56 protein-coding genes and 1 pseudogene are annotated in these 57,671 nt (G+C 51.6%); 13 read left to right on the top strand and 44 right to left on the bottom strand.

Annotated elements, in window-relative coordinates:
• Positions 1-291: 291 nt before the first annotated feature.
• Positions 292-708 carry a nuclear transport factor 2 family protein gene (locus BCV73_RS11410; protein WP_089550204.1) on the bottom strand — a complete coding sequence of 139 codons (417 nt, stop codon included), beginning with the start codon at positions 706-708 and terminating at the stop codon, positions 292-294.
• 265 nt (positions 709-973) lie between these two features.
• Here BCV73_RS11410 and BCV73_RS11405 point away from each other — a divergent pair, with 265 nt between their 5' ends.
• The gene (locus BCV73_RS11405; protein ID WP_179231962.1) at positions 974-1,840 is read left to right on the top strand and encodes an SPL family radical SAM protein; all 867 of its coding nucleotides are present in this window, start codon (positions 974-976) and stop codon (positions 1,838-1,840) included.
• A gap of 113 nt (positions 1,841-1,953) precedes the next feature.
• Here the strand turns inward: BCV73_RS11405 and BCV73_RS11400 are convergent, their stop codons facing one another.
• The 5 genes from BCV73_RS11400 to BCV73_RS11380 all read right to left on the bottom strand — a co-directional run bounded on the left by BCV73_RS11400 (position 1,954) and on the right by BCV73_RS11380 (position 7,545).
• Complete coding sequence (locus BCV73_RS11400; protein WP_089547172.1) at positions 1,954-2,817, bottom strand: SDR family oxidoreductase; 864 nt, start codon at positions 2,815-2,817, stop codon at positions 1,954-1,956.
• Between the two features lie 243 nt (positions 2,818-3,060).
• Complete coding sequence (locus tag BCV73_RS11395) at positions 3,061-4,542, bottom strand: S-layer homology domain-containing protein (RefSeq protein WP_089547171.1); 1,482 nt, start codon at positions 4,540-4,542, stop codon at positions 3,061-3,063.
• Between the two features lie 132 nt (positions 4,543-4,674).
• Complete coding sequence (locus tag BCV73_RS11390) at positions 4,675-5,370, bottom strand: response regulator transcription factor (RefSeq protein ID WP_076165977.1); 696 nt, start codon at positions 5,368-5,370, stop codon at positions 4,675-4,677.
• A complete protein-coding gene (locus tag BCV73_RS11385; RefSeq protein ID WP_089547170.1) occupies positions 5,345-6,847 on the bottom strand; it encodes a sensor histidine kinase in 1,503 nt (500 codons plus the stop codon). Before BCV73_RS11385 ends, BCV73_RS11390 begins: the two co-directional genes overlap by 26 nt.
• A 107-nt stretch (positions 6,848-6,954) precedes the next feature.
• A complete protein-coding gene (locus BCV73_RS11380; RefSeq protein ID WP_089550202.1) occupies positions 6,955-7,545 on the bottom strand; it encodes an ankyrin repeat domain-containing protein in 591 nt (196 codons plus the stop codon).
• A 329-nt stretch (positions 7,546-7,874) separates the two neighbouring features.
• Between BCV73_RS11380 and BCV73_RS34775 the strand changes: the two genes are divergently transcribed.
• Positions 7,875-8,069 carry a hypothetical protein gene (locus BCV73_RS34775; protein WP_105443075.1) on the top strand — a complete coding sequence of 65 codons (195 nt, stop codon included), beginning with the start codon at positions 7,875-7,877 and terminating at the stop codon, positions 8,067-8,069.
• 80 nt (positions 8,070-8,149) lie between these two features.
• Here BCV73_RS34775 and BCV73_RS11370 read toward each other — a convergent pair whose 3' ends face one another.
• Positions 8,150-9,013, bottom strand: a complete 864-nt coding sequence (locus BCV73_RS11370) for a LysR family transcriptional regulator (RefSeq protein WP_089547168.1) — start codon at positions 9,011-9,013, stop codon at positions 8,150-8,152.
• Positions 9,014-9,156: 143 nt separating this feature from the next.
• Here BCV73_RS11370 and BCV73_RS11365 point away from each other — a divergent pair, with 143 nt between their 5' ends.
• On the top strand, positions 9,157-10,371 hold the full coding sequence (locus BCV73_RS11365; protein WP_089547167.1) for an MFS transporter: 1,215 nt from the start codon (positions 9,157-9,159) through the stop codon (positions 10,369-10,371).
• Positions 10,372-10,384: 13 nt separating this feature from the next.
• On the opposite strand, the gene BCV73_RS11360 is transcribed toward BCV73_RS11365, so the two are convergent.
• From BCV73_RS11360 to uxaC, 13 genes are all read right to left on the bottom strand, one after another.
• Positions 10,385-10,768, bottom strand: coding sequence for a YciI family protein (locus BCV73_RS11360; RefSeq protein ID WP_089547166.1), 384 nt, complete (start codon positions 10,766-10,768; stop codon positions 10,385-10,387).
• 108 nt (positions 10,769-10,876) lie between these two features.
• The gene (locus BCV73_RS11355; protein ID WP_089547165.1) at positions 10,877-11,965 is read right to left on the bottom strand and encodes a GerAB/ArcD/ProY family transporter; all 1,089 of its coding nucleotides are present in this window, start codon (positions 11,963-11,965) and stop codon (positions 10,877-10,879) included.
• Positions 11,966-11,980: 15 nt separating this feature from the next.
• Entirely contained in the window at positions 11,981-12,214 is a 234-nt protein-coding gene (locus BCV73_RS11350) for a hypothetical protein (RefSeq protein ID WP_089547164.1), read from the bottom strand.
• Between the two features lie 10 nt (positions 12,215-12,224).
• A complete protein-coding gene (locus tag BCV73_RS11345) occupies positions 12,225-13,397 on the bottom strand; it encodes a Ger(x)C family spore germination protein (protein ID WP_089547163.1) in 1,173 nt (390 codons plus the stop codon).
• The gene (locus BCV73_RS11340) at positions 13,394-14,896 is read right to left on the bottom strand and encodes a spore germination protein (RefSeq protein ID WP_089547162.1); all 1,503 of its coding nucleotides are present in this window, start codon (positions 14,894-14,896) and stop codon (positions 13,394-13,396) included. The genes BCV73_RS11345 and BCV73_RS11340 overlap by 4 nt, the downstream gene beginning before the upstream one ends.
• 584 nt (positions 14,897-15,480) lie before the next feature.
• Positions 15,481-16,860 carry an amidase gene (locus BCV73_RS11335; protein ID WP_076166015.1) on the bottom strand — a complete coding sequence of 460 codons (1,380 nt, stop codon included), beginning with the start codon at positions 16,858-16,860 and terminating at the stop codon, positions 15,481-15,483.
• Between the two features lie 136 nt (positions 16,861-16,996).
• Positions 16,997-17,482 (bottom strand): nickel pincer cofactor biosynthesis protein LarC2, encoded by a 486-nt coding sequence (gene larC2 / locus BCV73_RS11330; protein ID WP_089547161.1) that lies wholly within the window; start codon positions 17,480-17,482, stop codon positions 16,997-16,999.
• A 28-nt stretch (positions 17,483-17,510) separates the two neighbouring features.
• Positions 17,511-18,536 (bottom strand): nickel pincer cofactor biosynthesis protein LarC, encoded by a 1,026-nt coding sequence (larC, locus tag BCV73_RS11325; protein WP_089547160.1) that lies wholly within the window; start codon positions 18,534-18,536, stop codon positions 17,511-17,513.
• Positions 18,533-19,300, bottom strand: a complete 768-nt coding sequence (gene larB / locus BCV73_RS11320; RefSeq protein ID WP_373309552.1) for a nickel pincer cofactor biosynthesis protein LarB — start codon at positions 19,298-19,300, stop codon at positions 18,533-18,535. The genes larC and larB overlap by 4 nt, the downstream gene beginning before the upstream one ends.
• Before the next feature lie 18 nt (positions 19,301-19,318).
• Entirely contained in the window at positions 19,319-20,119 is an 801-nt protein-coding gene (gene larE, locus BCV73_RS11315) for an ATP-dependent sacrificial sulfur transferase LarE (protein ID WP_089547158.1), read from the bottom strand.
• A 26-nt stretch (positions 20,120-20,145) separates the two neighbouring features.
• Entirely contained in the window at positions 20,146-20,919 is a 774-nt protein-coding gene (locus tag BCV73_RS11310) for an SDR family oxidoreductase (RefSeq protein ID WP_089547157.1), read from the bottom strand.
• Positions 20,920-22,206, bottom strand: coding sequence for a nickel pincer cofactor-dependent isomerase, group 22 (locus BCV73_RS11305; RefSeq protein WP_089547156.1), 1,287 nt, complete (start codon positions 22,204-22,206; stop codon positions 20,920-20,922). It lies immediately after the preceding gene.
• 18 nt (positions 22,207-22,224) lie between these two features.
• Positions 22,225-23,628 carry a glucuronate isomerase gene (uxaC, locus tag BCV73_RS11300; RefSeq protein ID WP_089547155.1) on the bottom strand — a complete coding sequence of 468 codons (1,404 nt, stop codon included), beginning with the start codon at positions 23,626-23,628 and terminating at the stop codon, positions 22,225-22,227.
• 204 nt (positions 23,629-23,832) lie between these two features.
• Here uxaC and BCV73_RS11295 point away from each other — a divergent pair, with 204 nt between their 5' ends.
• Positions 23,833-25,008: an ROK family protein gene (locus tag BCV73_RS11295; RefSeq protein ID WP_089547154.1), complete on the top strand. Its 1,176-nt coding sequence runs from the start codon at positions 23,833-23,835 to the stop codon at positions 25,006-25,008.
• A 152-nt stretch (positions 25,009-25,160) separates the two neighbouring features.
• On the opposite strand, the pseudogene BCV73_RS11290 reads toward BCV73_RS11295, so the two are convergent.
• Positions 25,161-25,720 (bottom strand): annotated as a pseudogene (locus tag BCV73_RS11290) (pyridoxamine 5'-phosphate oxidase family protein).
• 155 nt (positions 25,721-25,875) lie between these two features.
• On the bottom strand, positions 25,876-26,208 hold the full coding sequence (locus BCV73_RS11285) for an antibiotic biosynthesis monooxygenase family protein (RefSeq protein WP_089547153.1): 333 nt from the start codon (positions 26,206-26,208) through the stop codon (positions 25,876-25,878).
• A 116-nt stretch (positions 26,209-26,324) separates the two neighbouring features.
• Here BCV73_RS11285 and BCV73_RS11280 point away from each other — a divergent pair, with 116 nt between their 5' ends.
• Together BCV73_RS11280 and BCV73_RS11275 are read left to right on the top strand one after the other, a co-directional pair.
• Positions 26,325-27,209, top strand: coding sequence for a LysR family transcriptional regulator (locus BCV73_RS11280; RefSeq protein WP_089547152.1), 885 nt, complete (start codon positions 26,325-26,327; stop codon positions 27,207-27,209).
• Positions 27,210-27,391: 182 nt separating this feature from the next.
• Complete coding sequence (locus BCV73_RS11275; protein ID WP_143811849.1) at positions 27,392-27,817, top strand: hypothetical protein; 426 nt, start codon at positions 27,392-27,394, stop codon at positions 27,815-27,817.
• 73 nt (positions 27,818-27,890) lie between these two features.
• On the opposite strand, the gene gndA is transcribed toward BCV73_RS11275, so the two are convergent.
• From gndA to zwf, 3 genes are all read right to left on the bottom strand, one after another.
• Positions 27,891-29,309 carry an NADP-dependent phosphogluconate dehydrogenase gene (gndA, locus tag BCV73_RS11270; protein WP_089547150.1) on the bottom strand — a complete coding sequence of 473 codons (1,419 nt, stop codon included), beginning with the start codon at positions 29,307-29,309 and terminating at the stop codon, positions 27,891-27,893.
• 30 nt (positions 29,310-29,339) lie between these two features.
• The gene (fsa, locus tag BCV73_RS11265; protein ID WP_076166067.1) at positions 29,340-30,005 is read right to left on the bottom strand and encodes a fructose-6-phosphate aldolase; all 666 of its coding nucleotides are present in this window, start codon (positions 30,003-30,005) and stop codon (positions 29,340-29,342) included.
• A gap of 64 nt (positions 30,006-30,069) precedes the next feature.
• Positions 30,070-31,593, bottom strand: a complete 1,524-nt coding sequence (gene zwf / locus BCV73_RS11260; RefSeq protein WP_076166070.1) for a glucose-6-phosphate dehydrogenase — start codon at positions 31,591-31,593, stop codon at positions 30,070-30,072.
• A 148-nt stretch (positions 31,594-31,741) separates the two neighbouring features.
• On the opposite strand from zwf, the gene BCV73_RS11255 reads away from it, so the two are divergent.
• A complete protein-coding gene (locus BCV73_RS11255) occupies positions 31,742-32,620 on the top strand; it encodes a LysR family transcriptional regulator (protein ID WP_089547149.1) in 879 nt (292 codons plus the stop codon).
• Between the two features lie 83 nt (positions 32,621-32,703).
• Here the strand turns inward: BCV73_RS11255 and BCV73_RS11250 are convergent, their stop codons facing one another.
• Positions 32,704-33,579 (bottom strand): AraC family transcriptional regulator, encoded by an 876-nt coding sequence (locus tag BCV73_RS11250; protein ID WP_089547148.1) that lies wholly within the window; start codon positions 33,577-33,579, stop codon positions 32,704-32,706.
• A 117-nt stretch (positions 33,580-33,696) separates the two neighbouring features.
• Here BCV73_RS11250 and BCV73_RS11245 point away from each other — a divergent pair, with 117 nt between their 5' ends.
• On the top strand, positions 33,697-35,232 hold the full coding sequence (locus BCV73_RS11245) for a sulfatase family protein (protein ID WP_089547147.1): 1,536 nt from the start codon (positions 33,697-33,699) through the stop codon (positions 35,230-35,232).
• Between the two features lie 146 nt (positions 35,233-35,378).
• On the opposite strand, the gene BCV73_RS11240 is transcribed toward BCV73_RS11245, so the two are convergent.
• The 3 genes from BCV73_RS11240 to BCV73_RS11230 form a co-directional block, all read right to left on the bottom strand.
• Entirely contained in the window at positions 35,379-37,937 is a 2,559-nt protein-coding gene (locus BCV73_RS11240; RefSeq protein WP_089547146.1) for a glycosyl hydrolase family 95 catalytic domain-containing protein, read from the bottom strand.
• A gap of 227 nt (positions 37,938-38,164) precedes the next feature.
• Positions 38,165-38,962 (bottom strand): polysaccharide deacetylase family protein, encoded by a 798-nt coding sequence (locus BCV73_RS11235; protein ID WP_089547145.1) that lies wholly within the window; start codon positions 38,960-38,962, stop codon positions 38,165-38,167.
• 243 nt (positions 38,963-39,205) lie between these two features.
• Entirely contained in the window at positions 39,206-40,117 is a 912-nt protein-coding gene (locus BCV73_RS11230) for a LysR family transcriptional regulator (RefSeq protein ID WP_076166088.1), read from the bottom strand.
• A 214-nt stretch (positions 40,118-40,331) separates the two neighbouring features.
• Between BCV73_RS11230 and BCV73_RS11225 the strand changes: the two genes are divergently transcribed.
• The gene (locus BCV73_RS11225; RefSeq protein WP_076166093.1) at positions 40,332-40,799 is read left to right on the top strand and encodes a DinB family protein; all 468 of its coding nucleotides are present in this window, start codon (positions 40,332-40,334) and stop codon (positions 40,797-40,799) included.
• A gap of 149 nt (positions 40,800-40,948) precedes the next feature.
• Here the strand turns inward: BCV73_RS11225 and BCV73_RS11220 are convergent, their stop codons facing one another.
• Complete coding sequence (locus tag BCV73_RS11220; protein ID WP_089547144.1) at positions 40,949-41,485, bottom strand: NAD(P)H-dependent oxidoreductase; 537 nt, start codon at positions 41,483-41,485, stop codon at positions 40,949-40,951.
• A 21-nt stretch (positions 41,486-41,506) separates the two neighbouring features.
• Positions 41,507-42,439 carry an AraC family transcriptional regulator gene (locus BCV73_RS11215; RefSeq protein WP_089547143.1) on the bottom strand — a complete coding sequence of 311 codons (933 nt, stop codon included), beginning with the start codon at positions 42,437-42,439 and terminating at the stop codon, positions 41,507-41,509.
• A 217-nt stretch (positions 42,440-42,656) separates the two neighbouring features.
• Here BCV73_RS11215 and BCV73_RS11210 point away from each other — a divergent pair, with 217 nt between their 5' ends.
• Together BCV73_RS11210 and BCV73_RS11205 are read left to right on the top strand one after the other, a co-directional pair.
• Entirely contained in the window at positions 42,657-42,911 is a 255-nt protein-coding gene (locus BCV73_RS11210; RefSeq protein WP_076166104.1) for an Atu4866 domain-containing protein, read from the top strand.
• Between the two features lie 79 nt (positions 42,912-42,990).
• Positions 42,991-43,728 (top strand): SDR family oxidoreductase, encoded by a 738-nt coding sequence (locus BCV73_RS11205; RefSeq protein WP_089547142.1) that lies wholly within the window; start codon positions 42,991-42,993, stop codon positions 43,726-43,728.
• Positions 43,729-43,816: 88 nt separating this feature from the next.
• On the opposite strand, the gene BCV73_RS11200 is transcribed toward BCV73_RS11205, so the two are convergent.
• Positions 43,817-44,728, bottom strand: coding sequence for a GNAT family N-acetyltransferase (locus BCV73_RS11200; protein WP_089547141.1), 912 nt, complete (start codon positions 44,726-44,728; stop codon positions 43,817-43,819).
• Between the two features lie 127 nt (positions 44,729-44,855).
• Positions 44,856-45,413 (bottom strand): GNAT family N-acetyltransferase, encoded by a 558-nt coding sequence (locus BCV73_RS11195; protein WP_089547140.1) that lies wholly within the window; start codon positions 45,411-45,413, stop codon positions 44,856-44,858.
• A 335-nt stretch (positions 45,414-45,748) separates the two neighbouring features.
• Here BCV73_RS11195 and BCV73_RS11190 point away from each other — a divergent pair, with 335 nt between their 5' ends.
• Together BCV73_RS11190 and trxA are read left to right on the top strand one after the other, a co-directional pair.
• Complete coding sequence (locus BCV73_RS11190) at positions 45,749-46,639, top strand: class I SAM-dependent methyltransferase (RefSeq protein ID WP_089547139.1); 891 nt, start codon at positions 45,749-45,751, stop codon at positions 46,637-46,639.
• A 33-nt stretch (positions 46,640-46,672) separates the two neighbouring features.
• Entirely contained in the window at positions 46,673-46,981 is a 309-nt protein-coding gene (gene trxA, locus BCV73_RS11185) for a thioredoxin (RefSeq protein ID WP_089547138.1), read from the top strand.
• A gap of 72 nt (positions 46,982-47,053) precedes the next feature.
• On the opposite strand, the gene BCV73_RS11180 is transcribed toward trxA, so the two are convergent.
• The 11 genes from BCV73_RS11180 to BCV73_RS11130 all read right to left on the bottom strand — a co-directional run.
• A complete protein-coding gene (locus BCV73_RS11180) occupies positions 47,054-47,989 on the bottom strand; it encodes a phosphotransferase enzyme family protein (RefSeq protein WP_218828126.1) in 936 nt (311 codons plus the stop codon).
• Between the two features lie 111 nt (positions 47,990-48,100).
• On the bottom strand, positions 48,101-48,703 hold the full coding sequence (locus tag BCV73_RS11175) for a class I SAM-dependent methyltransferase (RefSeq protein WP_089547136.1): 603 nt from the start codon (positions 48,701-48,703) through the stop codon (positions 48,101-48,103).
• A 179-nt stretch (positions 48,704-48,882) separates the two neighbouring features.
• Entirely contained in the window at positions 48,883-49,440 is a 558-nt protein-coding gene (locus tag BCV73_RS11170; protein ID WP_089547135.1) for a hypothetical protein, read from the bottom strand.
• 5 nt (positions 49,441-49,445) lie between these two features.
• On the bottom strand, positions 49,446-50,597 hold the full coding sequence (gene wecB, locus BCV73_RS11165) for a non-hydrolyzing UDP-N-acetylglucosamine 2-epimerase (protein WP_089547134.1): 1,152 nt from the start codon (positions 50,595-50,597) through the stop codon (positions 49,446-49,448).
• Positions 50,598-50,777: 180 nt separating this feature from the next.
• Positions 50,778-51,404, bottom strand: coding sequence for a hypothetical protein (locus tag BCV73_RS11160; protein ID WP_143811848.1), 627 nt, complete (start codon positions 51,402-51,404; stop codon positions 50,778-50,780).
• A gap of 99 nt (positions 51,405-51,503) precedes the next feature.
• The gene (locus tag BCV73_RS11155; protein ID WP_089547132.1) at positions 51,504-52,562 is read right to left on the bottom strand and encodes an ATP synthase beta subunit C-terminal domain-containing protein; all 1,059 of its coding nucleotides are present in this window, start codon (positions 52,560-52,562) and stop codon (positions 51,504-51,506) included.
• 236 nt (positions 52,563-52,798) lie between these two features.
• Positions 52,799-53,149: a 4Fe-4S binding protein gene (locus BCV73_RS11150; protein WP_089547131.1), complete on the bottom strand. Its 351-nt coding sequence runs from the start codon at positions 53,147-53,149 to the stop codon at positions 52,799-52,801.
• Entirely contained in the window at positions 53,146-54,756 is a 1,611-nt protein-coding gene (locus BCV73_RS11145) for an FAD-dependent oxidoreductase (RefSeq protein WP_089547130.1), read from the bottom strand. The genes BCV73_RS11150 and BCV73_RS11145 overlap by 4 nt, the downstream gene beginning before the upstream one ends.
• 33 nt (positions 54,757-54,789) lie before the next feature.
• A complete protein-coding gene (locus BCV73_RS11140; RefSeq protein ID WP_089547129.1) occupies positions 54,790-55,812 on the bottom strand; it encodes an ABC transporter substrate-binding protein in 1,023 nt (340 codons plus the stop codon).
• A 27-nt stretch (positions 55,813-55,839) separates the two neighbouring features.
• On the bottom strand, positions 55,840-56,172 hold the full coding sequence (locus BCV73_RS11135) for a 4Fe-4S dicluster domain-containing protein (RefSeq protein ID WP_076166160.1): 333 nt from the start codon (positions 56,170-56,172) through the stop codon (positions 55,840-55,842).
• Positions 56,169-57,671: FAD-dependent oxidoreductase (locus tag BCV73_RS11130; protein WP_256992820.1), on the bottom strand; the 1,503-nt coding region annotated here is incomplete at its 5' end. The genes BCV73_RS11130 and BCV73_RS11135, both read right to left, overlap by 4 nt.

The raw sequence follows: 57,671 nt of genomic DNA, 5'->3' as shown, positions 1-57,671 counted from the left end.
TGGATACGTCGTACGATTTCATCGGCCACCCCCGAATATCCTGCTTATTCAACATGATTGCTGCAACCAATACCTGTAATAAATGCAAAAAAGCCCGGCGCATGCCGGACTTTTCAAAACATATAAAAGCTTATTCGTTACACGCCTTCAGACGCTATCCGGATCGCCCGGTTCATCAAGACCGGCATGGCCGATCTGTGATTCTCATCAGGGAATTCCTCGTAACGGGTCTTGAGGCCCTGCGAGGCTTACTGCGACAAACGCCGGCCATTCCGATCAGGGATTCAGCTCTCAGTAGTTTTTCAGCGGCATCCCGACAAATTCATGGAAGGACCTGATCCGTTCGTCTTCAAATTCAAACACGACGGTAAGTACGTTGTGATAAGGTTGGTTACTGAGCATGCCTTCTGCTCGAAAAACGACCACTCCGTACTGAGAATCAAAGAGCTGAAACTGCGGGGTTAACGATACTTGCAGCACTTCCCTTTCAAATTGGACCAACTCAATGAACCGCTGCCTTCCGAACTGCGGCTCTTTCCAATCCTCATACGGCAAGGGTACGGAAAAACGGAAATCGTCAGTCACAAGCGCGAGAAAATCCGCCGTTTCACCGTATTCAAATGCGGTACGAAACGCTTCAAATGCCCTTCCGCAGGTCGTGTTGGCATCCCAAGCAGCTGTAAGGGGCTTCCCGAAATCAATATCCATTCTCATCATTATTTCTCCTTATTGGCAGTATTATCGTCTCGTCGAATCAAATGAGAAGACACGCTCAGGATACGAAATAAACAAGACAGATGATGGCTTATTTACCCAAAAAAAATGGAGCAGCTGTAAAACATTTTGCAACTGCAGCTCTGTCAATTTTACATGAACATGCGGAGGTTACGTAATAATTATTATGTTAACCAAGGTGAGTTCTCTCCCTAAATCTCCACCACATCGGTTACAATAGGGGAAAGGAGCTGTGGATATGAACATCGAAACGAAGGAAATCACGGCCAAAACCATCCTCACCGAAGTAAAAGGATACTTGGATGTGGGGTTCACCCACTCGTTAAATTCATACAGCGGCTGTGCCTTTGCCTGCAAATACTGTTATGTAAGGGAAATGCCCATCCAGAAATTTAAAGACATGCCCTGGGGAACCTGGCTGGAGGTCAAAACGAACGCGGCGGAAAATTACCGAAAGGAGATATTAAAGCTGCGGAAGAAAAACAAACCCGTTCATATCTTTATGTCATCCGCCACCGATCCTTATCAGCCTATTGAACGCAAAGCGGGCATAACCCGGGGAATTCTCGAGGAAATGATCAGCTATCCACCGGATTCGCTGCAAATTCAAACGCGCGGACCGCTCATCACACGGGACATTGACTTGTTGACTCAGCTTAAGGACAAATGTGAACTGCTGGTATCCATGACCGTGGAGACCGACCGGGAGGATATGAAGCGGATTTTTGCCCCGCTGGCACCTGGTATTCGCCTCCGTCTTAGTGCTTTGCAGGAAATTCGTGAAGCAGGAATCCGAACGCAGGCCTCCATCTCGCCGGTACTGCCGTTCACACCTGATTTCCCCAAGACTTTAAGCGGAATTGCAGATTACGTATGGATCGATACATTACTGATAGGTGACGGTATGCTTGGTAAGCGTTCAGCCAGACTCGGTATGCCAGCTCTTTTCGAGGAGCACGGAATAATGCCTTGGTACGACAAAGATATCCATTATCGGGTATTGAAATACTTCAAAAAACACTTTCCGCCGGACCAGATTCGCGTTTCCAAAGAAGAAGCTTTCCCGATGAAACAGACGGAAACTAAGAGAGATAAACACGAGTGAGACCACTAGATTTCACACCAGTCAAAAAGCTGCAGACCGGGTCATAAAAGACCTGTTGGTTCTGCAGCTTTCTTCATGCCATATCAAGATCTAGGCCAACGATCAAAGCTCACTTAGTTAAGCCCGCTTACAATCTGATCCAGTGCTTTTGCTATAGGCGTTAAAGGACGTCCAAGCAGCTTCTCAAAATCCTGGCTTTCGATCTCAAGCTGCCCCTCACGAATCCCCTGCTGAATGCCTACAACGATCGGGAGGGCAAACTCCGGAACCCCTGCTTGTTTCATGATGTCAGCATATTGTTCGTCGTCGACCTGCTGGAGCGGTACCTCTTTACCCAGCACATCACCCAGCGCATTCACCAGTTCCGCTTGTGTCAGCAGTTTGCCTGACAGCTCGTACACGGTGTTCTCATGACCTTCCCCCGCTAAAACAGCTGCAGCTGCTTCGGCATACTCCTGCTGCAGCGCCCAGCCAACCTTGCCGGATTCTGCGGACGTCACCCATGGTGCTCCAGCTAGAACCCCCTGAATGCTCGGAATCTCATTCTCCATGTACCAGTTGTTCCGCAGGAACGAATACGGAATGCCCGTCTTCAAAATCGCTTGCTCTGCTGCTTGATGAGGTGGCGCAAGAAACAGCTTGCTCTCAGCTGCATTTCCCAAGCTCGTGTAGGCGATGAAACCAACTTTGGCTCGTGCGGCAGCTTCCACCGCATTCGTGTGCTGCCGAATCCGGGTTTCGTTGTCTCCATCCGCGGAAATGATCAGCAGCCGGTCAATCCCGGCAAAGGCCTTATCCAATGTTTCCGGCACGTCAAAATCACCATGGCGGACGTCAATACCCCGGGCCCGAAGATCTTCAGCCTTGTCCGGGTTGCGCACGCTGACCGCCAATTGACTGGCAGGGACAGTCTGCAAAAGGGTCTCCACTACTTTTCTGCCCAGCTTCCCTGTGGCACCGGTAACTAATAATTTCATCCTGATTCCTCCATTGTAACGTTATGATCTTATTGTCCCATTATGATCTTAATTGTAACCATATTAGTAACAAATCAGTTATGTAACTATTATAGTTACAGGATTGTCATGTGTCAACTGACTAACCCTTTGCTCGTTATCTGTGTTCATAACTAGCAGTGATCCTATTAAACTTAAGCGTTAAAGAAAAGTAAAAAGCTGCCGGACATCCGGCAGCCGAAACGAGCAAAAGGCGTATAAGATTTAATTCGCTGTCAATGGAGTCTGGGAAGAACCGGCCCATTCACCCACCGGCGTGACGGTGTAGGTCGTGCCTTTCACAAGTTTGCTGTCTGGTGCAAGATCGAAGATACCCACGGCCCCTTTGCGGCTGGAGTATTTATAGGCGGCGGTCAGCTTATGCCCTTCCGCATCCGTCAGCTCGACACTGCGGCCCGAGAACAGCTCGTCTCCCGGGTCTTCCGACAGCGTAACCGTAATGGAAGTCTCGCTCACGGCTTCGGCACCGACGATGTCAAGCGGTGCGATGCTCTTCGCCACGAAAGACGGGTGTTCTATTTGCGCCCAATCCGAAGTCACGGTATAGGTGACGCCCGGAGTCAGGGTTTTGCCCTCAGGCAGGCGGAATTTCGGTTCCTGTCTGCCATCGGTCGACTGCGTGAATGGTACATATTTAGCGACCATCGGTTGTCCGCCCTCCGGCGTGATCGTTACCTCCCTGGCTTGTCCGGAGGAAATGATCTGATAGGTTTTGCCATTGGCGCGGTTGTTTTCGTCGAGGACGAAGGCAGCCGCTCCCCGGCCGGTGCTGTACGCGGAAATGACATATCCGTAGTCTACCACACCGTTCGCCTGCAGGGATTCCAGCTCAAACGTATCATTGGTTACCTGTCTGGCCTCGGTCATGTTCAGCTTGTCTGCATTCCCGGTAAAAGTCCCCGCGTGTGTTCCTCTGTAGGTCAGGGAGTATTGGACACCCTGCTGCTGAACGGAGGTTGGTACAATATAAGTAGCGATGGAACCCGTTTTCAGCCGCGGAAGATTGGTTAACGTAAGACCGCCGGTGAAGGCAAAGTCTTCTTTCGCTTTCGTAAATGCCTCGTTGTCCGCCGTTAATGGCGCATCGAACGTCACGATCAGCGTAATCGCATTTAAGGAACGGATGCTGGTGATTTTAGCTTTGTCCGACGGGATCGCCCGCTGCGCCATATTCAGTAAATACGCAGTTTCTCCGCGAGTGACCGGACCGCTGCCTGGATCAAGGCTTTCAGCCCAGTATTCCACGGATTTCGCATCCCGCTTCAGTGCTTTAGTTACAATCTGTACAAGTTCCGTTTTCGTTACGGTTCCCCGGGGCTCGAAACGGCCATCATTTGCTGGCATGATCCCTTGTGCTACCGCTTCAGCGGCATATTTCGAATACCATGCCTGCGGATTGACATCTGTGAATCCCTGCTGTGCCTGATCTGCACCTTGCAGACTAAACGTCAGGGTAAGCAATTTGGCCAGCTCCGCACGTGTGACTGGCTGTTCTAAGGCGAGTGAACCGTCCTCGTACCCCTGCATAATATGAAGCTGCGATAACTGACGGACTGCTTGGCTGATATCTCCTTCTCCGAGCGCCCTTGAATCGTCTGCGGCATGCACGGCACCGATAGGCAAGGCGGCTGTTCCCAAAGCTGCGGCCAGCATCAAGCCGGCCAGTTTGTTAGCATGTTTATTCATCGATGGTTCCTCCTTCAATCCCATAAATGGATTGGTGTTTGTCATGTCCCTATCGTAAACGAAACGGATAAACGGCCAAGAAACCCGGCATAAACAAAATCGAAACTTTATATTAACAATTTATTAAATCGGTTAGACGGTGAACCGGTATCCCGCTCCCCATACCGTTTCGATATACTGCGGGTTGGACGGATCGACCTCCATCTTCTCCCGCAGTCTCCGTACGTGTACGGTGACGGTCGCGATATCCCCGTTCGAGTCCATGCCCCAAATCCGTTCAAACAGCTCGCTTTTGCTGAATACCCGGTTCGGATGACTGGCCAAAAATTCGAGCAGGCTGAATTCACGGGAAGTAAATATAACCTCCTTATTGCGGACGTACACCCGGCGTGCCGCCTGGTCAATGACCAGGCCGCGGATATGGATTTCGGTTTTGTGGGCCGCTTCATGCCTGCTCATGAGCCGTTCATACCGGGTCAAATGCGCCTTTGCCCTGGCTACCAGTTCGCTCGGGCTGAATGGCTTCGTAATATAATCGTCGGCCCCCAGGTTAAAGGCGCGTATCTTATCGATTTCTTCATTTTTGGCGGAGACGATCAGGATCGGAACTTCCTTCGCCTGCCTGATCCTGCTGCATAATTCAAAACCGTTCAATCCCGGCAGCTGCAGGTCGACAATGATAAGATGGTAATCCGTTTCAAGAGCAAGCTGCAGTCCTTCGTCTCCATGATGGCACAAATCCACATGAAATCCGTTCAATTCAAAATAATCCCGTTCCAACTGCGCGATAGTCGTCTCGTCTTCAATAATCAGAATGCTGCCGGCCATCTCTGCCTTCCCCTCCTTCGTATGTGATACGCCGCAGCGTGAAGAACACGCGTGTACCAACACCTACCTCGCTTTCCACCCAGATCCTGCCCCCATGCCCCTCAATGATTTGGCTGGCTATGGCCAGTCCCAGACCGCTGCCTCCGGTTGAAGAATTCCGCGAAGCTTCGGCGCGGTAGAATCGTTCGAAAATATGCGGCAGTGCTTCTTGCGGAATCCCCGTCCCGTTATCGCTGATTTCGACGGTTACCCATTCCCGTCCGGGATGTACGGAAATATGAATGTTCTTATGTTCTTTATCCATGTAGTTCTGAGCGTTCCCGATTATATTAAGAACGGTACGCTTTATTTTTTCCAGGTCGGCAAATACGTTGACCGGCGGAATGGGCCGATGAGCCCATCCGATGACCACTCCCTTCTCTTCCAGAACGTATCGCTGCTCCTCGATGCAGTCGTCCAGAAAGTCGACGATATCAACCGCCACAAGCGTGAACGGCACCTGTTTCAGATCCAGCTTGGAGTACAGGAACAGCTCATCCACAAGCTTGTCCAGGTCAACGGCTTTGGAATAAATGATGTTGACATACTTGTTCATTTTTTCGGGTGTATCCGCCACTCCATCACGAATGCCTTCAATATAGCCTTTAATATTGGTGATCGGTGTCCGCAGGTCATGTGAAATGTTCGAGATGAGCTCCTTCCGGTTCGCCTCATCCTCCAGCCGCAGCTGAACCGACTCCTGAAGCCTTTTCCGCATGTTTTCAAAAGCTGCATTCAGCTGTCCGATCTCATCCTTTGTATTCGGTTCAAGCGAAAACTGCAAATTGCCCCTCTGAATGTGCTCTGCCGAGTGACGAAGCCGGTCCAGCGGCTTAACAACGCTGCGCGTAATCCAGCGGAAGAGCAGCGCATTGAATATCACAATGATGCCTGCCAAACTAATGACGAATGCCGGGAGAAGCTTTCTCGTGACTTCGCCAAACGGACTCCGCTCGCGGATGACGAACACACTGCCTTTCTGGCCGTCCGAGTAAGGGAAGTCGTATTTGGCGTACGCATAAAAACGCTCACCGATATTAAACGTACTGCGAATTTGGTTGTTGTTCAGGTCATAAGGCGGCAGATGGCGTTCCAGCTCAGGCTGGTTGAACGTATACGACTGGTAGATGCGTCCGCTCTCACGGCGTACATACAGCCCGGCTCTGACCGTTTTGAGCTTGAAATCGAAATCCTTCAGCAGCTGCTGATCCTGTAATCGATCCGGCTCATTTTTGGCAAGATACTTCAATTCCAAAAAAATAGATTCTTCTTGTTCCGTCAGCGGATTGAGCTGATAGTGGACTTTGTAAAAATCGCGCAGGCTGTGCACGTCGCCCGTCGCCGCGATCGTAAACAGGCTCGCCGTCATGGCAAAGACCAACAGGCTGATGAGCAGCATGCCGGTATAGGACAATAAAAGCTTGATGCGGATGGACATTTGCTCACCTCCATCTTTGATAGGTACAGAAAAAGCGAACGGTACTGACCGTTCGCTCTTTAGCGCATGGATTATCACATGCATTATTTTAGCGGATTTGCTGAAAGTTACGAACCTGCTCGTTCCAGTATTGCGGCGATTTCGTGATAACCTTTGCTTTTGGCATGCTGCAGCGGAGTGATGCCTTCCGCATCCGCGATCTCCCGATCCGCGCCATGATCGACCAGCAGCCGGACGATTTGCTGATGCTTCTCCCCGCCGTTTCCCAAAATGACCGCTTCCAGCAAAGCCGTCCAGTGCAGGCGGTTGATATGATTGACATCGATATCGGTGCGGGTCAACAGCTCCCGGACCACTTCGACATGGCCCCGTTCAGAAGCGGGGATCAGCGCCGTCCCGCCATAGCGGTTGGTCAGTTTGGTATCTGCATCAGCGTCGATCGCCAGTTGAACGATATCCAGCATTCCCTCAGCTCCGGCATACAGAAATACATTGTTGAGCAGATGATCCCTGATGTTGATGTCCGCCCCTTTGCTGATCAGCAGCCGGACCATCTCCGTCTGATGGTTGTACGTCGCAGCCATGACGGCCGTTCTGCCCCGCTCATCCTGTGCGTTCATTTCGATTCCGTCCTGAAGCAGGTTCTGTACCGCCTCAAGATCACCTGCTTCCGCCGCTTGTATGAATTGCTGAGTCACCGTTTCCACCCCCGTTGATGACAATTGTTCCTTCGCTTGTTCTCTTGAAGAGCCCGGCATGATGTCGCATGAGCTGAGCCAAAGTATGCAAACGATACACAAAAAGAGACGAATCATAGATCAAATCCCCTTTTTCCTACTCAACGACATGCTAACACGCCCTATTCCATATGCAAAATATTTAAAACCTTTGTTTCGCTTACTTTTTTCATATAGCAAAATCTATGCCCCATCATTACACATATGAAGCATAAGTGAAGCATAAGTTTGCCAAACATCGAGGCGGGTAATAATAAGAAAGTGAATTTGAATTCGAGGAGGCTTTCCCCATGACAACCCAAGATCCGAAAAAGATACTGAAACAAAAGCATGAGCAAGATGAGCAGAAGGCGGAATTCACTGAATTCGCCCGCAGCCAGTCGGGACACACTGAAATGGAAGCCGGCCAGGAATTCGGCCATGACCGCGCGCCCGACGAACAAAACCGCATGAAATCTGTTGAGAATCGTCAGAGCAGCCGTTAAGGAGTTATCGTCCAGCCCAGCTACCCATTGAATATAGATCAACAAACAAGCCGCCCCGGAGATGCCGGAAGCGGCTTGTTTCATGATTCTTTCATCATTCGAACAAACTCCGTGGACGCTGGTGAAATCTCCGCAAATGAGAGCGCGATGATCCCGATCTCCCTGGTGATGACCGGCGTAATGGGCTTTACGATCAGTTCATGGGACACGGAAGACAGCGTAAAATCGAAAACAAGACCGATCCCGAGTCGTCTGCGGACCATCTGGATCAAGGTTTCGGCGGTTTGGACGGTCAAGCTGCTTTCGAGATTAAAATGGTGCTGTTGTACTGCACTGTTCAACGCCGCCTCATGTCCGCCTTTACAATAAATCATGTCTTGCTCATATTTTCCGAGATCCACAATCTCTGAATTGTGCAGCTCATGATCGTCCGGAATGACGGCCACCATGTGATCCTGAACCAGGCTATGATGCTCAAAGCCCGCAAACGGAGAAGCGACGAGCCCGATTTCCACGGTACGGTCGGTAACCCATTCCTTGATCTGGTCGGATACCCCCTCACTCAGCTCGATTTGAACTTGTGGGTACTTGGCCCGGAACCTGGAGATCGCCTCCGGGAGCAACAGGGTCGACGCCGCAGGAAACGAGCCGATTTTGACTTTTCCGGTTAACAGCTGGTTCTCCCGGCTGGCTGCCTGGAAAATACGATTTTCAATGGACTGCATCTGCCTGGCCAATATCAGAATCTCCCTGCCGACATCGGTCAGCATGATCCCCTTCTGCTTATCCCTGACAAACAGCCTCACTTGCAGCGCATCTTCCAGCTGTTTAATCGTTTTGCTCACAGCCGGTTGGGATATAAACAACGCTTTCGCCGCTTCGGTAATGTTCATTTTCTCAGCGGCTGCCACAAAGACATTCAGATGGTTCAAGTTTAAATTCATCACTCAACATCATAACCTAATGGTTATCTCCTCTATTACTAATGTGTATTTCAGTTATGAACTATTATAACGTATTCTAAATGCATGACAACACGGATGCCCTACACACATTCAAAGGGTTGGTTGAAAAGGAGGAGATTACCTTGATCGATCATGCAAAAAACGTGGAAATTCCTCAGGCATCGGAGGATTCCCGCGTATCAACACGCCGCATTTGGATTACCGCCTGGATCGTAACCGCCGTATTTATGCTGTCTAATTCAGCAACGCCGTTGTATGTGGAGTGGCAGACGGCGATGGGATTTTCGAATGGAACGTTGACGGTTATTTTTGCCGCCTATATTCTGGGTCTGCTCGGCACGCTGCTCGCGGCCGGCCAATTATCGGACCGCTTCGGACGCAAGGCCGTACTGTATCCGGGTCTATTAGCAGCGGTGGCGGCTTGTGTGCTGTTTGCTTCGGCCGATTCGGTCGGCATGCTGCTGGCGGCGCGGTTGCTAACAGGCATAGCCGTCGGCGTCATCGTCTCCGCAGGCATGGCTGCTGTAGTGGACACTGGCGGACACAGTAAAAAACAGCTGGCATCCCTTGCCGCCTCCGTGGCCATGGTCCTCGGAGCCGGGCTGGGGCCTTTGCTGGCCGGAATGATGGCCCAATTTCTTACGCATCATGTTGTCACGGTGTTTACCACTCAATTGATCATTTTGGCAACAGCCTTCATGGTGGCAGCCCGCCTCCCCTCCCGGCAGCACCCTGCACGCGAAGGATGGAAACTGCGCTTCCCAACAGTTCCTAAGCAAAACCGCCTGCATTTAGCTTTAGGAATATCCGCGTTTGCTCCAGGCATTACCTCGACTTCCTTTGTGCTGTCGCTGGGTCCGTCACTACTGTCCAAACTGCTTCATGTGACCAGTCCCTTGGTAGCTGGAGGTACGGCCTGTATCATGTTCTTGGCGGCGACGGGAATTCAATTCGCTGTCAAAAGGCTGCCGGTTCGGAGCCTGTTTCTCCTGGGAAGTGCGGCAACCCTTTTGTCCATGATATGCCTGGTTGCTGCTGTCATTGATTCGGCACCCGTGTTGCTGGTTATAGCCGCTGTATTTGCCGGTGCAGGACAGGGATTAGGGCAGCTCGGAGGCCTGACGCTGATCAGCCTGCATGTCCCGGCACACCGCCGCGCCGAAGCCAACGCGGTACTGAATATCGGAGGTTATGTACCTGCCGCACTGCTGCCGATCGGAACAGGATTTGTGATCGATATGACCAGCATCTCCCTGGGTGCCTCGCTGTTTGCAGCGGTTTTGGCGGCGGCTTCGGTCGCGGGCGCCGTTTTTGTAAAAGTGAAGTTAAGTAAATAAATGAAATCGAAAGTTATCCCTCTGGACTGAACAATTCAAAATGATGTACCGGGCGAATTTCGATGCGCCAGCCAAACGATTCGCCCGCGCTCACCTGAACGGCCGGATGAAGAGATGCCACACGGACCGCATCTTCAAGATCCTCAGCTTCGATCAGAAACGCGCTGCCAATCAGCTCCTTTGATTCGGTAAATGGGCCATCCATCATTCTCAGCTTTCCGTTCTTGCGCTGCAGGGTGGTCGCGGCCTTGTCCAGGCCGGCGTCGAGAAGCACCTTCCCGCTGTGATACAACTGTTCAAGATGGGGCTTGCATTCCTGCATCACTCTGTCGATTTCCTCCTGGGGTTTGGCATCCATCAGATCCGGTTCCAGGTAACCCAAACACAAATACTTCATAACTTCATCTCCTCATCGTCATATACAGCATTATAACGCTGCCTATATAAGACGACGAGAGAGATATTCCCGGATCGACATTTCTTTGCGAAGGACGAAGAAAAAAGTTTATTTCCGAGCTCCGCTTCCGCGGACAAGGCTGACCAAGAGTATAAGGATCGGCAGCAGCAGCAAAGCGATGATGGAACTGCCCGTTCCCCCAGTGGGAAAATAATGAAGCATTTGCTGGAAATTTTTGGCCACCCAGATACTGAACACACCGATCAGCAGCCCAACCGGAAATACCAGTGGACGGAAATCCGTCATCTTTAACCATTGGGCAGTTCCCAAAGCAAGCGTGTAATACCACATCGAAATTTGCGCAAAGCCCCCGAGGATCCACAGCGCCATCACGATGGCTTCCACATGCGAAAAGAAATCAGCGATATTCACAAAGCGCGAAGCAGACAGGAACGGGAAGGTGAGATTGGCAGTCGATTCCCCAAACAAAAACAAACAAGTAAAATTCGTGATGACCATCGTGATCATCATTAGAAATACGGCAAACAGCCCACCCTTGAGGCCGTTGTCTCCTTTTCGGACGGACGGGTAGACCGATGAAATAAAGATGAATTCCATAAACCAAACCGAAGGCTCTAAAGAGCCTTTTAGCGAAGGCTTGATTCCGGTCCCCAGAATGGGGAGCATGTTGGAAAAGCGATATTCCGGTAGAAGAAACAGAAAAATCGCCAGGACAAAGCACAAAAAAATCGGACCGAATATTTGCGCGAATCGTCCAATCACTTCCACGCCGGACCGGACGGCAAAAGAACATGTCAATACAATACACCCGATAATCATGACCAGCGGAGTTTTGGGCAGAAACGCCTGTACGATGAATTCGGCGTATTCCCGGGTAATCAAGCCGATCGCGTCGATTTGGAATAAGAGGAAAACGATGCCCAGAATGCTTCCGGCCCACTTCCCAAAAAGGCGCTGCGTCTGCTCGATCATCGTAAGCCCCGAATTTCTCCGATACAGCAGCCAAGCGACCGTCACGCTGAAGAAACCGAAGAAAGAGCCGATGACCGGCGAAATCCACATATCCTGCTTGGCATACATCGCGGTAAAAGAAGGCACGACGAGTATGGAGGTCCCGCCGATCATCAGGTACATCATCAAACACAGTTGAAGATTCGAAACTTTCTCCTTATCCATTCCGCCGTCCCCCTCCTAACCTTCGGGATAAAAGATAACCCAGATCGGTTTGGTCACTTGATTGATCCATTCGGTCGGACCGGGCAAGCCGGGAGCAAATAACAGCATGACCGCTACTACCCACCCGGCGAAGGTAATGACGGCAATGGCTGCCCGTTCCTTTTTCTTGTTCGGCTCCACACTCGAAAAATCATATATAAACACGGCCACAAAGAGCAGCGTAATGCCGAGCAGTTTGAGAACAATCATCGCTTATCCCTCATTTAAAGGTTTTACCGGAAAAACCAGGCGAAATAATATGTACACCGGAATGGGCGTAAACGCTGATTTCCGGGAATATTTCATCCCATCGAGCCTGTTCCTTGGTCCAACGTGTAGGATACTTATGCCAAAACGCATCGGCCGTTCCGAAAACATCGGCGCCAGTCTCATCCTGGATCTGCCGAAACGTCTCTTTCACCTTGGACTCGATTTCCTTGTTCAGCTGCTGTTCCAATCGGGGCATTTCTTGGGGCAGCATCACATTGACATGGGTTTCATTCTGAAGCACACTTGCTTCACCTTCAATCCGGATCATAACACTCCATTGATTTCTGCGAATCAACGGAATCAGCTTCGTATGGCATTTGATCAGCCGGACGGACATGATACCCCCATCATCGCCTTTACTTTCCTGTACAGGAAATGTTACCGTCGTTGATTCCAGCTCGTTACGGATGATCTGAACGTATCGCTTGACTTCTCCTTGATATTGACCCGCCATTTTCCCCTTCATTAAAACCGCCCCCCCGTTAATGTACGGGTAAGCATTACTTTGTCCAGATTCCTCCTTTTTCCCGATGAGTGGAACGATAATTGCCTTCGACCGACCTGCCAGCATCCCTCCCAAATCTTTAAGCGTAACTCCCATGCCTCCGGCTAGAACGGTCAATTCGCGAAGGGTTTCGGCGCTGTCCCGCTCCATTCGCGTGTTTATGCTCAAAATGCTCTTAGCCCTTCCTTTGCTGATAAAAAAATAAGCATGCTCCCTCGGCTGGGGATGGCGAAAGAGAAAATCGACCTGATCCATGATCCCCCTCTTGGCGAGCTCCTCCCCCACGATAAATACTTCGCTGTGGCCCCAAAAGACTTTGCGGGGCATTTCCTCCTGCAGCCGCTGGGCCGCATCCGCCAAATCCGTCCCGACTGCGCTTTTCACGATAACCATGTCTCCTTGGTTTCCACTGCTCGTCATCTCGCCGTCGCTGCTCATGCTGGACTGGTTGGGCGTGTAGACTTGAACGGACAGCTCTACTTTCCCGTTTGGCGCAGCATCCATCCCAGCTCCCATAATTAAAGCCAGATCGTTCACCTCGGTGCGGTCCCAGCACCCTGTAACGAGCGGGATGATCGTAAACAGAAAAAACGCAGCGGCAAGTCTTGCGCTTTTCATTTTCTTCGGCCTCCCCTTCCGGGTCCCGGACGCTGGTTAGCACCCTGGCGATACCTGTTCCAAACGCCGATTCGCGGTCTTGTATTCATTTTCCAAGTTGGGACGCGGACCAGGATGTCCTTCAGCTGGCTGAGATTGGTGGCTGTTGACAACGAAACATAAGGAACGCCAAAAGAACGAAGCGCGAACAGATGGGTCAAAATTAAGGTGATCCCCATCATCAGTCCGAAAAAGCCCAGAAAACCTGCCAGCAGCATCATCGGAAAACGAAGCAGCCTGACCGTGATGCCAAAGGCGAAATGGGGGATCAGAAACGAGGCGATCCCAGTGAGCGCAACGACCATAACCATCGGCGAAGAGACGAGGCCGGCCGCTATGGCAGCCTGACCGATGACCAGCGCTCCGACGATACTGACTGCAGCACCAATCTGTTTGGGAAGTCGAACCCCGGCTTCCCTTAAAGCTTCGAACGTAATTTCCATCAGCAGCGCTTCAACCAGAGCCGGGAAAGGGATTTGCTCCCTCGATTTGGTCATATTAAGCAGCAGCGTCGTTGGAATCATTTCCTGATGATAGGTAACGATAGCGACATAGAATGAAGGCCCGATGAGAGCAATAAACGCGAAAAAATAACGCAGCCAGCGGATGGCTGTGCCGATGTAATAACGCTGATAATGATCTTCCGGCGATTGCAGAAAGGTAAAAATCGTTGCTGGAGCAATCAAGGCAATGGGAGTTCCTTCTACGAGTATGGCCGCTCTGCCCTCAAGAAGATTGGCTGCCACCACGTCCGGCCGCTCCGTCGTCTGTAATTGCGGAAAGGGCGAATATGGATTATCCTCGATGAGCTCTTCAATCATCCCGCTTTCCAAAATCCCGTCGATGTTGATGCGGGAAAGACGGCTTTCGATTTCAGTAACCAGCGAGGATTCTATGATACCGCTGACGAAAGCGACGACAACTTCGGTCTGGGAAAAACGTCCGATCCGGATCGACTTCATCTTCAAATCGGGCGACTTCAGCTTGCGGCGGATCATGGACACATTGACCATCAGCGTCTCGATAAACCCTTCACGCGGGCCTCTGACGACGGATTCCGCCTCGGGTTCCGTGATCGAGCGCTGCTCCCATTTTGCCAGGTACAGAGAGATAGCCCTTTCTTCCCCATCCATGAGCAGGACGACATTGCCGTCACCAATCTCGATCACCGCCTGATCCATCGTTTGGATCATGGTATAGGAGGACACCGGCAAGCACTTGCAAAAATCCTCTAAGGTGTTGCCCCCATCTTCTGACAACTGTTTCAGAGTGGGTTCGAGAATGTAACGGTTAATCATGTCGCTGTCGGTCAAACCCATGAAGTAGACGATGACCGCAGGTGTTTGGCCGCAGCTGAAATCGTGGAACACGACATCAAAGCAATCCGCATACCGTTCTTTCAGATGAGAGATATTTTCTTGTAAACGAGCTGAGAAGATCACATCTTTATTGGTTTGCATGTCCACACCCCCAACCGGCAAAAGTCCATACTGGTGGCAAAATATACTTTTTTTAGTATCGCAATAAAAATTCCGCTAAACTCGTTCTGGCTACTTTGAAGTTTCTTCGATACAGTTTTAGTTAGATATAAGAATGTGTAGGCATCAGAGACTATGCATCCTTATATCGCAATAAAAATTTCCGCTAAACGTGGTCTGGCTTCTTAGATAGTACATCAATATACAGTTTTAGTTAGATATAAGAATGTGTAGGCATCTGAGACTCGGCATCCTTATATCGCACTAAAAACTTCCTCTAAACGCGGTCTGGCTTCTTTGAAATTTCATCGATACAGTTTTTAGTATGGTCAGAACAGCTTGAAAAATTCGGTAAACGAGAGATTTCTAATATTTCCGGAATTACGGATGAACAGAAAATAAGAAAAACGTCTATCGACGTACCTTCTAAGAAGAAAGACCGCGTTTAGCTGAAGTTTTTCTTGCGAGATCCGGAAGCGGAGGCTCCGAATCTTATACTTTCTGATCTCTTAAGAAAGGAACACCGCTGCACGGCAGTGCAGACAGTGTTCCACTCAAGTGCTTGATTAGTATCCTGCGCAGATCTGATCCCGGAGACGGTAGAATTCCTTCAGCTGGTCCTGCTCATAAGCGTATCCGGCGCGAATCAGCAGATCTTCCCGCTCCTTTCGGGCCACAAGCTGCAGTCCGACGGGAAGCCCTTCGCTTGTCAGCCCGCAAGGAATGGACAGAGCCGGAACCTCCACCATGTTGAACAGGCCCGTATAACGGGTCATCGCGTCAAAGACACTTTCCGTATAATCGCCAAAATGGACTTCGTCCACGCCGATTTTCCGCGCAGGGATCGGGATCGTCGGTGTGGCCAGCACATCAATGCGTTCGCGGAACAATTTATCGAACATGTTCATATACATTTCTTTTGTCTTAAGCGCTTCGATATACTGCAGTGAGGTGATATCCCGGGACGATTCCAAAAAGGCTCTGGCATCCGCTCCGTATTGCGATAAGCAGCATTCCATCCGGCTTTTGTGGACATAACCGGCCTCAGAAGCGGCGATGGTCAACGAAACCTCGCTGTTCCCCTCCACAAAGGAGACGTCCGTATCAATGAGAATGGCACCGAGCGACTCCAGCGCCTCCAGTGATTGAAGATACAATGCATAGGTTTCCGGGTCGATGTGTTCGTTAAAGTAGCTGGTCGGCACGCCGACACGAAGCCCCCGGATGTCTTGATTCAGATATGGCAGGTAGGACTGCTTCGTCATGGCACCGAACAGGACTGCCAAGTCAGTCATATTGGCCGTGATCGGCCCAACATGATCCAGAGTCCAAGAAACGTAAAATACGCCCTCAGTAGGTACTTTGTTATACGTAGGTTTTAACCCGACAACGCCACAGGATGCCGCCGGAATCCGAACGGAGCCGCCCGTATCGGTCCCGATGGAAGCTGCCGTCAAATCAGCGGCTACCGCCGCAGCCGATCCGCCGCTGGAGCCTCCCGGCGTGTACTCATGATTCCATGGATTGTGCACAGGTCCATAATGCGGGTTATTTGAGGTGACACCAAGGGCATATTCATGCAGATTGTTTTTTCCCAGCAGGATCGAATCCTGCAGCAGCAGCCGCTGGACGATGGCAGCGTTCTCGTCTGGTATGTGATTAGCGTCAATCGAGGAGCCGTAAGTGGTGCGTATGCCTTTCGTATCGATATTATCCTTATAGGAAAGCGGAATTCCGTACAGGAGACCGGTCTGCTCTCCCGATGAGGATTTGGCTTCGAGCCGCTTGGCTTCTCCCGTGGCCCGATCCTTGGCTACCGTAATATATGAATTGAGTGCAGGATCTTTCTTTTTAATCCGTTTCAAATAATGCTTCGTAATGTCCAGCGTCGTCCAAGAGCCTGTTTTGTACCCGGATTGAATTTCCTGAATCGTTTTTCTCCCCATCATTCATTCTCCTTTCTTAGTCAGACAAACGAAAACTTCCCTTTCGGGAAGCTTTCATGTCCAGTTCTCTACTAAGCTATGCGGAAATGCTAGAGAACGTATGGGGTTTTTGACAATAAAAGGTAATTCTAAAACATCACGAATTACTAGGCAGGAGTCCGACGGATTTCCATACTTGCTCGTAAACAGACTTGATCGGGATCCTGTTCTCTTGGGCTATTCGTTTGCAGTCCTCAAACTCCGGAGCGCATTGAACGGTCTCCCCGTGATGAATACCCAATTTTACGGTAACGGCTCCCCATTCTGTTGGGACCTGAGTAAATGTTCGTTCCAGACGGTGCACCGTGAGCGGATAATACCGGATGCCAAGCGTGGTTGTCTCGCGAAAAATGATTTCTTTCATCCGGTCGATCTTTTCTTTGGTGCATAGCAGCTGAAGCATCGTACCCGGCCGGTTTTTCTTCATGTAAATGGGCGTATAGAACACGTCGTTTGCACCGTTTTCGAGCAGAAGGTCCATCACGTAGCCCAGCCATTCACCCGAAATGTCGTCGTAGTTGACTTCCATCTTCACCATGTCATGATCGACATGTTCATGATTTGGGGGCAGCTCGGATTTCATAAGACAAACTCCTTTCGGATCAAGAGCATTATTCGCCCACGATGACACGCAGCACGTTCGGCCGGTCGGCAAACGTTTTGGTCCCTGCTCCGTAACCGACGGCGGTCACCTTGATAGACGGAATGGGCCCGTACTGCTGCGCCAGCACCGATACGATCGCCGCACCCGTCGGTGTCGTCAGCTCAAAGCGGACATCCGACGCTTCCAGCGGCACGCCCTTCAGAATCTCCAGCGTCGCAGGCGCAGGCACCGGGTAAATGCCGTGGTCGATCCGGATTTTGCCCATACCAACGGGCACGGGCGAGGAATGGATCGCTTCGATACCCATTTGATGAATTAAAATCGAGGCGCCGACAATATCGACGATGGAGTCTACTGCGCCTACTTCGTGAAAATGAACGTCGTCTAACGGAACGCCATGTATTTTTCCCTCAGCCTCCCCAATGATCTTGAAAATACGGAGCGCCGTGTCGCGTACCGGCTCCTCAAAACCGGCCGCTTCAATCATATGGACGATATCCTTGTATGCCCGGTGATGATGGTGATGATGGCTGTGACTATGCGAATGATCATGGCTATGATGGTGATGTGCATGGTCGTGAGGATGGTGCGCATGATGATGGTGGACATGCTCGTGATGATCGTGCGCGTGGTCGTGATGGTGTACATGATCGTGGCTGTGGTCATGTCCATGATGATGTTCGTGACTGTGGTCGTGATCATGCTTGTGGCTATGGCTGTGAAGATGCGCTTCATGCTCGTGGAGAGATTCGCCTGAACCTTCCTCTGCCTCAAGATTCGCTTGGGAATGTTCATGCATGTGATGATGATCATCGTGATCTTTCTCATGCACTTCTTGCAGATGCACGTCAAATTTGGTCGCGGTGATCCCGTTCTTGTTCACCTTGCTCCACTGCAGCGCATATTCTTCTTCGATGTTTAATTTCTGCAGCTCCGTCTGCATCCGCTGCGCATCACCGCCGGCATCCAGCAGCGCACCGATGAACATATCTCCGCTGATGCCGGAAAAGCAGTCAAGGTATAGCGTTTTCAAGTTCGTGTTCCCCCTCTATGTACAAGCTGATGAATCAGCGCGGCGTTATAACCTCCGCCGAATCCGTTGTCGATGTTCACCACGCTGATGCCTGAAGCGCACGAATTCAGCATCGTAAGCAGCGCCGACAAGCCTTGAAAATGAGCCCCATACCCGACACTGGTCGGTACTGCGATGACCGGGTGGGAGACCAGGCCGCCCACGACGCTGGGGAGCGCCCCTTCCATCCCGGCCACCACGACAGAAACCGTCGCCTGCTGGATTTCCTCCAAATGGCTGAGCAAGCGGTGGATCCCCGCAACACCCACATCATATATCCGGTGGACTGTGCTGCCTAGCACTTCAGCCGTCACGGCCGCCTCCTCCGCCACGCGCAAATCCGAGGTTCCCGCCGCAATCACCGCGACATACCCTTGCGAATCATCAGCGGGCATCTGCTCCTTTTTCCAGTACAAGACCCTTGCCGTCTCGTGATAACTGTAATCCGGACACGCCCGCAGCACCGTCTCTGCTTTTTCCTTGTCCACGCGTGTGACCAGGACGCTGCTGCCACGGGCTTGCAGAGCGCAGGCGATCGAAATGATATGATCCGCCGTTTTGCCTTCCCCATAGACGATCTCAGGGAAACCCTGCCGTTTACTGCGCTGGTGGTCAACCTTGGCAAAGCCGAGATCCTCAAATGCCGCCAGCCGCGCTTTGGCTTCCGCCACGCTCAAGGCCCCGCTGCGTACTTGCTCCAGAACGTCGTCCAACAAAGTTCTCATCCCCTTCCAGAGCTTTCGTTATGCCAACACCTTGTTCATGCTTCCGCTCTGATAGCCCACCAGGTCAAGCGTTACGTACTTGTATCCGTACTCCTGCAGCCTGCCGGAAATTTGTGAGTGCTGCTCCAGAACAGTCTGCATGTCCTTCGGTTCCACTTCGATCCGCGCCGTGTCCTGGTGCGTGCGTACCCGTACCTGACGGATGCCGAGCGATTTCAAATAGGCCTCCGCTTTTTCAACCTTGCTCAGCTTCTCCTTGGTAATCCGTTCCCCATAAGCGATTCTCGAGGACAAGCAGGCAAAAGAAGGCTTATCCCAAGTGGGCAGGCCGTAGCCTCTGGAGAGCTCGCGGATTTCTTCCTTATACAATCCGGCTTCCAGCAGCGGTCCGCGAATGCCCCTTTCCTTTGCCGCCTGCATGCCGGGCCGAAACTCATTCATGTCGTCGGCAATGACACCATAAACGATATTTTTATAGGATTGCTCCGTCAGTACGGGAACCAAATGGTCGAAAAGACTGCTTTTGCAAAAATAGCAGCGGTTTTTCGTGTTTTCGGCATATCCGGGAATCGCCAGCTCGGAGGTTTCAATGACCTGATGCCGCGCTCCGATCCATTCGGCCAGCTCCTTCGCCTCTGCAAGCTCGGTCGACGGATACGTTTCCGAATCCGCAGTCACTGCCAGTACTTGATCCGGGCCGAGTGTATCGATAGCCGCCTTAAGCAAAAAGGTGCTGTCCACCCCTCCTGAAAATGCCACGACAACTGAGTTTAGTTCCCGCAGGATGGACTGCAGTTTCTCGTATTTTTCGGTTAGCATTGTCCTGCCTCCTTCCCGTATGGCCATTAAATCGTCATACTGCCGAACCCGCCATCCACCCGGATCATCGAGCCGGTGATAAAGCTCGACGCCTGATCCGAAGCAAGCAGGATCGCCGCCCCTTTTAATTCATCCGGCGTACCGAAGCGATTCATTGGCGTATGCCGCATGATCGATTCGACCCGTTCCGGGCTTAATATTTTCTGGTTCTGCACAGCCGGGAAAAATCCCGGAATGATCGCGTTCACGCGGATTCCCTCCGGCGCAAGCTCTCGTGCTAGAAATTGGGTGACGCTGTTCAATCCGGCTTTGGACACCGAATACGTAAACACTTTGGAGAGCGGCGTCGTTGAGGACACCGACGAGATGTTGATGATGCTCCCCTTCCGATTCTGCTCGACCATGCGTTTGGCGAAAATTTGGCAGGTAAGCACGATGCCCTTCAAATTCACGTCCATAATGCGGTCCCATTCTTCCATCTCCAGCTCGAAAAAGGGAGTGGTGCTGTTCGTACCCGGAGCGTTGAGCAGAATGTCCCATCCGCCTGACCATGCTTCGATGTCCGCGGCCGCTTGGACCAGGGACTCGCGCGAGCCCACATCCGCCTGAAATGCTTTCGCTTCCCCGCCTTGGTTCCGGATGACGCTTACGACTTCCTCCGCTTTGTCCAGGTTCCGCCCGACGATTGCCACCTTGGCGCCGTGTTCGGCAAAGCCCTCGGCAATCGCCGAGCCGAGCACGCTGTTGCCGCCGACCGCTACCGCCGTTTTTCCCGTTAAATCAAACAAACTCGTCGTCATCTAGTGACTCTCCTCCGTTTTCGGTAAATTTCCGTGCTCGTCAAAAGACAGATCATACGGCTCCGAGGCCAGCTCCATCTGCGGGTGCTGCTTCACATATTCAAACAGCGCTTCGGACACCTCAATTTGGCTCAGAACGAGCGTATTTTTGATCCGGACGATTTTCGCCTGGTTAAAATCCAGCACATTACTCGTTTTCACCGCCGCCTGAATCGCTTCCTTGTCATTCGGCAGCGTCGTGGCGATCTTCGTCGGGGCGACAACGGTGGACGTCAGCCCATTGGCGTAAGTAACCTCCAAATCCATCTTGTCGACAAGCCGCTGCGTCGTAAAGTCCGCCGTGCCCACCCCATTTGCATTCCCTTCGGTTTGCGGCGTCAAATCCAGGACGACCATTTTGTTGACATCCGGCCCTCCGTGCGCATACGGCGTCGGATATCGGCCCGTGATGTTCGGATCCATCCCGTCGCCGCTGATGTTTTTGCCGATCTCGTCAATGATCAGCACTTCCAGCTGGTCAAAAAACAGCTTCGGCAGCAGTTCCTTCGCCTGAAGCTGCAGCTGCGGTTCCTTGTCGGTAATCTCCTCCGGCGTAAGCACCTCAACGACTGCAACCTTGTCGAACGCATTTTCGATGGTCGCTACCCCGAACAGGACCGGTTTCTTCTCCATGATCATTTTGGCCATGGCCGGAACGTTCTCGGCCATATATTTAAACCCTAGCTGGTGGCAGGCCTCCGCCCCTTTCTGCTTGCCAAGGCCGATGCTGATCATTTTCATGATGCCGCTCTCTACCGGTCCCCGAAAAGCCGTATGCGGCTTAATGCGGTTAATGACGACGATGCCGTCCGCGGCGGCGGCGTATTTATCCAAATACACCGGAAGGCCGTTCGGCAGCGCACCGAGCTGAACGACTTCCATCGAGGAGCGGATTTCGCAGCCGGCGCTCTCTTCCGTGACGCCCAGATGCGCCAGTACCTCCCGCTGCCCTTCCGCCGTGGCACCTCCGTGACTTCCCATGCTTGGCACAATATACGGCTTAGCCCCCGCTTCCTTTAATGCTTTGACGGTCACGGCGGTTAGCTCCACGATGCGGTCAAGACCCCGGCTGCCGACAGCGATCGCGATTTCCATGCCGGGCTTGACCTTCTCCATAATGTGCGGCTGACGCAGCTTGGCCCCAAGGTCGCGGCCCAGGTCCACGATCTGTTCATCGTTGAACCGCACGTTGACCTTGGCCATTTTCGGAATCGGAATATCCTTTAGAAGCTCCTGCAAAATACCCATGCGCTTTCCCCTCCCCCGTTATCGTTTCATGAAATAGGCTTCAGCGTTGCCGTAACCGATGTTTCGAACCATCCGTTCAAGAGCCTCCATATCATCCGGCACGAGCCCTTTCTCCACCCATGCTCCGAGAAGATTGCAAAGAATGCGCCGGAAGTATTCGTGTCGGGCATAGGACAGAAAGCTGCGCGAATCGGTCAGCATGCCGATAAAATGACTGAGCAGACCAACATTCGCCAGGTCCTTCATCTGCTTTTCCATACCATCTATATGATCGTTGAACCACCAGCCAGACCCGAACTGGACTTTGCCCGGCACCCCTTCCTCATAAAAATTGCCCGTCATCGCGGCCAGGACAGCGTTGTCTTTCGGATTCAGATTGAACAGCACCGTTCTCGGCAGGGCGTCTTCCTGATCCAAAGCATCAAGGAAGCGAGCCAGACCCTGTGCAAGGTTTGTTTCTCCCACAGAGTCAAAACCGGTATCGGCACCGATGCGGTTTTTCATCTTTGTGTTGGTGTTGCGGAGCGCGCCCATATGCAGCTGCATGACCCACTGCTTGCCGGCGTACATTTTGCCGAGCTCCTTCAGCAGGAAAGAACGATATGTGTTAATCTCAGCGCCTGACAATTCTTCACCGTTCAATCTTTTATTAAAAATAGGCACGATTTCTTCCCTTGTGACGTCTGCAAAATCAAGGTACGGGATATCATGGTCGGACGCACGTCCGCCATGCTCATCGAAGTAATCCACGCGCCGTTGAAGCGCATTCAGGAAGGCATCCAGGGAATCGATGGTTTGGCCTGTAATCTCCCCGAGCTTATGTACCCATTCGGTGTAAGTCGGGCGCTCGATATATAATGCTCCATCCGGTCTGAACGTCGGCGCGATGATGGTTTGAAAGCTGTCATCGGCAGCCAGCCGCTCATGATATTCCAGCGGGGACAGCGGGTCGTCGGTCGTGCCGATAAATTTCACCCGGGCTCTGGCAATCAGCGCCCTCGGCAGAAAATCGGGCTGCAGCAGCTTGGCGTTGCATGCCTCCCATATATCGCGGGCCGTGGCTGGGCTCAGGATTTGGTCGATGCCGAACACGTTCTTGAGTTCCAAATGCGTCCAATGGTACAGCGGGTTGCCGATCAGGTGAGGAACCGTCTCCGCCCAGGCCATAAATTTATCCCAATCCTCCGCATCGCCTGTAATCAGCTGCTCACCGATGCCGTGCATCCGCATCGTACGCCACTTATAATGGTCGCCTCCCAGCCACAGCTGCGTAATATTGGCCCATGGCTTATTCTCCCATACTTCCTTCGGGTCCAAATGGCAGTGAAAATCAAAGATCGGTAAATCGGCAGCCGCCTTTTCATATAACCGAACCGCCGCAGGGGTATCCAGCAAAAATTCCGAATCGAGAAATTGGCTCATCCTGTTCTCCTCTCCAAGGATCGATAATTGGTATGAAACCCTTTACAATTTTTAATTTGTTTATTAAACTTACAAAATATATTCGTACTGTACCAACTCCCCTCGCCTTTGTCAATCGGGTAATTTCTGAGCGGGCGAGGCGGGTTCATGCTACAATATGGTTTATGCTGAATTTTCATGACGCTCTAAAATTGGAGGAAACAAATGGTAACCGGAGACGCCTCTTATATTAAAAAGATCAACCGGGCGTTGATTATACGGGAAATTATGAAGGAAGGAAAAATTTCCAGAGCGGATCTGTCCAAGATTACGGCCTTGACCCGGGCGACAATCTCCGCGCAGGTCGCGGATTTGCTGGAAGAAGAACTGGTCGTCGAAACCGAGCTGGAGCACAACCCCGTCGGACGCAAACCGATTATGCTCTCCCTGAACGCCCAGGCAGGATATGCGCTCGGCATTGACCTGGACGCAGGACATGCGACATTTATGCTATCCGATTTAACTGGCCATCCGGTCACAACGGAAATCATTCCAATTCAATCGGAAGCCTATGAGGATATCGTACAGCTGCTGGTTTCCGCGATCAGACGTTATCAAAGCCGATGTGCAGGCAGCCGCTACGGGATGGTCGGCATCGTATTGGCGATCCACGGACTCGTCTCCAATGAAGAGACCATCAAGTTCGTGCCCCGGTTCCAATGGCAGGACGTTGACCTGAAGCAGGATCTGGAACGTGCAGTCGGTACAGCTGTCCATTTGGAAAATAACGCGAACCTCAGCGCTTTTGCCGAGCGGGCATACGCTCACCATACGACCGACAACCTGCTCTGCGTAACGCTGTATTCCGGCATTGGGCTCGGCATGATCATGGACGGCAAGTTTTTTCGCGGCCATGAAGGCTTTGCCGGTGAAATCGGCCATATGATCGTCGTTCCCGGCGGAGAGCCCTGCGCATGCGGCAACCTCGGCTGCTGGGAGAAGTATGCTTCGGAGACAAGCGTGCTCCGGAACATCCTTGCGGCCGAACCTGGTGACGCCTCGGATATGGAGTGGATCAGCCGGCGCATTGCCGATGGCGATGAACAAGTGCTTGACGCGCTGAATCAATTCGTCTATTACCTGTCGATCGGGCTGAACAATGTCATCAATATGTACAATCCGGACGTTGTCGTCATCGACAGTGAGCTGCTGCGAATGGTTCCCGATGCACTGCAGAGGATCCATCATCAGCTCCACTCCCAAATCAGCCATTACCGGGAGATCACACTGTCGGGCATGGGGCGGAAATCCTGCGTCATGGGTGCCTGCGCACTGGCGATTTCCCGTTTTCTGAACGTGCCTGTGCTTAGCTTGCCCTCCGGCGACGAGCTTGCTGATTGATTACGGGTATGAAAATCTAACTGATGCCCGCTCCCACTCCTTTTTCACAAGCCCGATACAACAACAAAACGGCCTATACAAAAAAACAAGCCCGGATCCATCGCGGCTTGTTTTGCGTTATCGGTCATTTGATTTCGCGTTTTTTTACTAGGCTATAACCCCAGCTGTCTGCCTAAAGGAGTCGGCAGTCCGTCGATCGTGCTCCTGTTTTTCTCCTGCCAGTAGTCGTGAAGCCCTTGTTCGCCTTTATGCTCTGCCCACCGATTCAGCGTGTCCCTCTCCTTTTCATAGGTCATGAAGGGAACCGCATAACCGCAGGACGTCTGCACTTTATGCACATCGATCGTGATGATCTGTCTCGCTCCGGGCATCGGATCAAACAAAGGGTATAATGTCTCCCACTCCCTGCTCTCCGGTAAAATCACCGTCCCGGTTCCGTACAGGCGCATGATGTTCGCCGGCCCTTCAAACGCGCAGAACATGATCGTGATCCGGCCGTTTTCTTCCAGGTGGGCACTCGTTTCATTGCCGCTTCCGGTCAAATCCAGGTATGCGACCCGGTTCTCGGACAAGATCCGGAAGGTGTCATAACCTTTGGCGACAAGTTGACGTGCCCCTCCTGCGATAACGGCGCCGTACCCACGAAAAACATATGCTGCTTCCGGATAAAGTCCATATGCTCAGGCAGCATAGCCGGAAATTGTTTCCCCATTTTGAATCCCCCCATTCGTACTCTGCCGATTAATTAAATTCATTGTATGTTCACCCGCTGCATATTAAAAATATATTTTTACCGCGTAATCATACATTTTAGTTATGAGTGTTTCGCGAAATGGGGACTTCCATTCAGACGGGGTTAATTACAGCTTACATATTCATAAAATCGTCCCTCTCGACCTTACTCACCCGCAGACCGAACTTTGCGTACCACTCGCTTTTCCCTTTATCCTGAGCTACCCTGTGCAAGGAATTCTCTTTCCAGGCCTTGATCGCCTCAAGCGACTCCCAATACGAGACGGTAATTCCGACCCCATCCGTTCCCCGAACGCTTTCGACTCCGAGAAAACCCGGCTGCTTCGAAGCAAGCTCGACCATCTTATCTCCCATTTTCCCGTACCCTCTGTTCTCTCCTTCAGACATTTCCGAAGTAAAAATGACCGCATAATACGGCGGCTGCGGCGTATTTGCTATAGCTCCCATCCCTGTTCTCCCCTTATCCATCATTCTATTTGCATTATACCGAGCCACTTACAATAAATAAAATGAATGTTTAAAATGGTTGTAATGATTATTTTTCATGGCGGGAGTGTTTGAAAATGACCTTGGCGAAGTACGAAATTCTCGGAAAAGTCGTCGAAACCGGAAACCTGACCAAAGCGGCGGAACAGCTGAGTTTAACACAATCGGCGGTGAGCCGTGCCATCATCAGCCTGGAGCAGGAATTGGGCATCCAAATCCTTGCCCGGGGCCGGTCTGGCGTCCGGCTGTCCCATGACGGAGAACGGTTGTGGGGATATATGAAGGAAATGCTCCAACTGCATGAAAACATGCTGCAGGAGGCGGATCAGATCAAGGGGCTGATGCGGGGAACAGTTACTATCGGAACGTTTACCAGCGTATCGATCCATTGGCTGCCGGATATTCTTCACCGTTTCCAGCAGGAGTACCCGCAGATCGAAATCCGGCTGCTCGACGGGCATTATCACGATATCGAGCGCTGGATTGCCGATGGGACTGCAGACTTTGGATTCGTGAATTTGCCATCTTCGCATGGCCTTGAGACCACAATGCTCATACAGGATCGGATGGTGTGCGTTATGCCGGCTGATCATAAACACAGCGTAAAATCCACGATATCACTGGAGGAGATTGCGGATGAACCGTTTATTATGCCTGCGAAAGGCTGCGATACGGATGTAAGGGCGTGGTTTGACGGTCAAGCAGCGGTTCCCCGTGTGCGATTTGAACTTGAGGACGATCATGCCATTATGGCAATGGTGCGTAGCGGACTTGGCATCAGCATCCTGCCGGAAACGATTCTTGCCTCAGCTCCTTCTGGGCTCGTGGCCAGGCCGCTTGGACCGGAAGCTTCGAGGGCCATTGCTCTGGCGGCGGTTTCCTTTAAGAAATGCTCCCCGGCGGCAGCGAGGGCAATTTCATCTATCGTGGAGTTGATCGGCTTAAAGGAATCGAATTCCTAAAAATATGTAATTCTCGCTCCAACTAAACTGTGAAATACTGCGTCTTACTATTGAAGTGAAAAATGCCTGTTCACTGTGATCTCGGGTTAAGGACGTGACGAATGAAAATCAGATGCATCATACTGTTATGTTTCTTACTGATTACGGGCTGTTCAAATTCCCCATCCACGATCGAAGAAGCGATGAACAAATCCAACAAGCCTTATGACGACATTTTAAAAACCTTTGATCCAGACAATAAGCATACGGTGGTTTTCTATAGTAATGACAATCAATATAACGTCGGCCTTTTGAAGCACAACCGTCAAAGTTGGACTTGGATCGTCGGCACGTACACGGATATCCATCCTGAGCAGGATATCGACTGGAGTTACTGCAACCTGAATGAGCTTAGCCCCATGTTTGTCGGGACTGTCAATAACAAGGACATTCGGAGCATCGTCGTGGAGACACGAAAAGTAAAAACCGAAGCCCAGTTGATCCATTCATCCAACGGCACCGTATACTGGTATGTGCTCTTGGATGAACCGCAAAACCCGCCAATGCGATTCACCGGATATAACGCTCAAGGGCAAGTCGTGTATGATACAGGCTCGCTCGATGATTAAGTTCCGCTTCATAGAACAAAAAAAGCGTTCCGATGCTCTCGCATCGGGACGCTTTCTTATTGACCATAACCGATTATTCTTCGGACTCGATCCATTGGAAATGGAAGGTGCCTTCTTTGTCGACACGCTGGAACGTATGCGCGCCAAAGTAGTCGCGCTGCGCTTGCAGCAGGTTGGCCGGCAGACGGTCCGTACGGTAGCTGTCGTAGTAAGCCAGTGCGGAAGCGAAGGCCGGAACCGGAATGCCGCGCTGCATGGCGACGGACACAACGTTTCTCCAAGCATCCTGGTAGTTGGTAACGACCCAGCCGAAGTAATCGTCCAGAAGCAGGTTTTTCAGCTCCGGATTTTTATCGTAGGCCTGCTTGATGTTTTCCAGGAAGCGGGCGCGGATGATGCAGCCGCCTCGGAAAATCATTGCGATGCTGCCGAAGTTCAGATTCCAGTTAAACTCTTCGGAGGCAGCACGGAGCTGGGCGAAGCCTTGGGCGTACGAACAGATTTTGCTGGCGTACAGCGCCTTGCGTACGGCTTCCACAAACTCCCGCTCATCCCCTTCATACGGAGCTGTGTGCGGCCCTTTCAGGATTTTGCTTGCCTCCACGCGTTCTTCCTTCATTGCGGACAAGAAGCGGGCAAATACCGATTCGGTCACGATGGACAGCGGCACGCCGAGATCCAGCGAGCTTTGGCTCGTCCATTTCCCTGTTCCCTTCTGTCCCGCCGCATCCAGAATTACGTCAACCATCGGTTTGCCGGTGTCCGGATCTTTCTTGGAGAAAATATCAGCGGTAATTTCGATCAGATAGCTGTCCAGCTCCCCGCGGTTCCACTCGGTGAAAATGTCGTGCAGCTCTTCCGTCCCGAGGCCCAGCACATCCTTCAGCAGGTGATAAGCTTCGCCGATCAGCTGCATGTCGCCGTACTCGATGCCGTTATGGACCATTTTCACGTAATGGCCGGATCCGCCTTCGCCGATGTACGTCGAGCAAGGATCTCCATTGACTTTGGCCGAAATGGCCGTAAGAATCGGTTCAACGAGCTCGTAGGCGTCCTTCTGGCCGCCAGGCATAATCGCCGGTCCTTTCAGGGCTCCTTCTTCGCCGCCGGATACCCCGGCTCCGATAAAGCGGATGCCCTTCGCCTGAAGCTCCCGGTATCTGCGCTCGGTGTCCGGGAAGAAGGCGTTCCCGCCGTCAATCAGGATGTCTCCTTCTTCCAAATGCGGAACGAGCTGCTCGATCAGCGCGTCCGTCGGTCCGCCGGCTTTAACCATCATCATGATTTTGCGCGGGGTTTCCAGCGACTGCACAAACTCCTCGATGCTGAATGTACCGACAAAGTTTTTTCCTTCGGCTTCGGCGAGCAGTTCTTTCGTTTTTTCCGGCGAACGGTTATATAAAGCGACCGCGAAGCCTTTGCTTTCCATATTCAAAGCCAGGTTTTTGCCCATGACGGCAAGACCGGCCACACCGATTTGCTGTTTGCTCATCGTTTCTCTCTCCTCCAGATCTCTCTCTTTTTACTTGACGCTGCTTTTCCAGTCGGCTGCAAATTTAACTAAACCTTGGTCCGTCAACGGGTGCTTGGCGATTTGTGCAATCACGCCGAACGGAACGGTCGCAATGTGCGCGCCGGCCATGGCGACGCGGGTGACGTGGTCCGGGTGGCGTACCGAGGCTGCGATAATTTGCGTATCCAGGTTATGCGTGCGGAACAGCTGCGCAATTTTGTCCACCAGCAGGACGCCGTCTTCAGAAATATCGTCCAGACGACCCAGGAACGGCGATACGTATGTTGCCCCGGCACGGGCGGCCAGCAGCGCCTGGTTCACGGTAAAGATCAGGGTCACGTTTGTTTTGACCCCTTTTTGGGACAAATAACGGCAGGCTTCAAGACCCGCAAGGGTCATCGGCAGCTTGATCGTGATTTTCTCATCGTTATTGTTGATCTTAATCAGCTCATTTGCCTGGGCAATCATTTCCTCAGCGGTTTCCGCATCCGGCGTCACTTCGGCCGACACGGACTCCACTTCCGGCACAGCCTGGCAAATCTCGGCGATCCGGTCTTCGAATTTCACGCCTTCCTTGGCAACCAGGGACGGGTTCGTGGTGACTCCGGACAGAACCCCGATTTTGTAGGCGGATTGAATATCCTGCAGATTGGCGGTATCAATAAAAAATTTCATCTTACAACCTCCTGTGAATGTTCAATATATGATTGGCTCGGTAAACCGAGCATAGAACCCAAAATCAGCTGGCGGTAACTTGCTCGACAAGCGGCTCGGAAGCAGCCTTTCCGGCTTCGTCTTCCTCATCGAACCACCAGTGGAATCCGTCTGCGGCAAGCAGCTCATGGGCCGCTTCCGGACCGTGCGAACCGGCAGCATAAGGATGCAGCGGCACCTCATTAGCGGCGAAGGCTTCCAGGATCGGCTGCACCCACTGCCAGGACAGGTCGACCTCATCCCAATGGACGAAGAACGTCGAATCTCCGTTCAGTGCATCGTGAATCAGCGTTTCGTACGCTTCCTGGGCTTCTTTGCGGTCCGGATACATATCGATGTATACCGGTTTAAAGCCGGTCGGATGATCCGGGTCCTTCGCATTCAGCTGAAGCGTGATGCCTTCTTTCGGCCCGATCTCGATGACCAGCAGGTTCGGTACGGTTGCCTGCTCTGCTTGCGTCGCCGTGGTGAGCGGTTCCTTGAATTCGATCACGATGCGTGTGCTCTTCGACGCCAGACGTTTACCTGTCCGAATGTAGAACGGAACGCCGCGCCAGTAGTAATTATCGATATGCAGCTTGGCCGCGATAAACGTATCGTTCATCGAACCTTCGGAAATACCGGGTTCAGCTGTGTATGCGGGAACCGGTTTGCCTTGAATGGATCCGGCAGTATATTGTCCGCGCACGATGTTGGTAAGCACATCCTGCTTTTGCAGCGGATCCAGTGCTTCAAGCACCTGCTTCTTCTTGAGCTGGACGTTCTCCGCCGAAGCCATGTTGTGCGGCGCGTGAATGGTCAGCATCATGAGCAGCTGCATCATGTGGTTCTGGAACATATCCCGCAGGGCCCCGGCTTTGTCGTAGTATCCAGCGCGCTCCTCTACGCCTACGGTCTCGTCAGCCGTAATTTGGACGTTGGCGATAAAGCGGTTCGTCCACAGCGCCTGAATCACAGGATTCGCCTGCTTCAATGCTTCAAGCCGCTGCACCATAGATTTGCCGAGGTAATGGTCGATCCGGTAAATTTCTTCTTCCGCAAAAGCTTGGCTCAGCTGGTCGTTTAGCTCGCGGGCCGAAGCGACGTCATGGCCGAACGGCTTCTCGATCACGAGGCGCTTCCAGCCCGTTACGCTGCCAAGTCCGCTGTTTTCGATTTGGGAGGCGATCGTGCCGAAGAAGTTCGGCGCAACGGACAAGTAGAACAAGCGGTTCGATGTTCCGCCGATTCCTTGCTCCCAGGCTTCCACCCGATCTTTTAACCGGACGAAGTGATCCGTGTCATCGATGTGCAGGATGTTGAAGCCAAAGAGTCCCAGGAAGGACTGCAGGGAGTCATCCTCTTTCACATTCAGCCGGTAAAAATCGTACAGCGACTGCTTGACGTGAGCCTTAAACGTCTCATCCGTCATTTCTTTACGGCCGAGGCCGATTACAGAGAAAGCTTCCGGAAGCTTTCCATGAATATATAAATGATACAGAGCAGGGTATATTTTGCGCTTGGCCAAATCGCCAGTCGCTCCAAACAATACAAAAGTTGTAGGATTCATCTCAATTGCTCCTTCCTTTCAAAGCTCCGCGACTTCCACTTCTCATTCTGTCGAAAAAGCTCTGGTTTCTATGTCTTGGATTCACTATAATACAAATATGTGCCATACATGTAATCAATATATTTCTGAGGAGATATAGACCATATCTATGACTAACAATTACGAGTTGTATAAAGTGTTTTATTGGGCCGCAAAGACGGGAAGTTTAACGCAGGCTGCCAAGGCGCTGTACCTGACTCAGCCCAGCGTCAGCCATGCCATCAAGCAGTTGGAGGAGCGGATCGGGGTTACGTTGTTTTACCGCACCTCCAAAGGCGTGAGCTTGACGCAGGAAGGCAAAATTTTATTTTCCTATATAGAGCAATCGCAAATTCTCATTACGCTCGCTGAAGAAAAAATGGTGGCGCTCAAAAATTTGGACAGCGGCGAGCTGCGGATCGGCGGAAGCGATTCGTTGTTCAAGCACTACCTGCTTCCTTTTCTCGAAGACTTTCACGTCAAATATCCGGGAATCAAGCTGCATCTGAATCACGGAACGACACCGGAAGTGATCTCCTATCTTAAGGAGGGGCGGATCGACCTTGGCGTTGTAAGGATGCCGATCTTCGACTCGCAGCTGGAGGTAACGGAAAGCATTGAGCTGCAGGACTGCTTTGTGGCGGGCGAACGGTATGCGGAGTTGAAGGGGCAGGCGCTGTCCATGGAACAGCTGATGGAATATCCCGTGATTTTGTTCTCACGGAACAGCCGGGTGCGAATGGCCATTACAGAGCTGTTTGAAAAATACGGACACGAGCTGAAACCCGACATCGAGGTGGGAAGCGTCGATTTGCTGATCGAATTCGCCAAGCGTGGGCTGGGCATTTCGTATGTCACGCGCGAATTCGTAGCCAAGGAGCTGAAGGAAGGCTCTCTCTTTGAAATTGAGCTGAATGTGGAGATCCCCCCTTCCAAGGTGGGCCTTATGGTAATGCGAAACATGCCGATATCGGCGGCGGCGACGAGATTTATCGAGGTGGTTCATTAGTCGGACGCACATCTTTCAAGGTAAGCAAAATCAAAAGGACGCCAACACAATGGCGTCCTTTAACGCATCATCCGTTCTTAGATTCAGTGCTGCTTCCGGTACGCTGACGGGGACATCGAACAGTAGTTTTTAAAAGCACGGGTAAATGCGAACAGGGTCGGATACCCAAGGGAGTAAGCGATCTCCGTAACGGCAGCCGACGTCCCGGACAGCATTTGCTTGGCCTTGTCCATCTTGACCTTGGCAATATACTCGGCCGGCGTCATGCCTACAAACCTAGTAAACTGTGTCGAAAAATAGGTACGGTTCAGGCCGGCATATTCGGCTACTTGCTGTACGGTGATCCCCTCGGCGGCATGCCATTCGATGTACTCGGTCCACTGGGATGCTTTGCTTTTCTTTATCGTTGTTACACCTGGACGCTGGGGCTCGTCCACGGCTTTGGCGCTTGCGATCAGCTGGGATAACGCCTGGTACAGCAGTCCTTTCAGGTTCAGGGCGGCGGCGACCTGATCCGTCTTACCATCCTTCCACTCCGCAAACAGACGCCGGATCAAGTTCGCTACCTCTGGACTCCACAGCCCCCTGGAGCAGGGTACATCCGGATGAAAGCCTGCCAGATTCAGCATCGGTTCCATGCCGGGTCCATCCATGGCCAGCCATGTTAACTGCAGAGAATGATCGTCGTCCGGCTTGTAATACATATAGGTACGGTTCGGATACATGCAAAAGGCATCCCCTGTCTGAAGCCTGTACGTGTGCCCCTCATATTCAACCATCAGGCTGCCTGCCCTGACAAAATGAATACTGTAGCATTCAATTCTGCGCGGACCGATCCGGTATCCCGGTTTTGCTGTACTCTGACCTGCCCTGACCAGCCAGAACGGGGTATCTTTGTCGATCCTGGTCGGCGTGTAATATAAAAACTCCGCGAATTCGTGATCATACTCCTGCAGCATGCGTTCTCGTCCTCCCCATCATCCTTACATGAACTGACAAAATGATAAATCTATCATACAATACGCCATTCTCTTTGGGCACCCCTTTACATATAATCAGTTCGAGGAGGTTGACGGATGAAGAAACCTAATATTTTGTTAATTACGAGCGATCAGCAGCACTGGAATACGATTGGCGCCTTTAATCCTGAAATACATACCCCGAATCTGGACCGGCTTGTCCGGGAAGGGACGACGTTCGATCGGGCGTATTGCCCCAATCCGACCTGTACGCCGAGCCGTGCCTCGATCATTACCGGCATGTACCCGAGCCAGCATGGCGCGTGGACGCTCGGCACCAAATTGCTGGAGGATCGCCATACGGTAGGCGAAGATTTCAAGCAAGCCGGTTACCGGACCGGGCTGATCGGCAAAGCACATTTTCAGCCGCTCACTTCGACCGAGGAATTTCCGTCGCATGAAGCCTATCCCATTCTTCAGGATTTGGAGTTTTGGAAAAATTACAAAGATGGGTTCTACGGTTTTGAGCACGTGGAGCTGGCGCGGAATCACACCAATGAAGCCCATGTCGGGCAGCATTATGCGCTGTGGATGGAAGAGAAAGGCTGCCATAACTGGAGAGACTATTTCCTGCCGCCTACAGGTACCATGGACCGGGATCAAACGTATAAATGGCCGATTCCCGAAGAGTACCATTACAATACCTGGATCGCCGAACGGACCAATGCTTTGCTGGAACAATATCATGAAAACGACGAAAGCTTTTTCCTGTGGTCCAGCTTCTTCGACCCGCACCCGGAATACCTCGTTCCCGAGCCATGGGATACGATGTACGATCCCGAGCAGCTCACCATCCCGGAGATGGTTCCGGGCGAGCATGACCGCAATCCGCCGCATTTTGCCAAAACGCAGGAAGAGCAACCCGACTTCACAAACCTGCAGGAAACGGGACATGGCATTCACGGTTACCGTTCGCATCATTATTACGAGTACGGCAGCAGGAAGCGATTGACGGAGTATGATAAGAAAAAGCTGGTCGCCGTCTATTACGGCATGATCAGCATGATGGATAAGTACATCGGGCATATTCTCGATAAGCTGGAGGAACTGGGAATGGCCGATAACACGATCGTCGTCTTTACGACGGATCACGGGCATTTCTTCGGACAGCACGGTCTGCAGGCCAAGGGCGGGTTTCATTACGAGGACTTGATCAAGCTGCCGTTTATCGTCCGGTATCCCGGTGAAGTGCCGGCCGGCAAGCGGAGCAGCGCCATTCAATCTTTGGTGGACCTGGCTCCGACCTTCTTGTCCCTGTGCGATCTGCCGGTTCCTTATGCGATGACGGGCATCGACCAGAAGAAGGTATGGCTAGGCGAAGCCGTGCAGGCGCGGGATCACGCTATCTGCGAGTTCAGGCATGAACCGACCACCATCCACCAAAAAACTTACGTCAATGAGCGCTATAAAATCACGGTCTACTACAATCAGACCTACGGTGAAATCTTCGATCTGCAGGAAGACCCCGAAGAGCTGAACAATTTATGGGACGATCCGGAGCATGCGCCGCTCAAAACCGAACTAATGCTAAAATATGCCTGGGCGGAGCTCGGCAAAGAGTCTATGCCGATGCCCAGAATTACCGGAGCATAAGGCTTGTCAGGCCCGATCCACACGATGGGAATGCTTGTCCCGGCGTAATGAAATTCATGAACCTATGAACGTTCGATCGTAAAAGTAACAGCAGCACATCCAAAAGGCCGATTCACATCGCTGTGAATCGGCTTTTTCCAACTCATTTATCGATTCGGATACAGTTTGAATTCATCACCTGACTCCGTCTCAAACTGGAGCAGTGAACCTTCCAGCATGTGGACCTCGCCTCCTACCTTCTGCAGGCGTACTTCTCCTTCTTCCCATGGATTCCGGATCCGGCATGTTCCTCCCAGGGAGGACGTGATCGTTACATATTGTATATCGCCACCCTGAACAGCCGATTTGACGTTAAATCCACCAGGACACCATAGCGAAAATTCGGCGTCCCAATCCACAGGACATGCAGGGAACAGACGGATAACCGAATCCTGGCCTGGGCCCGCTGGCTGGCTTTGGCACAGCGCCGATTGCAGCGCAGCTGCAGCGTTCCCAAGACGCTGAATGCTGATGCAGTTCACCCCTTCCCTGACGGTTAAGCGGTTTTCAAACGATTTGATTCGGCCTGTATCGTTGAAATAGCAGTAATCCCGCTCCGCGTTGACACATTCCAACTGGGCCAGCACGACCTGCTTAAAAGGCTCGGCAAGCCCCATATTGGCCAAGACGCGTGCCATCCCCGACATTTCAGAGGCAGCACGGCTCCAGTCGTGATCGAGAAGCTCCTCCTGGTACCGAATCGTCGCCATAGTCGTCTTAAACATGTCTGGGTTACTCCCGGCGGTCTCGAGGGAACATAAGCTGCCAAAATAAGCTGGCTTCACGTCGATATGGCTCTTCTGATCCAACACCGGACCGAGTGCGCCGACCCATACGGCCGCTTCCCCTTCTCCCGTTTTCAGGACGGCGTCTGCTTGGTCGCTCCGCGGAAGCGGGGCAAGATGCTCGTAAAGTTCCTGCCACGCCGGCCGTATATCGCGATCCAATCCGAGTATGTCCGAAGCCCGGAGGACGATCGGAAAGATCGTATGCATGCCCGCCATCGAATCCATCGTGTCTTTGCCGCCGTAATATTTTTCGTCGCTGGTCGTGTGATACATGTGATACAGTCCGTCCTCATCCTTCCGCAGGTTGGGGTAGTGGCGGAAAAACTCGGCGACGCCCCGGATGACCGGATATGCGCGCTCACGCAGCCATTCTTCATCCTTGGTGAACTCATAGTACAACCAGTAGTGGTAAGCAATTCCGACCTGGGTGGCGAACATGTGCGTCGTGAATCCAAATGGGCCATAACCTCGTTCCTTGTACGTAAACCTGCCGTCCACATATTTTTCGTGATACTTCCAGTTCCAGCGGCTCTCATGCGGCCGCTTGGAGTAAGCATATTCGCGAAACCGGTCGGACATCTGCTCCCACGGCTTGCGCAGCAAATAGAGGTCCCTCATTTCCTCGGCAATGTCTTCCGGCAGCTCCTCCACCCCGTCAAAGGACACGACTTCCGGGATATAAATGCCTTGGCTTCCCCACTGCTGCCTTGCTGCGGCTGCACACGAATCGTACATGGCTGAATACATGTTGAAATACGGATGGAACAGTTCATCATGCCCGGTTGGCAGTACGGCGTTATAATACAAATTCATGTTGTTCCACCAATGCATGGCCCCCCAGTGCCGAAGATCTCCGCGCGGGCTGAGCAGCATGCCGCCGAAATTCGGAGGAAATTGTGAACCACGCGAATTGGATGCCATCAGGTATACATAATACGTGTAATGCTGCTCGACGAATTCGGCGTGCCCGTCCCGGCTATGAAGGCGGATATACGATTTGTCCCAAAAGGATTGCCACCACTTGCGATGCTCCGCCAGCAGCACGTCATATCCCGACTGCATGGCATGCCGCACCGTTCGGATCGCTTCCCCGATGACATCTTCCTGTTCATCAAAGCTGGCTGCACTGCTCATAAAGATGTCAAAACTGCCGTTTCCCGGTTGAACACACAGGCGCATTTCCGTCTCATTCGGCTGCCCGATCACCAGACTTTCCCGATAAGCGCCGACTGGCTTCCGGCCGCCGTACTCGTCGTTCATCCTTACCTGCGCGTCCCTTCCCGTTATCGCAATAACGACCGCTGAAGCGCAGAAATAGTCTCCTTCGCGGAATTGCTGATGAAGCACCATCATGCCGTCCCTTATTATGAAGCGTGATACGGCCGAGTGGTTTTTGGTCACGACCTCTGCAGGGCGCAGCATTTTGAGCTTAATGTTAACCACCTGAGGCGCCGGCCGGCGATCATGGATCCGGACGCCGAACACATCATGCCCGGACGCAGCAAAGGCTTCCGCCGCCACCCCAATCCCCGATATCGATGCCGTCGCGTCATACAGACTTAGATGCTGACGAATTCCTTTGTCATTAAATACATCCTCGCCATAATCCACCAGGTCGATATCGACAAAACCGCAGCCGTAAGCATAATCCGAGTGCCGCTGGTTGAAGCTGTTGGTACGGCTGTCATTCGCATACACATCGGCCCGGTTGATTTGAAACTTGAGCGCCGAGGGGGAAGTCCAAATGAGACTGCCCATCCGGCCATTTCCGAGCGGAAGGCCGCCCTCACTTCGCTCCACGGTATGACGGTAATGCAAATCCGCCCGTGAGACATGCTCGCGCATGTTGATGTTTGGAGATTCCACTGCTTTTTTCACTGGCCTGCACTCCCTGCGTGTGTGATGAAAAAGCTTTAGACGATCACGTATAATGGTGAATCCAAGTCTATCTTAATCGTGTGCGGGATGCTGCCAGTATGAATAAGTTACGATGGACATGGAATTTGTTACGAAACGACAATTCAGGCGAACCTGGAGTGGAAACAAAAAAAGAAAGCCGCACTAAACGGCTTCCTCGTATAAAGGGCAGGACTCATATGGTCAGTTTATAAACGTACGATTTCTCCGGATCGGACTTCGATCGGATCCCCATCTACGCTGACCCATACCGATTGGGCCGACGGATTATGAATGAGGTGTGAATCGGCTGAGTAACGGAGTCCTTCCACGGCCTTGCAGTAGGCGTAAATTTCCGCATTGGTTGCGTACCAAATGTCGTCCTTGCCGCCGATCATCTCACCGAACCTCTCTACCAAATCCCAGTTATTGTCGTTATCGAATTCATAGCTGTGGCCCCAGACGTAAAAAAGCGACATTCTCGAATATCGTTGCTGCATATCAATCCATTGATCGGCGTATTCGACCATTTGTTTATGATGGCAGGTCGGATGCCAGCGGAGCCAGTCGTCCGGCTTATGAAAGCCGCCATGACTGTTCACTGTACGGGCGTATTCGATACCTATGGACCGCAATATGTTCACAACCTGATCGCTGTAGGTGCCAAACGGATAGCTCATCCCTTTGACCGGATAGCTGACGAGCTCCTCCAATGCCTTGCGGTCCGCCACCACCTGCTCCAGCACTTGATCCGGCGGCGTCTGTTCCAGAAAGGGATGGTCCACCGTATGAACCGAAACCTCATGCCCCTGAAACAATGTCGCGACTTCCGTTTTGTCGATATATCCTGCTTTGCCGAGATTCCCGCTGTTCAGATGAAACGTCCCCTTGAGGCCATAGTCGTTCAGCAGACTGACTAATTTGCGGTCATGGTCCCGCCCGTCGTCAAAGCTGAGCGTCACCGCCTTGTTCACACCGTTCGGAAAACGGTCCAGTTGGATGCGCATATGTCGTCTCTCCTCTTTTGTAAGCATAGTGATAATCGTTTACCGGTATATATGAATTCGCTTCTGTTGATCCATCTTTAATTTCATAGCCGCCAGCGTTTTGCGTATCCAAGGAATTTTGTTCATGGTCATCACATTCAGAACGTAAATCAACACAAGCTTGATCCCTGTAAAATCCGGTTGTAGTTGATCCTGAAAGGCTTCCATTGACTTCCCTTCCCTCCACTTCATTTCATGACCCGTTTACCCAAGCGAACGGTTTGCGCTTTCAATTACACGTTCTATGTAAGCTTGTAATGCCTCAATGAATATGCGGCCTGCCTTACCCAGATATTTATCCGTCCGGTAAATGATGCAGATCTCCTGGCTCGGTGTTGGATGCAGAAGCGTGACTGCGGTGATTTGTTCCCGGCCAAGGTTGTCGAGCAGCAGCCGGGGAAGAATGCATGCTCCAATTCCCTGCTCTACCATGGAGAGAAGCGTCGATAGCGTCGAGGTCACCATAGGGTGATGCAGCTCCATACCTTTTTCCTGGCAGCAGGCCCGAATCAGCTTCGTGATCTGGTGATCGGGGCCGAAGGTGACCATATCCAGCTCCTTCAGCTGTTCAAAGGGGATGGCCTTTAATCGGGCAGCGGGATGATCCGATCGGACGGCAAGCGCAAACTCCTCATGAAACAGTGGGATGATGGCCATACGATCGTCGGGCCGCTCAGGCATCGTCGTGACGCCCAAGTCTCTGTTCCCGGCCAAAACCTCTTCATATACGTTCGTCGTTTCGCTGACCGAAATGGACAGCTTGGGGTAAGCCCGGTGAAAATCAAGCAGCAGCGCGTCAAACAGCAGGTCCCCATCCCCTGGCAGTATGCCGATGTCCAGCTTGCCGCCCTCCACTTTTTTAAGATCCGAGATGGCCCCCTGAATGTAATCCACCCTCTCAAAGATCAGCTGGCTCTGTTCGAGCAGGATCCGGCCGGCATCGGTTAAAGCAATCTTTTTGCCGATTCGATCAAACAGAGGCATCCCCAGCTCCTTTTCCAGAAACTTGATTTGCTGGCTCAAATTCGACTGTGTCGTACAGAGATTCTCGGCGGCCCGGGAGAAATGCATTTCTTTACATATCGCTGCAAAGTATTCAAGCTGTCGAAGTTCCATGGACGTCTCCTTCCCATTGTTTCGTATGCTGCCATGTTAAGTTCTATATCCAGTATAACGGAGGACGGAAGGATTTCCCATAAGATGAAAGATCCATTAGTGAAAACGATTCATACCATCGGAATTACGTGATTGTTGCTTATGGTCTGGACCGGTAAACTTGGTAACAAGAACGAAATAAACCATCCCACAAACCACTAAGGAGGAATTACAAATGAGTACACAATCTATCGTGAATACAGGCAAGGTGCTGCATCAACTGGTGATCGGTCAGGTTCAGGGCATACCGGAGTCACTCTTCGATATTACGCCGGCAGGCTTCAGAAATACGATCCGCTGGAACGTCGGGCATATCGTATTTTGGCTCGATCGATATCAGCAGCTGTGCTTCGGATCAGCGTCGACTATTCCGGCATCCTACGAAACGTTGTTCAACAGCGGTACAAAGCCGGCCGACTGGACGATTGCTCCGCCATCCCAAGAAGAATTGGTGCAGCAGCTTGCCAATCAGCTGTCCCAGATTTCAGAGATTACGCCGGATATGCTTCAGCAGGATCTGAAGTCCCCGTTCGTGTTGGGACCCTTTGAATTCACGACCGCTGCTGAGTTGTTCAACTTCGCCTTGATGCACGAAGCTATCCACCTGGGAACGATTACGAGCCAGCAAAAAGCGGTACAATAGCCGGCTTCCTTGTAACACGGATTGCATTCGCGCGAAAATGTGCCTCATAGCGGAAGTTCTACCAGCTAAACGAAAGAAGCCCCTTCACAGCAGCGCTTGGCGCCTGGAAGGGGCTTTAACTTATGCGTGAGAACTAAACTTTTACCGTGTTAAGCACTTGTTGTGCCTGATAAGGCTTTCTCGCCTTCTACATAGTCCGCGTATTCTGCGGCATACTTCTCCAGCTGCTCATCGCTGACTTCGCGGATTCGGCCAATAACAAACGGCGACCGATAGATCATCCCGGTCAGGTTTGCCGTCTGTTGGAACGGACGGAGCAGCTCGCCATAAGAGTAATTGTGAAAGCCGCCGGCTTGGTACATGCTCGGAGAACCTCCGGAAGAGATGGCGATGATCAGCTCTTTTCCATTCAACTTGACCCCGCCTGGTCCATGGGCCCATCCAAACTCGAACACTTCATCCATCCATTTCTTCAGCAGGGAAGGCGAGCTGTACCAGAAAAAAGGAAATTGAAGCACGATTCGGTCGTGCGCCAGAAGCAGCGCCTGCTCGCTTGCAATATCGATCTTTTCGTCCGGATAGGCTTCATAGAGCCGATGTACGGTCACATTGCCCCGCAATACCAACTCTTCCGCCAGCCGCCTGTTGATCCGGGAATGCTCCAAATCGGGATGAGCAACAATCACAAGTGTGGCGGTCGGCTACCCTCATTTGATTTCCGCCGAAATCGTCATTTCGTCAACCATCGTGCTCCGCAATCGGCGTAGGTCCCGGACCGGCGGCATCCCAAACATCCGGGCATATTCCCTGCTAAAATGGGACGGACTCTCGTATCCGACCTGAAACGCAGCTTCCGCCGCATCGATCGATTCGGAGAAGAGCAGCCGGCGCGCCTCTTGCAACCGGATCTGCTTTTGGTACTGGATTGGGCTCATCCCTGTGACTTCCTTGAAATAATCGTACAAAGACGAAGTGCTCATACGGGCCTCCGCAGCCAAATCTTCTACGCGCAGAGGCAGGGCGAAATCGCGGTTAATCTTCTCAACCACCCCCGCGATTCGCTGGGCGTGGCTTCCGATCACGGCAAATTGCATCAGAGATGCGCTGTGCTCGTTCTGAAGCACCCGGTAAATGGTTTCCCGCATGGCATACGGCGCAAGCACCGGAATATCACGCGGTGTTTCAACCAGTTTCACAAGCCGCAGCACGGCATCCAGAAGCGTATCGTTGAGCTGGCTTACCTTCAACCCCCGGCTGGTCTCATTCCCAGCTCGGATAGCATCATCAGATGCTTGAATCACATCAAGAATTTGGTTCATATCAAAAAGGACTTGCAGGCTTAAATACGGCGTTTCATTCGATGCCTCCATCACTTGCCCAGTAATCGGTAATTGGACTGAAGCGGTTAGGTAACTGCTCGGGTCATACTGATACACCTCTTGTCCCAGCATAACCACCTTGGAACCCTGCGCTACGACGCAAAGGGATGGCTCATAGACAGAATATACCGGTTCAGATAACCGGGAAGAGCGAATGAAGCGCAAACCGGGAACTTCCGTCTCATGCGTACCGTCTTCCGGTGTGAACTTCTCGATGATCCGGAGCAGTTCTTTTCTTTGTTTCTCGAACCATTCATCCATCCTCTTCTTCCCCCTTTGATCTATATGATTAGATTAACTTTATCTGCTTCTGGAGGATTAGGCAATCATCTTGTATGATCCGGCTACCGTCTCTCTTTCCGAAGGAACGATAATGAACATGTAAGAAATGCGAAACATGGTCCGGATCACATAACTGTAGAAAACGATGACATGTCAGGATTCGATCCGGCTTTCGCAAAGGAAAGGAGAATATTCAATGACTACGCAAAACGAACAATCCCATCCGTATGTCGGCATGTGGGTGACAAAGGACGGTTACATCCGGCATGAGCTGCTGCCGAACGGGAGGTATGACGAAGCGCGCGGTAATCGGAAGAGCGCTTATCAAGGCAGGTACACCATTGTAGGCGACCATATCGAATATGTGGATGATACAGGGTTTACAGCGGACGGCGACTTCCGCGATTCGGTGCTCTACCACGCGGGCATGATTCTCTATCGTGAAAATTAGCGGGGAGATGCCCCTTTTGTATCACAAGAGTTCGAATCGAGCAACTTAGCATAAATCAAATCCAAAGGAGAAATGTTCAATGTCCGAAATCAATGGAAAAGTCGTTGTGATTACAGGTGCAAGCAGCGGGATCGGCGAAGCTACAGCGAAGCTTCTCGCCAGCCGGGGCGCCCATGTTGTCATGGGGGCCAGACGCGTAGAAAGACTGGAAGCACTGGCTTCCCTCATTGAGGCAGAAGGAGGGTCCGCCTTATATCAACAGCTTGATGTGACAAGTATCGAGCAAATGCAGTCCATCATCCACTTGGCGCAAAGCCGGTTCGGACGGGTCGATGTCATCGTGAACAATGCCGGCGTGATGCCGCTATCACCGTTGGAAGCTTTGAAAATCGACGAATGGAACCGGATGATCGATGTCAATATCCGCGGGGTTCTGCACGGTATTGCCGCAGGTCTCCCCGTAATGAAGGAGCAGCAATTTGGCCATATGATTAACGTGGCTTCCATCGGGGCTTATTCGGTCACGCCGACGGCGGCGGTATACTGTGCAACCAAATACGCTGTTCGCGCCATCACGGAAGGTTTGCGGCAGGAAATTGATGCAAACATCCGGGTAACGCTCGTTTCTCCCGGCGTAACGGAATCCGAGCTCGCTGAGAGCATTACGGATGACGGGGCAAGGGATTTTATGAAAACGTACCGGCGCAACGCTCTTCCTGCTTCCGCTATTGCCCGAGCCATCGCCTATGCGATCGAGCAGCCGGCGGACGTCGATGTGAACGAGCTGGTGGTTCGCCCCACAGCCCGGCTTGCATGATACGATGAATAAATAAATTAAGCATCCGAAGGACGAATCAGGCAGCCGGTCGACAAAACGATCCGGCTGCCTGATTGTTTTTTAATGGTTACAAGTCCCGCTCATACCGTACTTCCTCCGATACCTCTTTGAACCCCACGGCATGATACAAGGATAAAGCCGATGAATTGGCTGTTTCAACCTGCAGTACGGCACACTCACATCCGATATTTTTGAGATAGGTCAGCGCCTGGTGCAGCAAATGCTTGGCAATGCCCTGTTGTCGCCAAGGTTCTCTGACAAAAACGTCCTCGATGACGCCATCCCCCTCTGCATCCACCCATGCCATCACGCTGCCGACCAGCGTATCATTCTCCCGGACGACAAAAGAAGTCCAAGCTTGATTCTTCCGGTTTTCCATGAGCCGCTCCATCCCAATTGGAGCCCCCGGCCAAATTTCCATGTCTGCTGCCAAGTATTCATGGATGCCGGCTCCCGACGGCATGTCCCACTGGATACAGCGATATGGTGCGGAAAGAGCGGATGGGTCCATTTCTCCAACCAGATGTCGCTGCATGGTATACAGACTTTTACTGTAGCTGAATCCTTTCGCTATAAAATATTGGGTGTTGTTCACTTCAGTGGACTGGTTACCGATCCCAACCAACGTCTGGTGAGCCGGGGGCAGGGCTGCTTTCAACTCGTATGCCCTGTTCAGCAAAGGTTCGTATAGCAGATCATAGAGATGATAGTCATTCTCCCTTTCCGGACGCGTCTTCAAGTTGAGATAAATTTGGTGTTTATGGTCCTGCGGGCTACCAGCCGGGATTTCCGAAATGACGCTGACCTGCCCTTTTCCGATCATTCGTTCTCCCTCCACTGCAATGAACACATTCGACCAATTGGCTTCGTCTCCAACCCACCAGAACACCGTTTCTCCCCTTGAAGTTACGGCAGCATACAAATCTCCCAGCATCTGAAAATCTTCTTTCGTAAAATGGCGGACTTCAATCAGTGTCATTCACAAACCTCTCTTTTTATGATCTGTAGCTCTTCACTAACAGGTTGATTTTACCATTTTACGTTTCAGTTGTTTGGTAACATTCGTTTATATTCGTTTTGGAGGTCACCGAAGATCAGGCGGTCAATTAGGACATGGCTTGCTGGTCTAACCACTCCTGTTGTGTAAGACCGTAAATGACCCTGTCTAAATATTGGTCATGTAAACGTTCGTAATTCCGGATAATCCCTTCCTGCGTGAAGCCCAATCGTTCCGGAATCGCTCGGCTCCTGATATTGCCTACCGCCGCGCCGATCTCGACTTTACGAAGCCGCAGATCATGGAACGCATGAGCGACAAACGTTCTGCATGCAGAAGTCATTAACCCCTTCCCCTCAAATGGGGAGCCTAGCCAGTAGCCTATTTCTGTTCGACCCGCTTCCCAATCGATCCCTAGAAAACCTATGGACCCTGCAATCTGTTCCTTATACCATATCCCTGCCCAGTACCCATCGTTATTGGCGAATCTTTTTAATGACCTGCTTATAAAGGCTCTTGTGTCCTCGACTTTATGTGTAAGATCAGGAAACTGCAGCCACTGCCGTATAGATTCACGACTGCTGTCAATTAAATGATAAAGCTCGTTAGCATGTCTGTCTTCCAGAATCGAAATGTATGTATCATCATTGACTATAGCCTTGTACATCGAATGACTCCTCCTTTGTCAAACATTAACGTTCTTTAATTAAGATCTTAGTCTCTCGTATCAAAATTATGAAGGGATATGGCCCGCTATACAATGAATTTTTCTGAAGTAGGCATTGCAAATCCTTGGAGTATAATTTATTATGGACATTGTAGGTCTACAATATTTCCAAACAGAAAGGAGGATCTCACTTGAACCATCCCTCTTCGCTATAGGTGCTTTGGTGTGAGGTTTACGATGGTTTCGGTCAAGCAAGAGCCTTTATGTTTAAACATACTGACAAATTTTTTTGTTTCAATTATGGATATAACAGATCTATGGAGGTTTAAAAGATCATGAGCGATTTTTTTAAGGAAGCCAGCTGGGAAAAAGCGTGGAAAGAAGATCCCGACACCTATATAAACAGGTCCAAACAGGCCGGCATCGACCCTTCTCGAGACTTTGATCATAAAGCCAAGGCTTTCCATGAGCAGTCATTTAGCCCGGAGGGAAGAAAACGAACGAATCGGATCCTGAACTGGATTGAGGGACAAGGGGTATCATTTAAGAATGCCTCTGTGCTGGACATCGGCGCCGCATCGGGCGTATTTACGGTGCCGTTTGCAGAGCGGGGAGCCCGTGTAACGGCCGTCGAGTCCTCTCCTCCACAAGTTGAATTGCTGAAGGAAAACATAGCCAAGTTTGATGAAGGCCAAATGAAGATTATCCCCGTACCGTTTGAGGAAATCGACGTTCAAGCCAATGGCTTGAGCCAGGCTTTCGATCTCGTCTTCGTTTCGATGTGCCCGGTCATTCGCGACTGGGAGAGCGTAGAGAAAGTGCTCCAATGTGCCCGAAAATTCTGTTATATCAGTCTGCCTGTTTCTTCCGCAGAACATAGTCTGGTCAATGAAATTTGGCCGCTCGTCACCGGCGAACCTTACAAGTCCAAACAAGCGGAAATGGGATATTTGCTCCATTTGCTGTATCTCAAAGGCTATTCCTATGAGTCCCTGGTCACCCGGGAAACGAAAACGGTGGAGATGTCGAAGGAAGAAGCGCTGCAGGAGATGATGAGCTGGCTTCGCAGACATGGTCTTCCTGTCGATGAGCGCAACCAAACAATCGTTGCAGACTATCTGAACCAGGCATATCCGTCTGGACAAGTATCCTTCCAACAGGGCGGTCGTTTTGGCAAGGTACTGATTCGACTGCAGGATCAGAACATGTATACCAGAGAGATTTGAGTAGGGAAATTAAGAATTGAAAGGAAGATAACGATGGCAATTCAGCATGCAACAGACGCGACGTTTAAAAAAATGATGCAGACAGAAGGCGTAACAGTCGTGAATTTTTGGGCATCATGGTGCGGTCCTTGTAAAATATTTGCTCCCATTCTGGAGGATTTTGAAAGGGAAACAAGCGGTTCGGTTAACGTGATTAAAGTGAATGTAGATGAGAACCCGGTGACCTCTTCCCAATTTCAGATTATGAGCATACCAACCACCCTTATATTCAAAGATGGCAAGCTCGTTTACCAGGAATCGGGGATTCTGCCGAAACAGATTTTGAAGGAGCTCACGGCCTAAGCATAAATCAAAGAAGCAAAACAAAGCCGGAATTCCTTCAACGGGAATCTCCGGCTTTTGCTATTGGTAAAGCTACATTTCAATCTCACAGCCGTCAAAGGAGCGGCCATCTGCGATGATTTTCACCGCCTCGGTTATTGCTTTCTTCTGAAAATCATTCAGTTTACGTTCATCACCATCCCAATCCTGCAGCCACCAGAAGAAGGAACATATATTTCGGTAATCCATAAACAAGGGAATCCGCTGAATCCAATGAGAGTCCAACGGATGATGCTTGAAGTACCCTGCAAGAAAATCATCCAAAAATCTCCGGGCAAATTCATTTTTTGACTTCCGGTCTTCTCCAGGAGACCCCCACCAAACCGCATGTGCTGCCGCAATGGCAATGTCCAGTGCATACCAGCCATAAATGCAGTCGTCAAAATCAAATACGGTAATCGTATCCCCGTCGATCATGAAATTGTAGGGATGAAAGTCATTGTGAATCAGCCCATAAGCATTTTCCTCCCGAGGAAGCGAATCGATTTGATCTTCAAGGCTTTGTAATTTATCGAGAAGCACCCTGTAACTTCCATGCTGCAAATTCGGATTGCTGAACTCGCTCTTGCTCCAATGATCTCTATGCCTGCCCTTCACCACAGGTATATAGGACTTCGAATGTTTGTGCATCTTCCCCATGGTTTCTCCCCATGCATGATAGATGTCTGTCCCCCATAAGTGACGGTTGCCTTTATCGAAGAATTTTCCCGGTGCCATGCGAAAAGCAGCAGCAATAAAACATTGCCCGTCTTCTTCATACAAGGCGGTCAACTGTTGATCCTTCGTTAAAATCGGCAGAGAGGCGTTTACGCCATGGTGTACCAAATCGTGAATCCATTCCAATTCGGCGTGTATCTTTTCTGCGTAAGCGAGAGGCTTAACCGATATCCGCAGGAAATAAAATTCATTGTTTTTCGAAAACCGGTAAACCTCATTCGTTGAATGGCTAACAAACTCCAGCGTATTCACATCAAAGTCAAACGATGCGGCCGCTTTGGACAAAATATCCGCTGTGACCATTTGAAACCTCCGTGTCTTCATGTTTGCGAACCGAGGTACTGCCCGCTATGGATATCATTATTATTTCTGTAACAGGAGTCCCTGAAAATAGGGCTCACCCTCTTTTAAAGGAACGGTTTGAAAGCTGATTTCCTTGAAATATTGCCCCGTTAGCGCTCGGACGGAACGATCTGAATAAGAAGCGAAAAAACGTTTTGGCTCACACCAGTCGTTTTCCCAAACTCCCTCGGAATCATTACCACCATATAACCCCAAATAAAATAATCCATCAGGCTTCATCACTCGTTTGATTTCCGACAGCACGCCGCCTATTTCATTTTTAGGCACATGCAGCAGACAGTTTAAGGCGTAGACAGCATCAAACGAATCGTCCTCAAATGTTAGATGATAGAAATCCATCACATACGCCTGCAGCCCTCTTTCTCTGCAGTAACGCACCATTTCACTGGATAAATCAATGCTGGTTACCTTTAGACCATGATCTTTAAAGTATAGGCTGTCTAACCCTGTTCCGGCACCGATTTCCAGAAGTTTCCTTTGACCTGAATCCTGCAGGCGGGTAAGAAACCTGTCCCTCTCGATCACCTTCCAATCCGCCGGATGCGCGTTTGCTCTTCGGTGTGAATCGATATCATACGACTTTGCCAGATTTGTTTTATCCATGTCTTTATCCCGCCTTATTCACGATTTAAACCCTGCAGCTCATCCAATACAAATCGTCCGTTCTCCCGGACCAAGACGTCATCAAACCAAAGCCACCCCCCGCCCCACTCCCCGCAGTGATTCAGCACGATATCCCAGTGGATGGAGGACAGATTGGCATGTTCTTTTCGTCAAACGCTTTACTTTCTTACTCGTATCAGTTGGCGCTCTTTCCACTCAAAATTGTCCCCCAATTGGAAAGTGGACAAATCAATTATAAGATCATCTTGGTTAGGCAAGTCCCAGGATCGATCAAATCCGTAATCCGTGCATGTGTACAGCTCCAGCTCTTCACCAATCTCTAAATGATGTCCCAAATACTCGAACAGCTCGGTTATGCATTTTCTACTGCATTGGTAGTATTCAGGCGAAGACAGCTTCTTCTCGTCATTCATTTCGAAAGATCCTCCATCAGGGTCTACCTGATAAATGTATGGCTGCCGGAACGGGCACGAAGCGTCTACTGATTTCATAGGACCCGCTACATACAAGCCGGCTGCATCTAATTCCGTTTCGTAGATATCCATCAGCTGATCCCCCTCCGGGTCCTTTTCCAGTAGCGCTTGCATAACAATCTGATCTTTCGCGGATGGGTTCACTTTTTCAATGTAATCCCGAATGGTCATTACCGTTTTGTTCTTACCGGAGGAGCCAGTAGGAAGCTCTCGGCTTGAAGCGATATAGTATTGTTGGGTCATCAGGCTTACTCCTCGAAATCATTTGGCAGGTCGTCAGTTAATCCGAAATGATGGGCAATAATATGTACGATTCTTTTGGAGGCGAGCCCGTCACCAAATGGGTTTCTCGCATTTGCCATCTGATGATAGAGATCCGGGTCCGTTAATAGTTTATTGGCTATGTTAAAAATAGAATCCTCTTGGGTTCCGGACAGGTAAACGGCATTCGCCTCAACAGCCTCTGGCCGTTCTGTAGTATCTCGCATCAGGATCAACGGCTTATTAAAAACGGGTGTTTCTTCTTGAAGTCCGCCTGAATCACTTAATACAAGATGAGAACGGGATATCAGATTGATCATATCAGGGTATTCAATGGGATCAAGCAAATGGATCCGATCATGACCGGACAGCATAGAAAATGCGGTATCTTGGACATATGGACTCAAGTGAACCGGATAAACGATATGTACATCTCGATGTTCATCAGCCACACGTCGGATCGCCTTGAACATTTGCTGCATGGATTCTCCATAATTTTCACGGCGGTGAGCCGTTACAGTAATCAATCTTCCTTGAAGTTGGACAAGATCGTTTAATTGTTCATTATGAAACTTATAATCAGCTTTGTTGGTTAGAATTGCTGCATCGACGGCAGTTTGACCGGTAATAAATATATGGTCGGAATCATAACCCTCTCTATTCAAATTGTTCTTGCTAACAGATGTCGGCGCAAATAGTAAATCTGTAATAACATCGACAATTCTGCGATTTACTTCTTCGGGCCAAGGCGAATATTTTTGATGAGAACGTAAGCCTGCTTCGACATGCCCAACCGGTATTTTATGGAAAAAGGCTGCCAAGCTCCCGCACATTGCGGTCTGGGTATCACCATGAACCATTATCATATCGGGTTTGTCCTCATTAATAATGTCGTCGAGGCCAACAATCGCAGCCGAAGTTAAGTAGGCCAGTGATTGATTTTCTTTCATCAAAGCCAAGTCGACATCGGGTTGAATATTAAAATGTGAAAGAGCTTGAGATAATTGTTCTCGGTGCTGGCCGGTAACAACCACCTTCGTCTCAAACCATTCATGATGATGACGTAATTGTTGAATCACCGGGCACATTTTCGTCGCTTCGGGCCGAGTGCCGAATATAACCATTATTTTTTTCTTCATTGTCGATTCTCTCCTTTGGTAAATCCATTCTCTGCCACGATTTTATACCGTTTCCATAATATTACTTCGTTGCGAAGCACCACATCTCCTTTTGTTCAGGAATGACTCCCTTTATAACCCAAACAGGCCGCCGTTGTTCGGCAGCCTGCAGCTTGTTTCACCTGGTGTGTATTATTGTGCTTATTCGTCCAACGCCTTCAAAATTTGATTCGCATAATCATCCCACGCTGCTTCGCCGGTGTTGATTTCTATTGCAGGAATGAGCGATTGTTTCATACATGTGCGCAGCCTTTCCTGATCCTCAACAAACTTGCGGCAAGCTTCGTCTGCAGACGGATGATTCGCCATGACATAGGACCGCCAGGCATCACCTCGGCTTTCAACAAATCGGGTCGGAACAGCTTCCGGAGACAAGGTCAAAAGAACGCATTTTGCATTGAGACGCAGCAATCGCTGTTCCAAAGCTTCGATTTTAGTATGATCTGCGAATGCCGCACGATGATTAAGATGAAATCTCTCCAAGATGAAAAAAATTCCGTTAGACGGTTTCGTTTGACCCAGAGATTCAATCCAACCGTGCAGCTGTTCAAGATAAGCGATATGCTGACTCAACAGCTGGATGTGTTCATTTTGATCCAAGGACCTCAGCACGCCGTGATCGGAATGCAGGATTTGCGAATAATGTTCACTTAGCGCGATCATCGTCCGTTCGGCATGCGAACTTAAACTATGTACTCTTTTAAATGCAGATAATACGGATGTTTTCCCAGTTGTGGATAAGCCTTCGAGTATGACGCCGCGAATCAAGCCGTTCACCTCTTTCGATAACCATTCGATACGGTTCGTAAGAGCCGGTCAGCCGGACCGGCCCCATGCAACCGTTTACCAGATCTCAATCATCGCGCTTCAGCTGGTGACTTCCAGCCGCCCTTTAAAAAACAATTCGGATGGCTCGGTAGCATCCATTTCACCGTCCAAGATCCGCTTCACATCAGCCAGTGTATCATAAAGCGTCAACCATTCACCCGGTTTCTTAGTATAGGGCTCAGATACGTAGAAAGGCTGTGCAAGATAAGCTTCGAGCCTTTCACCACGTTGGTACAGCTGTAAATCACTATCGGAAATTTTCTCCGCGCCCAGTACGGTTACCAGCGATCTCAGTTCTCTGTAACGGCGGAGCAGTTTCCGTGCTGCTTGCTGGGTGGTCAGATGAACGGCATCCAGATGCGCTCCCTCCAGAACGGTCGAGGTCGATCCGATCGGATCGATTGCCGGATAGATGCCTCTGCTGATCAGATCGGTGTCAAATCTCCACAGGGTGTCCAAAGGTCCATACGCATTATCATCGTCAGCCGCTTCACACTTAATATCTACAAGGGCGATCGTGATGGGCCGGGCTCCAACCTCCTTAAGACGATCTCGCAAGGATAATAACTCGCCGGATAAAACTTTGCTCCGATCAACGCCGAGGAGGATATCTTTTTCCCCGCGCAGCTGCACAATTTGCTGATAAACGTCCTCTTTGGCCGAATGGGAAAACTCGGATTGCTCCTGAACCAGCTCGACGCCAGAAATATCCGATTGCGGATCCCAGAACACGGTTGCGAATCCCCGTTTCTTCATGCGGAGCATCAGCTCTGCGAGCATAACGAGCTGCCCCATGTTCGGCCGTGCCACAAATCCAACCGTTCCCCCGCGAACTACCGGGGCGAGCAAATCCAACGCTTTTACACCTGTCTCGATCATACGAACACCACTCCCTCTAATAATGAGTTCATCAAGACTGCATCCCGCCAAAGAAGCAAGAGCCACCAACGTCCTTACTTCAGCGCGGCCGACGGGGATTTTCCCTGTACACAGATTGGAAACCGTTGCCGCTCTTAGACCAGCCTCCCGTGCCGCCGTCGTTAAATTGGGTACGCGTCGGCGCAGCAGTGGAACGTTAAGCTGTAACTCCTCATCCATTTTTTAGCACCTCCTTACTTTGTATAGTAATTTATTTTACTCTATAGCGCAATAGATGATGAGGATAAAATTTGCGATTGTGTGTTACCTTGTATCCAAGACATATTTAAAACCTCAACAACTCACCCATCCACCGGCAGCCGACAGCACGCAAAAAAAGCCACCTTTATTTGAAATCAGGGTGGCTTTACACATCCATATGCTTCAGTACGTGACATTAGCTTTCCTTTGGTCGATTAGCCTTCTTTTGGCCGGTGGGTTTTCGTAAATTGTTCAAAAAACGGCGTAGTATCCCGGGCGGCCATCGTCGTTTCACTGCCCGTGGTCCATCCGATTTCTGCCCTCCAGCTGCCGAGCATTCCCTGGTGCAGCAACGCCTCTTCGCTGACCTCCACGGATCGGTCCGCATAAGGCGCTACATACAAAGCATCAACTGGACAATACGCTTCGCACATAAAGCATGTCTGGCAGTCTTCCTGCCTCGCGATCACAAGCTGTCCATCCTGCATATCAAACACGTTGGTTGGACAGACCTTTACGCAGATGGAACAACCGATGCACCGCTCCCCGCTGACCAGCTCGATCATAAGACCATCCCCTCCTTCGGCGTGAGTTCGGACGCATGAGGGACTTTTTCCGCCCGGATATGAATCCTGTCGACTCCCGACACCAGAAGGCGGTGGGTCTGACGGGGATCCAGCTGGGGGTATTCCGCAAAGGCATGCAGCCCGCGGCTCTCTTTGCGCGCAAGGGCGGCCGAGTACATCCATCTCGCCGTAGCCACCATGCCTGCCGCTTCCCGGGCACGGACACGATGACGGTGATCGTCAGATACGCTGTCATGCAAAAAAGGAACAAGCCCGTGCAAACGCTCGAGAGACGCCCTGATGACCGGTTCGCTGCGAAAAAAGTTAATCGACAAGGGGAACACCTCGTGCTGAACGGCCGAGATGATTTGCGGGACGTCCATCAGCCGGTCGGCGTCGGAGTGCTGCACCAAACCGTATCGTCCTGCAGGCGTCAGATCCCGCTTACAAGCATCCTTGGATTGGGATAATGCATACTCCGCAGCACCTTCGCCCGCCCAGTTTCCGCTGCATATCGCCCAGGAAGCGTTATACGCTCCTCCGCCTGAAATGGCGCCCGTTACTTTCTCCCGCGAGGCGGCATCTCCTGCTGCATATAAACCCGGAACGCTCGTAAGGCATTCGTTCCCAGTGAGCCGCAGCCCGCCCGTCCCGCGCATCGTCCCTTCGTACCGGAGCGTGAGCGGAAACTTATCTCGGAACGGATCGATGCCCGCGCGCTCGAGCGGCATAAAGAAGATCGGATGCGCGTGACGAAGAAATCGCCGCTTCTCCTCTGTGTCGGCCAAATTGATCGAAGCGTACACCGGTCCTTTCAGGAGATGCTGCTGCAGACTGCCGAAGGCGCGGTCTCCCCGGCCGATCACGCGTCCTTCTTGATCATAGAGCGTAGACCAAGCCAGCATTCTCCCCCGGGTCACACTGCCAAAGGCGGCGCTCGGCGCATATTGGCGGCTGAATTCCATCCCGGAAAGCTCGGCTCCCGTTTCGGTGGCCATAAGCAATCCCTCGCCGGTAAGTACGTTGCAGCCCAATCCATTGCTCAGAAACGCGCAGCCGCCGGTAGCCAGAACGACCGCATTGGAGCGTACTTCCCATTCTTGGCCCGTCAGCCGGTTCACGCCTCTTGCTCCCCCGACGCCATTCGCATCGTGCAGCAGCTCCAGCGCAGGGGACTGATCCAATATACGCACACCGGCCTGCCGGACCGCCCGGCGCATCAGCTTCATATATTCGGGGCCGTGCAAATGCGTGCGGAGCGGATCCCCGTTATGATCTTTCGGAAAGGGATATCCCCATTCTCCGACTTTCTCCAAATAGGTCTCCACCTCATCCAGAACCCGGTGAATCCAGGCATTCTCCGACAGGTAGCCGCCTGCCTTGAGCCTGCTCTGCACGGCATCTTCCCGCAGCTCGGCAACGGGAGGAATCACCAGCAGGGTTGTTCCTCCGGGTGCCGTCGCACCGCTGCTGCCCAAGAAGCCTTTATCCGCAAGCACAACCCTCGCTCCCTTGGACGCGGCTCTCCATGCCGCCCAAGCGCCAGCTGGCCCGCCACCAAGAACCAGTACATCCGTGGTTAATTGAATATCCATGTTGGGTGCCATCCGCTGCAATCCCCCCTGTCGTCCTGAACGTGGTTATTTCAGCACCCAGTCGTTTAGATCAAAATCTTTTTTCGCAAGCTTCTCTTGAACCAGAAAATCTTTCGTTCCTTCGATCAACTTTAAGCCGTCATCGGTAAACGGCGTATCCTTGATCTCGCTGATCGGGCTGATCTTCTTGATAACTTCCGGAGTCGTTCCCTGCGCATCCGCGACAAATTGGTAGTATTCGTCTTCGTGCTGCTTTAAGTCATCCAGCGCCTTTTTGCGCGCTTCGTTCCATATTTTCGGAAAGTCGGGGAATTTGGCCAGAAAAGCGTCCGACACGACGGTAGCACTCGTACCGATCAGATCGGGATGTTTGGTGGCATCGTCAAGCAGCGGATAACCTTCGTCAATCTGCTTCATCGCCTGCACGCCGTTGTTGGTCAACGCGTCGACATCCCCCCTTGCCAAAGCAGCCTGCGCGTCGGGAATCAGCATGTGAACCAGCTTATAATCCTTTACGCCCTCCTGCTTGAGCAAGCCAACGACATAGCGGTGCATAAAAGATCCCTTTTGAATGGCAATCGTTTTGCCTTCCAAATCTTTGATGGACTTAGCTCCGCCTTTTTTGGCAAACAAGTACCCGATGGAATAGGTCGCTGGCTGGGAAATCAAACGTGTTTTCGCACCGGAGGCGTAAGCGATGATCGCCGGTGTATCGCCAAGACTGCCCGCGTCCAGCCGGCCGCTGACTAATGATTCCGTTTGGTCGGGTCCGTTAGGGAAGCCGGTCAGGTTGACCTGCGTAATCCCATGCTTCTTCAGCTCCTCCTGAATAATCCCTTTATGGAATCCCCAGCCTTCAGCTCCGCTTGACGGCACATTTAATTTATTGATCCCGATGTAGCCATAATTGAGCACCGTCGGCTTATCCGCGGCAGCTTCGGCAGCATCCCCGGTGCGCTTGGACGGCGAGCAGCCCTGAACCACGATGACGGCTAGCAGACCTGCAAGAATGACAGCTGACTTCCAAAAGCGGCCGTGTTTGGTGTTTTTATGATGCGTTGTCTTCATGATTGGCTCCCCCACTTCAGTCGATAATTAAAATCCGCTCCGCTTCGACAGCTGATACATATATTCGTGACTGGCGACAGGCTTGCGGCCTTTCCCCCAGCCAACCTTCTCCCGGTATCCTCCCATCAGGCCTTGTTCTGACAGCTCGCTTTCCGTGACACCGATGACCGACTCGGATTCCGGGGCGACATACAAGGCGTCGACAGGGCAGTACAGCTCGCACATAAAACAGGTCTGGCAATCGCTTTGCCGGGCGATCACGGGAATCCCGTCAGCAACGCGATCGAATACGTTGGTAGGACATACAGACACGCATTGATTGCAGGCAATGCATTTGCTTTCACTGATAACTTCAATCAATGGACGACGACCTCCTTACGGACTTGTTCTGGACGAACCCACAACTGGTCCAATCCGCCAGTGATCAGGCGGTAGTGCTGATTGTCGTCCATCCCGGCAAAATCGCTGCGCTTATGCATGCCCCTGGATTCTGTCCGGGCCAAGGCGGATGTGTACATCCAACGGGCCGTTGCCGTCATGGCGGCCGCTTCCCTTGCTTTGACGCCATCCACGGTGTGCTCGATAGCCTGCTCCCGCTGCTCGTTCCATAAGCCGTTCAGCCTGTTCAAAGACTGGGTCATCACCTCACCGGTCCGGAACAGGTTGCGGTCATAAGGTTTGACCTCATCCTGAACGGCCTGCACCCATTCCGCTGCCCGGCTTGGTTTAACGCTGCCTTTGCCTTCCTCCACGATCGGCTGGGTGGACTTTCGCTCTAAATTGCGGCTTCCATCCTGGGCACCCAGCTTCTTGACGTAGGCCGCCGCACCTTCTCCGGCGAAGGAGCCGGAGGACATAGCCCAAGCTGCATTGTGGCTCCCTCCTCCGGTAAACCCGCCGCAAATCAGCTCCCGGGTAGCGGCATCGCCCGCCGCATAGAGCCCGGGCACATCGGTTGCGCAGAGCTCATCCGCCAGCCGGATGCCGCCGGTACCACGGACTGTCCCTTCCAGGCGAAGCGTAACCGGGAACGGGTCCGTAAACGGATCGATGCCGCGGCGGTCGAACGGCAAGAAGAAGTTGGTCTGGCCCACCCGGAGCAGCGGCTTCAAGTGCTCTGGCGCCTGATCCAGGACGGCATAGACCTGCCGGCCTTCCATAAGATTACGAGCAATCACGGAACGCCCCCGCTTGGAACCGGCTCCTTCAACAATCGTGCCGTCTTCATAATAGAAGCTGGCATAGCTGTAATAAGCCGTCTTCGTCACGGACGAGAATGTCGGGCAAATCGCGTAAGCGTTGGAAAATTCCATGCCGGACAAATTTGCCCCGGTCTCAGCAGCCATTAGATATCCGTCGCCTGTGAGGACGTTGCAGCCGAGCGCTTTGCTGAGAAAGGCGCAGCCGCCTGTGGCGATCACAACCGCTCCGGCCTCCACCGTCCACGGGATACCCGTCTGCGTATTGACTCCTGCAGCACCTCCCACGCCATGCTCGTCGGCCAGCAGCTCCAGCGCCGGGCTGTGGTCCAGAATCGTCACGCCCGCCTTCCTGACGACCTTGCGCATGAGGCGCATATATTCAGGCCCCTGCAGGCTGCGCCGGTGCTGATTGCCCTCGTCATCCAGCGGGAACGGGTACCCCCAGCCTGCCAACTGGTTCATATTGGCATAGGTGCGGTCGAGCACCCGGTTCATCCAGCGGTGTTCCGCCAGTCTTCCGCCCATGTCATAGCGGCTGGCTTTGGCTTCTTCCCTCAGCCGTTCATCCGGCTTCACATACCACACTCCCGTGCCTGAAGGCGCCGTTGCCCCGCTGGATCCGCAATACCCTTTATCGGCAAGCACCACTCTGGCTCC

The sequence above is a fragment of the Paenibacillus sp. SSG-1 genome, assembly GCF_002224835.1.
Lineage (GTDB): Bacteria > Bacillota > Bacilli > Paenibacillales > Paenibacillaceae > Paenibacillus_AQ > Paenibacillus_AQ favisporus.
This window is presented reverse-complemented; position numbering and strand designations above follow the sequence as displayed.

Bases quoted from the DNA above. Each gene is read 5' to 3' on its own strand.
- BCV73_RS11410 (WP_089550204.1), bottom strand. From the start codon at position 708: ATGGATATTGATTTCGGGAAGCCCCTTACAGCTGCTTGGGATGCCAAC.
- BCV73_RS11405 (WP_179231962.1), top strand. From the start codon at position 974: ATGAACATCGAAACGAAGGAAATCACGGCCAAAACCATCCTCACCGAA.
- BCV73_RS11400 (WP_089547172.1), bottom strand. From the start codon at position 2,817: ATGAAATTATTAGTTACCGGTGCCACAGGGAAGCTGGGCAGAAAAGTA.
- BCV73_RS11395 (WP_089547171.1), bottom strand. From the start codon at position 4,542: ATGAATAAACATGCTAACAAACTGGCCGGCTTGATGCTGGCCGCAGCT.
- BCV73_RS11390 (WP_076165977.1), bottom strand. From the start codon at position 5,370: ATGGCCGGCAGCATTCTGATTATTGAAGACGAGACGACTATCGCGCAG.
- BCV73_RS11385 (WP_089547170.1), bottom strand. From the start codon at position 6,847: ATGTCCATCCGCATCAAGCTTTTATTGTCCTATACCGGCATGCTGCTC.
- BCV73_RS34775 (WP_105443075.1), top strand. From the start codon at position 7,875: ATGACAACCCAAGATCCGAAAAAGATACTGAAACAAAAGCATGAGCAA.
- BCV73_RS11370 (WP_089547168.1), bottom strand. From the start codon at position 9,013: ATGAATTTAAACTTGAACCATCTGAATGTCTTTGTGGCAGCCGCTGAG.
- BCV73_RS11360 (WP_089547166.1), bottom strand. From the start codon at position 10,768: ATGAAGTATTTGTGTTTGGGTTACCTGGAACCGGATCTGATGGATGCC.
- BCV73_RS11355 (WP_089547165.1), bottom strand. From the start codon at position 11,965: ATGGATAAGGAGAAAGTTTCGAATCTTCAACTGTGTTTGATGATGTAC.
- BCV73_RS11350 (WP_089547164.1), bottom strand. From the start codon at position 12,214: ATGATTGTTCTCAAACTGCTCGGCATTACGCTGCTCTTTGTGGCCGTG.
- BCV73_RS11345 (WP_089547163.1), bottom strand. From the start codon at position 13,397: ATGAAAAGCGCAAGACTTGCCGCTGCGTTTTTTCTGTTTACGATCATC.
- BCV73_RS11340 (WP_089547162.1), bottom strand. From the start codon at position 14,896: ATGCAAACCAATAAAGATGTGATCTTCTCAGCTCGTTTACAAGAAAAT.
- BCV73_RS11335 (WP_076166015.1), bottom strand. From the start codon at position 16,860: ATGGGGAGAAAAACGATTCAGGAAATTCAATCCGGGTACAAAACAGGC.
- larC2 (WP_089547161.1), bottom strand. From the start codon at position 17,482: ATGAAATCCGAGCTGCCCCCAAATCATGAACATGTCGATCATGACATG.
- larB (WP_373309552.1), bottom strand. From the start codon at position 19,300: ATGAGAACTTTGTTGGACGACGTTCTGGAGCAAGTACGCAGCGGGGCC.
- larE (WP_089547158.1), bottom strand. From the start codon at position 20,119: ATGCTAACCGAAAAATACGAGAAACTGCAGTCCATCCTGCGGGAACTA.
- BCV73_RS11310 (WP_089547157.1), bottom strand. From the start codon at position 20,919: ATGACGACGAGTTTGTTTGATTTAACGGGAAAAACGGCGGTAGCGGTC.
- BCV73_RS11305 (WP_089547156.1), bottom strand. From the start codon at position 22,206: ATGGGTATTTTGCAGGAGCTTCTAAAGGATATTCCGATTCCGAAAATG.
- uxaC (WP_089547155.1), bottom strand. From the start codon at position 23,628: ATGAGCCAATTTCTCGATTCGGAATTTTTGCTGGATACCCCTGCGGCG.
- BCV73_RS11295 (WP_089547154.1), top strand. From the start codon at position 23,833: ATGGTAACCGGAGACGCCTCTTATATTAAAAAGATCAACCGGGCGTTG.
- BCV73_RS11285 (WP_089547153.1), bottom strand. From the start codon at position 26,208: ATGGGAGCTATAGCAAATACGCCGCAGCCGCCGTATTATGCGGTCATT.
- BCV73_RS11280 (WP_089547152.1), top strand. From the start codon at position 26,325: ATGACCTTGGCGAAGTACGAAATTCTCGGAAAAGTCGTCGAAACCGGA.
- BCV73_RS11275 (WP_143811849.1), top strand. From the start codon at position 27,392: ATGAACAAATCCAACAAGCCTTATGACGACATTTTAAAAACCTTTGAT.
- gndA (WP_089547150.1), bottom strand. From the start codon at position 29,309: ATGAGCAAACAGCAAATCGGTGTGGCCGGTCTTGCCGTCATGGGCAAA.
- fsa (WP_076166067.1), bottom strand. From the start codon at position 30,005: ATGAAATTTTTTATTGATACCGCCAATCTGCAGGATATTCAATCCGCC.
- zwf (WP_076166070.1), bottom strand. From the start codon at position 31,593: ATGAATCCTACAACTTTTGTATTGTTTGGAGCGACTGGCGATTTGGCC.
- BCV73_RS11255 (WP_089547149.1), top strand. From the start codon at position 31,742: ATGACTAACAATTACGAGTTGTATAAAGTGTTTTATTGGGCCGCAAAG.
- BCV73_RS11250 (WP_089547148.1), bottom strand. From the start codon at position 33,579: ATGCTGCAGGAGTATGATCACGAATTCGCGGAGTTTTTATATTACACG.
- BCV73_RS11245 (WP_089547147.1), top strand. From the start codon at position 33,697: ATGAAGAAACCTAATATTTTGTTAATTACGAGCGATCAGCAGCACTGG.
- BCV73_RS11235 (WP_089547145.1), bottom strand. From the start codon at position 38,962: ATGCGCATCCAACTGGACCGTTTTCCGAACGGTGTGAACAAGGCGGTG.
- BCV73_RS11230 (WP_076166088.1), bottom strand. From the start codon at position 40,117: ATGGAACTTCGACAGCTTGAATACTTTGCAGCGATATGTAAAGAAATG.
- BCV73_RS11225 (WP_076166093.1), top strand. From the start codon at position 40,332: ATGAGTACACAATCTATCGTGAATACAGGCAAGGTGCTGCATCAACTG.
- BCV73_RS11215 (WP_089547143.1), bottom strand. From the start codon at position 42,439: ATGGATGAATGGTTCGAGAAACAAAGAAAAGAACTGCTCCGGATCATC.
- BCV73_RS11210 (WP_076166104.1), top strand. From the start codon at position 42,657: ATGACTACGCAAAACGAACAATCCCATCCGTATGTCGGCATGTGGGTG.
- BCV73_RS11205 (WP_089547142.1), top strand. From the start codon at position 42,991: ATGTCCGAAATCAATGGAAAAGTCGTTGTGATTACAGGTGCAAGCAGC.
- BCV73_RS11200 (WP_089547141.1), bottom strand. From the start codon at position 44,728: ATGACACTGATTGAAGTCCGCCATTTTACGAAAGAAGATTTTCAGATG.
- BCV73_RS11195 (WP_089547140.1), bottom strand. From the start codon at position 45,413: ATGTACAAGGCTATAGTCAATGATGATACATACATTTCGATTCTGGAA.
- BCV73_RS11190 (WP_089547139.1), top strand. From the start codon at position 45,749: ATGAGCGATTTTTTTAAGGAAGCCAGCTGGGAAAAAGCGTGGAAAGAA.
- trxA (WP_089547138.1), top strand. From the start codon at position 46,673: ATGGCAATTCAGCATGCAACAGACGCGACGTTTAAAAAAATGATGCAG.
- BCV73_RS11175 (WP_089547136.1), bottom strand. From the start codon at position 48,703: ATGGATAAAACAAATCTGGCAAAGTCGTATGATATCGATTCACACCGA.
- BCV73_RS11170 (WP_089547135.1), bottom strand. From the start codon at position 49,440: ATGACCCAACAATACTATATCGCTTCAAGCCGAGAGCTTCCTACTGGC.
- wecB (WP_089547134.1), bottom strand. From the start codon at position 50,597: ATGAAGAAAAAAATAATGGTTATATTCGGCACTCGGCCCGAAGCGACG.
- BCV73_RS11155 (WP_089547132.1), bottom strand. From the start codon at position 52,562: ATGGATGAGGAGTTACAGCTTAACGTTCCACTGCTGCGCCGACGCGTA.
- BCV73_RS11150 (WP_089547131.1), bottom strand. From the start codon at position 53,149: ATGATCGAGCTGGTCAGCGGGGAGCGGTGCATCGGTTGTTCCATCTGC.
- BCV73_RS11145 (WP_089547130.1), bottom strand. From the start codon at position 54,756: ATGGCACCCAACATGGATATTCAATTAACCACGGATGTACTGGTTCTT.
- BCV73_RS11140 (WP_089547129.1), bottom strand. From the start codon at position 55,812: ATGAAGACAACGCATCATAAAAACACCAAACACGGCCGCTTTTGGAAG.